This is a genomic window from Paraburkholderia sp. Tr-20389 (genome assembly GCF_017104565.1).
Taxonomy (GTDB): Bacteria; Pseudomonadota; Gammaproteobacteria; order Burkholderiales; family Burkholderiaceae; genus Paraburkholderia.
On sequence record NZ_JAAGPD010000001.1, the window covers coordinates 515,201 to 572,871 of the forward strand.

The 57,671-nt window shown below is 61.7% G+C and carries 48 protein-coding genes and 1 pseudogene (2 of these 49 running past the window's edge); 25 read left to right on the forward strand and 24 right to left on the reverse strand.

Annotation, left to right across the window (positions count from 1 at the left end; genetic code table 11):
• A protein-coding gene (locus tag G3N95_RS02300) for a TadG family pilus assembly protein (protein ID WP_205968325.1) crosses the window boundary here: on the reverse strand, positions 1-1,075 show its 5' portion. It extends 44 nt beyond the left edge of the window; 1,075 of the gene's 1,119 nt are visible here — the first part of the coding sequence; it begins with the start codon at positions 1,073-1,075; the stop codon falls past the left edge of the window.
• A 10-nt stretch (positions 1,076-1,085) separates the two neighbouring features.
• Positions 1,086-1,466 carry a TadE/TadG family type IV pilus assembly protein gene (locus G3N95_RS02305; protein WP_346778345.1) on the reverse strand — a complete coding sequence of 127 codons (381 nt, stop codon included), beginning with the start codon at positions 1,464-1,466 and terminating at the stop codon, positions 1,086-1,088.
• A gap of 989 nt (positions 1,467-2,455) precedes the next feature.
• Here G3N95_RS02305 and G3N95_RS02310 point away from each other — a divergent pair.
• Together G3N95_RS02310 and acnB are read left to right on the forward strand one after the other, a co-directional pair.
• Positions 2,456-3,889 (forward strand): sialidase family protein, encoded by a 1,434-nt coding sequence (locus G3N95_RS02310; protein ID WP_205968326.1) that lies wholly within the window; start codon positions 2,456-2,458, stop codon positions 3,887-3,889.
• Positions 3,890-4,119: 230 nt separating this feature from the next.
• The gene (acnB, locus tag G3N95_RS02315) at positions 4,120-6,705 is read left to right on the forward strand and encodes a bifunctional aconitate hydratase 2/2-methylisocitrate dehydratase (RefSeq protein ID WP_205968327.1); all 2,586 of its coding nucleotides are present in this window, start codon (positions 4,120-4,122) and stop codon (positions 6,703-6,705) included.
• A 280-nt stretch (positions 6,706-6,985) separates the two neighbouring features.
• On the opposite strand, the gene G3N95_RS02320 is transcribed toward acnB, so the two are convergent.
• Together G3N95_RS02320 and G3N95_RS02325 are read right to left on the reverse strand one after the other, a co-directional pair.
• The gene (locus G3N95_RS02320; RefSeq protein WP_205968328.1) at positions 6,986-7,864 is read right to left on the reverse strand and encodes a class I SAM-dependent methyltransferase; all 879 of its coding nucleotides are present in this window, start codon (positions 7,862-7,864) and stop codon (positions 6,986-6,988) included.
• Positions 7,865-7,915: 51 nt separating this feature from the next.
• The gene (locus tag G3N95_RS02325) at positions 7,916-8,830 is read right to left on the reverse strand and encodes a CHAD domain-containing protein (RefSeq protein ID WP_205968329.1); all 915 of its coding nucleotides are present in this window, start codon (positions 8,828-8,830) and stop codon (positions 7,916-7,918) included.
• 249 nt (positions 8,831-9,079) lie between these two features.
• Here G3N95_RS02325 and G3N95_RS02330 point away from each other — a divergent pair, with 249 nt between their 5' ends.
• Positions 9,080-9,448 (forward strand): NUDIX domain-containing protein, encoded by a 369-nt coding sequence (locus G3N95_RS02330; RefSeq protein WP_205968330.1) that lies wholly within the window; start codon positions 9,080-9,082, stop codon positions 9,446-9,448.
• Positions 9,449-9,458: 10 nt separating this feature from the next.
• Here G3N95_RS02330 and G3N95_RS02335 read toward each other — a convergent pair whose 3' ends face one another.
• Positions 9,459-11,027: a PLP-dependent aminotransferase family protein gene (locus G3N95_RS02335; RefSeq protein WP_205968331.1), complete on the reverse strand. Its 1,569-nt coding sequence runs from the start codon at positions 11,025-11,027 to the stop codon at positions 9,459-9,461.
• 114 nt (positions 11,028-11,141) lie between these two features.
• Between G3N95_RS02335 and G3N95_RS02340 the strand changes: the two genes are divergently transcribed.
• Complete coding sequence (locus G3N95_RS02340; protein WP_205968332.1) at positions 11,142-11,780, forward strand: FMN-binding negative transcriptional regulator; 639 nt, start codon at positions 11,142-11,144, stop codon at positions 11,778-11,780.
• Positions 11,781-12,102: 322 nt separating this feature from the next.
• Positions 12,103-14,253 carry a TonB-dependent siderophore receptor gene (locus G3N95_RS02345; protein WP_241018169.1) on the forward strand — a complete coding sequence of 717 codons (2,151 nt, stop codon included), beginning with the start codon at positions 12,103-12,105 and terminating at the stop codon, positions 14,251-14,253.
• 147 nt (positions 14,254-14,400) lie between these two features.
• Here the strand turns inward: G3N95_RS02345 and G3N95_RS02350 are convergent, their stop codons facing one another.
• From G3N95_RS02350 to G3N95_RS02370, 5 genes are all read right to left on the reverse strand, one after another.
• Positions 14,401-15,876, reverse strand: coding sequence for an amino acid permease (locus tag G3N95_RS02350; protein ID WP_277397978.1), 1,476 nt, complete (start codon positions 15,874-15,876; stop codon positions 14,401-14,403).
• A gap of 110 nt (positions 15,877-15,986) precedes the next feature.
• Positions 15,987-16,610: a hypothetical protein gene (locus G3N95_RS02355; protein ID WP_205968334.1), complete on the reverse strand. Its 624-nt coding sequence runs from the start codon at positions 16,608-16,610 to the stop codon at positions 15,987-15,989.
• Entirely contained in the window at positions 16,552-17,334 is a 783-nt protein-coding gene (locus G3N95_RS02360; protein ID WP_205968335.1) for a class II aldolase/adducin family protein, read from the reverse strand. The genes G3N95_RS02355 and G3N95_RS02360 overlap by 59 nt, the downstream gene beginning before the upstream one ends.
• Positions 17,335-17,404: 70 nt before the next feature.
• Positions 17,405-18,337, reverse strand: a complete 933-nt coding sequence (locus tag G3N95_RS02365; protein ID WP_205968336.1) for an electron transfer flavoprotein subunit alpha/FixB family protein — start codon at positions 18,335-18,337, stop codon at positions 17,405-17,407.
• A 13-nt stretch (positions 18,338-18,350) separates the two neighbouring features.
• Positions 18,351-19,100: an electron transfer flavoprotein subunit beta/FixA family protein gene (locus tag G3N95_RS02370; RefSeq protein WP_205968747.1), complete on the reverse strand. Its 750-nt coding sequence runs from the start codon at positions 19,098-19,100 to the stop codon at positions 18,351-18,353.
• A 401-nt stretch (positions 19,101-19,501) separates the two neighbouring features.
• On the opposite strand from G3N95_RS02370, the gene G3N95_RS02375 reads away from it, so the two are divergent.
• The 7 genes from G3N95_RS02375 to G3N95_RS02405 all read left to right on the forward strand — a co-directional run bounded on the left by G3N95_RS02375 (position 19,502) and on the right by G3N95_RS02405 (position 27,858).
• Positions 19,502-21,601 (forward strand): hydantoinase/oxoprolinase family protein, encoded by a 2,100-nt coding sequence (locus G3N95_RS02375; RefSeq protein ID WP_205968337.1) that lies wholly within the window; start codon positions 19,502-19,504, stop codon positions 21,599-21,601.
• A 14-nt stretch (positions 21,602-21,615) separates the two neighbouring features.
• Positions 21,616-23,298 (forward strand): hydantoinase B/oxoprolinase family protein, encoded by a 1,683-nt coding sequence (locus tag G3N95_RS02380; protein ID WP_205968338.1) that lies wholly within the window; start codon positions 21,616-21,618, stop codon positions 23,296-23,298.
• Positions 23,299-23,307: 9 nt separating this feature from the next.
• Positions 23,308-24,141 (forward strand): NAD(P)-dependent oxidoreductase, encoded by an 834-nt coding sequence (locus G3N95_RS02385; RefSeq protein WP_205968339.1) that lies wholly within the window; start codon positions 23,308-23,310, stop codon positions 24,139-24,141.
• A gap of 37 nt (positions 24,142-24,178) precedes the next feature.
• The gene (locus G3N95_RS02390; RefSeq protein ID WP_205968340.1) at positions 24,179-25,375 is read left to right on the forward strand and encodes an FAD-binding oxidoreductase; all 1,197 of its coding nucleotides are present in this window, start codon (positions 24,179-24,181) and stop codon (positions 25,373-25,375) included.
• Positions 25,376-25,407: 32 nt separating this feature from the next.
• A complete protein-coding gene (locus G3N95_RS02395) occupies positions 25,408-26,148 on the forward strand; it encodes an SDR family oxidoreductase (RefSeq protein WP_205968341.1) in 741 nt (246 codons plus the stop codon).
• Positions 26,149-26,181: 33 nt separating this feature from the next.
• Positions 26,182-26,934, forward strand: coding sequence for an SDR family oxidoreductase (locus tag G3N95_RS02400; protein ID WP_205968342.1), 753 nt, complete (start codon positions 26,182-26,184; stop codon positions 26,932-26,934).
• A 171-nt stretch (positions 26,935-27,105) separates the two neighbouring features.
• Positions 27,106-27,858 (forward strand): FadR/GntR family transcriptional regulator, encoded by a 753-nt coding sequence (locus G3N95_RS02405; protein ID WP_205968343.1) that lies wholly within the window; start codon positions 27,106-27,108, stop codon positions 27,856-27,858.
• Positions 27,859-27,920: 62 nt separating this feature from the next.
• On the opposite strand, the gene G3N95_RS02410 is transcribed toward G3N95_RS02405, so the two are convergent.
• The 3 genes and pseudogenes from G3N95_RS02410 to G3N95_RS40475 form a co-directional block, all read right to left on the reverse strand.
• Positions 27,921-29,285, reverse strand: a complete 1,365-nt coding sequence (locus G3N95_RS02410) for an MFS transporter (protein ID WP_205968344.1) — start codon at positions 29,283-29,285, stop codon at positions 27,921-27,923.
• 121 nt (positions 29,286-29,406) lie between these two features.
• Positions 29,407-30,579, reverse strand: a complete 1,173-nt coding sequence (locus G3N95_RS02415; RefSeq protein ID WP_205968345.1) for a branched-chain amino acid ABC transporter substrate-binding protein — start codon at positions 30,577-30,579, stop codon at positions 29,407-29,409.
• 185 nt (positions 30,580-30,764) lie between these two features.
• Positions 30,765-30,887, reverse strand: a pseudogene (locus tag G3N95_RS40475) (LacI family DNA-binding transcriptional regulator); the annotation flags it as partial.
• 299 nt (positions 30,888-31,186) lie between these two features.
• Here G3N95_RS40475 and G3N95_RS02425 point away from each other — a divergent pair.
• From G3N95_RS02425 to G3N95_RS02440, 4 genes are all read left to right on the forward strand, one after another.
• On the forward strand, positions 31,187-32,434 hold the full coding sequence (locus tag G3N95_RS02425; protein WP_205968347.1) for an MBL fold metallo-hydrolase: 1,248 nt from the start codon (positions 31,187-31,189) through the stop codon (positions 32,432-32,434).
• Between the two features lie 44 nt (positions 32,435-32,478).
• On the forward strand, positions 32,479-33,237 hold the full coding sequence (locus tag G3N95_RS02430; protein ID WP_241018170.1) for a hypothetical protein: 759 nt from the start codon (positions 32,479-32,481) through the stop codon (positions 33,235-33,237).
• A 230-nt stretch (positions 33,238-33,467) separates the two neighbouring features.
• Complete coding sequence (locus G3N95_RS02435; RefSeq protein WP_205968749.1) at positions 33,468-34,640, forward strand: MFS transporter; 1,173 nt, start codon at positions 33,468-33,470, stop codon at positions 34,638-34,640.
• A gap of 44 nt (positions 34,641-34,684) precedes the next feature.
• A complete protein-coding gene (locus G3N95_RS02440; RefSeq protein WP_205968348.1) occupies positions 34,685-35,266 on the forward strand; it encodes a hypothetical protein in 582 nt (193 codons plus the stop codon).
• An 874-nt stretch (positions 35,267-36,140) separates the two neighbouring features.
• Here the strand turns inward: G3N95_RS02440 and G3N95_RS02445 are convergent.
• Together G3N95_RS02445 and G3N95_RS02450 are read right to left on the reverse strand one after the other, a co-directional pair.
• Entirely contained in the window at positions 36,141-36,536 is a 396-nt protein-coding gene (locus tag G3N95_RS02445; RefSeq protein WP_205968349.1) for a hypothetical protein, read from the reverse strand.
• Between the two features lie 97 nt (positions 36,537-36,633).
• A complete protein-coding gene (locus G3N95_RS02450; protein WP_205968350.1) occupies positions 36,634-37,638 on the reverse strand; it encodes a LacI family DNA-binding transcriptional regulator in 1,005 nt (334 codons plus the stop codon).
• A gap of 229 nt (positions 37,639-37,867) precedes the next feature.
• On the opposite strand from G3N95_RS02450, the gene ugpC reads away from it, so the two are divergent.
• The 6 genes from ugpC (at position 37,868) to G3N95_RS02480 (ending at position 46,784) form a co-directional block, all read left to right on the forward strand.
• A complete protein-coding gene (ugpC, locus tag G3N95_RS02455) occupies positions 37,868-39,019 on the forward strand; it encodes a sn-glycerol-3-phosphate ABC transporter ATP-binding protein UgpC (RefSeq protein WP_205968351.1) in 1,152 nt (383 codons plus the stop codon).
• A 204-nt stretch (positions 39,020-39,223) separates the two neighbouring features.
• The gene (locus G3N95_RS02460; RefSeq protein ID WP_241018217.1) at positions 39,224-40,432 is read left to right on the forward strand and encodes an extracellular solute-binding protein; all 1,209 of its coding nucleotides are present in this window, start codon (positions 39,224-39,226) and stop codon (positions 40,430-40,432) included.
• 116 nt (positions 40,433-40,548) lie between these two features.
• On the forward strand, positions 40,549-41,451 hold the full coding sequence (locus tag G3N95_RS02465; RefSeq protein ID WP_205968353.1) for a sugar ABC transporter permease: 903 nt from the start codon (positions 40,549-40,551) through the stop codon (positions 41,449-41,451).
• Between the two features lie 29 nt (positions 41,452-41,480).
• On the forward strand, positions 41,481-42,332 hold the full coding sequence (locus G3N95_RS02470; RefSeq protein WP_205968354.1) for a carbohydrate ABC transporter permease: 852 nt from the start codon (positions 41,481-41,483) through the stop codon (positions 42,330-42,332).
• 55 nt (positions 42,333-42,387) lie between these two features.
• Positions 42,388-44,361 carry a beta-galactosidase gene (locus G3N95_RS02475; RefSeq protein WP_205968355.1) on the forward strand — a complete coding sequence of 658 codons (1,974 nt, stop codon included), beginning with the start codon at positions 42,388-42,390 and terminating at the stop codon, positions 44,359-44,361.
• Positions 44,358-46,784: a beta-galactosidase gene (locus G3N95_RS02480; protein ID WP_205968356.1), complete on the forward strand. Its 2,427-nt coding sequence runs from the start codon at positions 44,358-44,360 to the stop codon at positions 46,782-46,784. The genes G3N95_RS02475 and G3N95_RS02480 overlap by 4 nt, the downstream gene beginning before the upstream one ends.
• 109 nt (positions 46,785-46,893) lie before the next feature.
• Here G3N95_RS02480 and G3N95_RS02485 read toward each other — a convergent pair whose 3' ends face one another.
• The 3 genes from G3N95_RS02485 to G3N95_RS02495 all read right to left on the reverse strand — a co-directional run bounded on the left by G3N95_RS02485 (position 46,894) and on the right by G3N95_RS02495 (position 49,870).
• Positions 46,894-48,261 (reverse strand): MFS transporter, encoded by a 1,368-nt coding sequence (locus tag G3N95_RS02485; protein WP_205968357.1) that lies wholly within the window; start codon positions 48,259-48,261, stop codon positions 46,894-46,896.
• 145 nt (positions 48,262-48,406) lie between these two features.
• The gene (locus G3N95_RS02490; RefSeq protein WP_205968358.1) at positions 48,407-49,381 is read right to left on the reverse strand and encodes a LysR family transcriptional regulator; all 975 of its coding nucleotides are present in this window, start codon (positions 49,379-49,381) and stop codon (positions 48,407-48,409) included.
• A 207-nt stretch (positions 49,382-49,588) separates the two neighbouring features.
• Positions 49,589-49,870, reverse strand: coding sequence for a hypothetical protein (locus tag G3N95_RS02495; protein ID WP_205968359.1), 282 nt, complete (start codon positions 49,868-49,870; stop codon positions 49,589-49,591).
• 350 nt (positions 49,871-50,220) lie between these two features.
• Between G3N95_RS02495 and G3N95_RS02500 the strand changes: the two genes are divergently transcribed.
• Positions 50,221-51,561, forward strand: a complete 1,341-nt coding sequence (locus G3N95_RS02500; protein WP_205968360.1) for an LLM class flavin-dependent oxidoreductase — start codon at positions 50,221-50,223, stop codon at positions 51,559-51,561.
• Here the strand turns inward: G3N95_RS02500 and G3N95_RS02505 are convergent.
• On the reverse strand, positions 51,558-52,406 hold the full coding sequence (locus tag G3N95_RS02505) for a LysR family transcriptional regulator (protein ID WP_205968361.1): 849 nt from the start codon (positions 52,404-52,406) through the stop codon (positions 51,558-51,560). The genes G3N95_RS02500 and G3N95_RS02505 overlap by 4 nt on opposite strands.
• A gap of 117 nt (positions 52,407-52,523) precedes the next feature.
• Between G3N95_RS02505 and G3N95_RS02510 the strand changes: the two genes are divergently transcribed.
• Positions 52,524-53,228: a haloacid dehalogenase type II gene (locus G3N95_RS02510; protein WP_205968362.1), complete on the forward strand. Its 705-nt coding sequence runs from the start codon at positions 52,524-52,526 to the stop codon at positions 53,226-53,228.
• Between the two features lie 19 nt (positions 53,229-53,247).
• Complete coding sequence (locus G3N95_RS02515; RefSeq protein WP_205968363.1) at positions 53,248-54,033, forward strand: aldolase; 786 nt, start codon at positions 53,248-53,250, stop codon at positions 54,031-54,033.
• 27 nt (positions 54,034-54,060) lie between these two features.
• Here G3N95_RS02515 and G3N95_RS02520 read toward each other — a convergent pair whose 3' ends face one another.
• The 5 genes from G3N95_RS02520 to G3N95_RS02540 form a co-directional block, all read right to left on the reverse strand.
• A complete protein-coding gene (locus G3N95_RS02520; RefSeq protein WP_205968364.1) occupies positions 54,061-54,546 on the reverse strand; it encodes a YbaK/EbsC family protein in 486 nt (161 codons plus the stop codon).
• 76 nt (positions 54,547-54,622) lie between these two features.
• Positions 54,623-55,597: a cysteine synthase A gene (locus G3N95_RS02525; RefSeq protein ID WP_205968365.1), complete on the reverse strand. Its 975-nt coding sequence runs from the start codon at positions 55,595-55,597 to the stop codon at positions 54,623-54,625.
• A 156-nt stretch (positions 55,598-55,753) separates the two neighbouring features.
• Positions 55,754-56,524 (reverse strand): DeoR/GlpR family DNA-binding transcription regulator, encoded by a 771-nt coding sequence (locus tag G3N95_RS02530; RefSeq protein WP_205968366.1) that lies wholly within the window; start codon positions 56,522-56,524, stop codon positions 55,754-55,756.
• 69 nt (positions 56,525-56,593) lie between these two features.
• The gene (gene pdxA, locus G3N95_RS02535) at positions 56,594-57,592 is read right to left on the reverse strand and encodes a 4-hydroxythreonine-4-phosphate dehydrogenase PdxA (RefSeq protein ID WP_205968367.1); all 999 of its coding nucleotides are present in this window, start codon (positions 57,590-57,592) and stop codon (positions 56,594-56,596) included.
• A 39-nt stretch (positions 57,593-57,631) separates the two neighbouring features.
• Positions 57,632-57,671, reverse strand: partial view of a four-carbon acid sugar kinase family protein gene (locus G3N95_RS02540; RefSeq protein ID WP_205968368.1) — the final stretch only. 1,220 nt of this gene lie beyond the right edge of the window; only the last 40 of its 1,260 coding nucleotides appear in the window; its start codon lies off the right edge, out of view; its stop codon occupies positions 57,632-57,634.

A 57,671-nucleotide genomic window follows, 5' to 3' on the forward strand; every position in this document is an offset into this window, starting at 1 on the left:
CGACGCCGCCGGCGTTCTTCGCCTGACACTTGTCCGGCTGATTGCTCATCTGCAAAAGGACATACGGCTTGGAGCCTTTCGTCGCGCTTAGAATGTGCACGCAAGCGAACGCGACAACGGGCTGATAACTGCTGGTGCCAAGGCTGCTTACGACGGGCACCGTCTCGTACTCACAGGAATGGTCGCCGGCAGCGCTGCAATCGTTGACGGACGTGTAAAGCGTGTTCTCCTCGCCCGGCTGGATGTAGGTTCCAGGCTGCGACCCGATACCGAGCGTATCGGTATTCTGACCGGCAATCAGCCCTCGCACGAACGGAACATTGTTTTGCTGGCTGGTCAGCGTGGTCCACTGCCCGGCTTCGCAGCCATTTGCCTGATACGACGACGAGACTTCGAAGGCGTAGGGCGTGTTGGGCGTCTGAGGCCAGTCCTGTCCGGGGATCGTTGCCGTGCTCGTGGCCAGCTTCGGAGAGTTGGTCGACGAGTTCCAGTAGTTGTCGTAGAGGCACTTGGAGATGGCGAGCGGAAAGAGACCGCCGGCCCCGACGTAGCCAGGTCTCGACACGGCCGCAGTCGCCGTCGCACTCGCCGACAGCGACGTCACACCAAGAATGCTTGCCAGATAGACGGGAACGCTGCCGTTTGCATTGCCGGCGCTCTTGGTGATCGTCACCTGGATGGCGGGCAGATCGTTCGTACCGGGCGTAAAGGGCACCGTCTCCAGCTTGCCCGGACTACCGGTTATGTTCCAGTAGCCCGACCCCGTCACGGCAACCTTGATCGCGCTTCCCTGAACCAGGTTCGACGCCGTGCCCGTCGCAAAGCTGGAGGCCCGCTGCGTGGCAGTCGTCCAGTCGGGCTCCGTTGCCGTCGTGTTCCCGCACTGCGCACGCTGATACAGACATGGCGCGCCCGCCAGCGCGGCAGCGTCCGCCGCATTCTGCAATTCGTTGCGCGACACCAGCAGATTGCCGATGTCGACGGCCAGCGCGGCCATCCCCAGAAGCGAAACCATGCTTACCGCCGTGATCACCGCGACGGAGCCTCGCTGTTTGTATTTGCTCGTCCTTTGCATGATGCGCGCCTCACTCGTTGTTCATGACCGTGGTCGCGGTCATCGTAATGGGGCCCGTGAGCGCGGACAGCATCGCGCCCAGGCCCAATCCCGAGTACTGGTACGAGACCGTCACGGTGAGCGGCGTGCCGAACGTGCCGCCCACCCCGGATGGAACACTGACCGTCGGCGTATTGCTCGTGCCGAACGTGACGAGATAACTCTGGCAATAGGCGAGCACCACGTTGGTAATGTCCTGCTTGGTCGGCTTTGGCGTTCGCAGCAATACGCCGGCGCGCGCACCTTCGCGACTGGCGTTGGTGATCATCGCCTTGTCGTAAAGCCCGATACCCAGTTCAACGATGCCGAAGACGATGAGCAGCAGAAGCGGCAGCACGATCGCGAATTCCACGGCGGCCGCGCCGCGCTGAAACGTGTGATGTGTCCGGCGGCGTGCGCCCGTTGGAAGATCGCATGCAGGATATCGTTTCATCATTTCCCCCGTGCCTGATTTAAGTGCCGCGTTCATACCGGCTTTCATGACTCGCATTCGACTGCCACCGCATGTTCTTTCGCGGCAGCGGTCGATGCGTAGTGCGCGCCTTTTTCGCACGGAACATGCCATGACCGTTTGCGGCTCTCGCAGTGGGCAATAGACCGGCTTTCGCCAGATATCCGATGTGCAAATGGATCGCAGATGTTTCGGGTTCGATACACCCGATGGATGTGCGCGACGCACACGCCTGACGTTGCGATGTGCCATGGAAGCAGCAGCCGTTTCGATCGCGAATGTCGAACCTGTATCGGCGCTGAGACAGTGTTTCGAAGCACAAAAGGCAGCGCGTCCCGCCCGCTTAAGCAAGCCTTAAGGTGTCGCAGTCGGAACTTCTCTTGTACGAGTACCGACGCGCATTTTTATCGCTCTCGTCACGAGTTCATATAAAGGCTCGTTCTTTTGCTCGTGGATTATCGGAGTCGACAAAAGAGTTGCTATATCGCACGCAGCGTCGGTGGTGGAAAGGCTTTCATCCGGAATTTGAGAATATCTGTCATTCGCAACCGTTACCAGAAAGCCTCCAGGCGTTACAAAAAATTCCCGCAATACCGTTTCATACGACCTAAAGTCCTTTTCACGCATCTGACAAATGCCGGTCATTGCAAAGGGACCGTCATCGACGCGCAAGCAAACAGTCTGGTATCGAGTAGCGAAGTCGTGACCGACGCGCTGACGGTGATCAGCGCTGGCAGTCTGTCGCAGTCCGAAACGGTAGTGAGCGTGGCGAGCGGATGATGGCGGAGACATTGAGACCCGGACAAAGGCACCATGCCGCTCCACTTTCTTTTGCAACTGCCGGCGCGCCACGGTGAGCTGTGACAGACGCAATGGAGAAGGAGCCTTCCATGCGTTGCAACAAGCCCCGCGTACTGTTGAGCGGTATTTCCATCGCAGTTGTCCTCGCCACAGGCATGACTGCCAGTCGGGCCGACCTTGTCTCCCGTCCAAGCCTCTTTGCCAACTGCACCATAGGCGGCCCCGGCACGAACTACGTGAATGCCGAAGTCGAGCCGTGGATCGCGTCGAACCCGAACAATCCTTCGAACCTTATCGGCGTATGGCAGCAGGACCGATGGGACAACGGCGGCGCACACGGCCTGGTCGCCAGTTCGTCGTTCGATGGCGGATCCGTGTGGACTACGCCGACTGCATTGCCGTTCAGTGCATGCACGGGTTTGCTGGACTACGAACGTGCGTCTGATCCGTGGGTGTCGATCGGCCCCGATGGCACGGCGTACGCTGTGTCGATTTCCTTCAATCAATCCAACAACAGCAATGCGGTGGTCGCCTCGGTTTCGAAAGACAATGGACAGACGTGGGCGAAGCCGACCATCATCATCGCCAACAACGAACCCACGCTGCAATTCTTCAACGACAAGGAATCCGTGACGGCGAACCCCGTCAAGGCAGGCGTCGCCTATGCGGTGTGGGACCGGCTGGAATTGCCGAACGGTAATCCGTACGCCAACCTGCATACGGCAGCCTTTCGCGGGCCATCGCTGTTCTCCAGGACAACGGATGGCGGCACCACATGGAGCACGCCCTCCGTGATCGTGAGCTTGCCTTCACGGCAACAGACGATCGGCAATCAGATCGTGATCAACTCGCAGGACGGAACGCTCTACGATTTCTTCAACCTGATTGCTCCGCCATTCTCCAAAGCGGCCGGCAAGGTGGCGTTCATCAAATCAACCGATGACGGCGCAACGTGGACCAAGCCGAAGATCATCTCGGGTTTGCAGACCGTATCCGTCTTCGATCCGAACACGGGGGAAGCCGTTCGTTCAGGCGACATCATTCCCGAGCCCGCAATCGATCCGGCCAGTGGGCAGCTCTATGTCGTGTGGCAGGATTCGCGCTTCAACGGCGGCCACTACGATGAGATCGCGTTCTCCACGTCGAAAGACGGCGGCACCACATGGAGCGCACCGATCCGGGTCAACACATCCTCGGGACGGCCTGCGTTCAATCCGGGCATTCGTGTCAATTCGTCGGGGACCGTTGCCGTGACGTACTACGACTTCCGCAATCTGGCGGACGGCAACACCACGACACTGCCGACGGACATCTGGCAAACGACCTCGCCCGACAACGGCAAGACGTTCGGCAATGAAACCCATGTGGCAGGATCGTTCGACCTCAAGTTCGCGCCTAACGCCGAGGGTTTCTTTGTCGGCGACTACCAGGGATTGGCCGCCAGCGGATCGAGGTTCGTGCCGTTCTTCGTGCAAACGAATCAGGATCTCAAGAATCGCACGGACGTATTCGCCCAGCCGTAGCGGGGTGAAGCGAGCAGTCGGCGCGCAGCGCGGACACATGCGCTGCGCGCCGATGCGGTTGATAGTGTGCTGCACGCGGGCGTTTTCATCACCGCCAACTCTTATATAAGACATAAGACATTTGACGTTACCGCACACAGCAATTAAAATCGCGATCAAAGCAGTGCCCGGAGCAGCCGCGGAGCGCCTGACAAGCCTTCCCCTTAAAACGCAATACCAGCAGGTCCCCCATGCTTGAAAACTTTCGTGCTCATGTAGCCGCGCGCGCCGCGCTCGGCATTCCTCCCCTGCCGCTGACGGCCCAGCAGACCGCCGAGCTGGTGGAACTGCTGACCAATCCGCCCGCCGGCGAAGAGCAGACCCTGCTCGACCTGATCACCAACCGTGTGCCCGCCGGCGTGGACGAAGCCGCGCGCGTGAAGGCCGGTTTCCTGGCCGCCGTGGCCAAGGGCGAGACCGCCTGCGCACTGATCTCGCGCGCCCGCGCCACCGAACTGCTCGGCACGATGCTGGGCGGCTACAACATCCAGCCGCTGATCGAACTGCTGTCGGACGCCGAAGTCGGCACCGTCGCTGCCGACGCGCTAAAGAAGACCCTGCTGATGTTCGACGCGTTCCACGACGTCAAGGAACTCGCCGACAAGGGCAACGCCAACGCGCGCGCCGTGCTGCAAAGCTGGGCCGACGCCGAATGGTTCACGAGCCGTCCGGAAGTGCCGCAAAGCCTGACCATCACCGTCTTCAAGGTGACGGGCGAAACCAACACCGACGACCTGTCGCCCGCCCCGGACGCCACCACGCGCCCGGACATCCCGATGCACGCGCTGGCGATGTTGAAGAACGCCCGTCCCGGCATCACTCCGGAAGAAGACGGCAAGCGCGGCCCGATCAAGTTCATCGAATCGCTGAAGGAAAAGGGTCACTTGGTCGCGTATGTGGGCGACGTGGTCGGCACCGGCTCCTCGCGCAAGTCGGCCACCAACTCGGTGCTGTGGTTCACGGGCGAAGACATCCCCTTCATCCCGAACAAGCGCTTCGGCGGCGTGTGTCTGGGCGGCAAGATCGCTCCGATCTTCTACAACACGATGGAAGACGCAGGCGCCCTGCCGATCGAACTCGACGTGTCGAAGATGGAAATGGGCGACGTGGTCGAACTGCGCCCGTACGAAGGCCGTGCACTGAAGAACGGCGAAGTGATCGCCGAATTCCAGGTCAAGTCCGACGTGCTGTTCGATGAAGTACGCGCCGGCGGCCGCATTCCGCTGATCATCGGCCGTGGTCTCACCTCCAAGGCGCGTGAAGCGCTGGGCCTCGCCCCGTCGACGCTGTTCCGCCTGCCGCAGCAGCCGGCCGACAGCGGCAAGGGCTTCTCGCTGGCACAGAAGATGGTCGGCCGCGCCTGCGGTCTGCCGGAAGGCCAGGGCGTTCGCCCGGGCACGTACTGCGAACCGAAGATGACCTCGGTCGGCTCCCAGGACACGACGGGCCCGATGACCCGCGACGAACTGAAGGACCTGGCGTGCCTCGGCTTCTCGGCCGACCTCGTGATGCAGTCGTTCTGCCACACGGCAGCGTATCCGAAGCCGGTTGACGTGAAGACGCACCAGACGCTGCCGAACTTCATCAGCAACCGTGGCGGCATCGCACTCCGTCCGGGCGACGGCGTGATCCACTCGTGGCTGAACCGCATGCTGCTGCCCGATACCGTCGGCACGGGCGGCGACTCGCATACGCGCTTCCCGATCGGCATCAGCTTCCCGGCCGGTTCGGGCCTGGTCGCCTTCGCAGCCGCGACGGGCACGATGCCGCTGGACATGCCGGAATCGGTGCTGGTCCGCTTCAAGGGCAAGATGCAGCCGGGCGTCACGCTGCGTGACCTCGTCAACGCGATCCCGCTGTACGCGATCAAGCAAGGCACGCTGACGGTCGCCAAGCAAGGCAAGAAGAACATCTTCTCGGGCCGCATTCTCGAAATCGAAGGTCTGCCCGATCTGAAGGTCGAGCAGGCGTTCGAACTGTCGGATGCATCGGCAGAACGTTCGGCCGCTGGTTGCACGGTTCATCTGAACAAGGAACCGATCATCGAGTACCTCAACAGCAACATCACGCTGCTGAAGTGGATGATCGCCCAGGGCTACCAGGATCCGCGCAGCCTGCAGCGCCGCATCAAGGCGATGGAACAGTGGCTGGCCGACCCGCAACTGCTGTCGCCGGATGCCGACGCCGAATACGCCGCCGTCATCGAGATCGATCTGGCCGACGTCCACGAGCCTATCGTGGCCTGCCCGAACGATCCGGACGACGTGAAGACGCTGTCGGACGTGGCGGGTGCGAAGATCGACGAAGTGTTCATCGGCTCGTGCATGACCAACATCGGCCACTTCCGTGCGGCGTCGAAGCTGCTCGAAGGCAAGCGCGATATCCCCGTCAAGCTGTGGGTCGCTCCGCCGACCAAGATGGACCAGAAGCAGTTGACGGAAGAAGGCCACTACGGCGTCTTCGGCACGGCGGGTGCGCGGACGGAAATGCCGGGCTGCTCGCTGTGCATGGGTAACCAGGCACAGGTTCGCGAAGGCGCAACGGTCATGTCCACCTCGACCCGTAACTTCCCGAACCGCCTGGGCAAGAACACGAACGTGTATCTCGGCTCGGCGGAACTGGCGGCGATCTGCTCGCGTCTCGGCAAGATCCCTACCAAGGACGAATACATGGCCGATATGGGCGTGCTCAGCGCCAACGGCGACAAGATCTATCAATACATGAACTTCGATCAGATCGAAGACTTCAAGCAAGTGGCCGACACCGTCACGATGTAAGTGTGCTGGCGGGCTACGGCGAGGCGTTGAAGTTGTAGTTTTTCGTCGTAGCCCCACAAAATGGCGCCGCAGGCTGAATGCCTGCGGCGCCATTTTTTTTAGCTACCCATCCTGGCCTGCATCCCCCCGTCCCTGCATCAAGCTATCCGACTTTCGATCACACGCTCGCCATGCCGCCGGACACCCAGGCACGCAAAATGTCTTGATATGAAGTCGCGCGACGCATTCGATCCGAGCGGACGCTGTCGCACGTGCGCCTCATCGCGATCACGGGGTACGGTCAGGGCTTGACGAATTTGAGCGTCATGCGATCCGACTCCCCGATCGCGGCAAAGCGCGACCTGTCGGCGTCACCGCCCTGGTAGGTCGGCGGCAGCGACCACACGCCGTGCGGATAGTCCTTGGTGTCTTTGGGATTCGCATTGATCTCGCTGCGCGCCATCAGAACGAAGCCGGCTGCTTGTGCGTGCTCGATCACGAACGCTTCCGTCACGTAACCGGAATCGATCATTTGCTGCTTCGTGGTTCCCGGCCGCGCACGATGCTCCTCGACGCCAAGTGTGCCCCCACGCTTCAACGCGCCGTAGAACGCGTGCAGGTTCGCATCGAGTTGTCCGTCCTTGATCCAGTTATGGATGTTTCGAAACGTCAGCACACGGTCGAATTTCGAGTTCGCGTCGAAGCCGTTGAACTGGCCCGCGTGCAACGTACCGACGACGACCTTCCCGTAAACCGATGGATCCTTCGCGAGCTTGCGCCGATAAGCGGCATCGGTCGCGCTGTCTTCGGCGGCGAGATCGGAAGATGTACTCAGATATTGCGCCTCGTAGAGCTGCCCCGCATCGTGCAGGTAGGGCGCGAGTATGTCCGTGTACCACCCGCCTCCCGGCGCGATCTCCAGCACCGCTTGTGCCGGCCCAAGATCGAAGAATTGCAGCGTTGCTTCCGGATGGCGGTAGACGTCGCGCGCACGCGCCTGCGGGCTGCGCTGCGGCCCATTGACGGCGGCACCGAGTGAAGTGGCACCGGCACCTTGCGGCTGCGATTCACGCGATGCATCTTGAGAACTCATCGACGACGTGCAGCCTGTCAGCGTGAGCGCAAAGAAGGTGGCGGCGATCGTGACTGCGCGCGCCCGGTCGAGGCGAGTAGCGTACATGGAATCGATTCGGGTTCGAGATACGGGTACGTTACGCCAATACGCGCGCTTTCAGCTAGCGATGTCGCGCACCCGCCGCGATGCCGCGCGCATTCGACGGCCCTTCTGCTCCTGCAACCATCGCAACGATTCCTGCACGACCTCGGGCGGCACCTCGTTGAACGAGGCGGTGCGAATCAGCGTCTCGCTGGCGGCGATGTCGTTGAAGAGTCCCAGCTTGTTCTGCACGGCCGTCAACTCCTTGATCGTGCGACCGTATCCGCCCTTGATCACTGGCTGGAAAAACTCGAGCAGATACCTGAGTTTTTTGCCGGCCTTGCGAACATCGTGAAGCTCTTCCTCGTGCTCCGTTTCGCTGCCGCGTCCTGCGCGCCTGCTGCGCTTGTGAAGTGCGCGCTGCGCCAGACGGACGCGCTTTCTTGCGAATGCGCGAATGGGAAGATCGTTGCAATGCAATTGCAGCGTGGTTTGCGCGCGAAGCAATGCATCATTCAGAAACGCCTCGACGTCGTCGCATTTGATCATCGTCTGGCTGTGCACCACCGCCTGCGCACGCTTCTCGCGGGCTGCGGCCACCAGTGGGTCGATCGATGCGCCCGATTCCTGCGCGGCTTGCAGGAGTTCGCCTGCGATGTCCCAATCACGGGTTCCGCCCGCCACCGCCGCAAGACGTTTGAATTCTTCGGTGGCTTGCGCGGTCGCTTCTTCCCCAAGGTAAGGGGAATACGCCCAGTACAAAGCACGAAGTTTTCTGAAAGCAACGCGAAGCTGATGAAACCCTTCGACATCGCTTTGCGTGGATAGCTCTCTGGCCCTTTGAACTGCTTCGGCCACAACAGGTGTCGCCAATGACGAAAAAGTACTGGCGATGGAACTCGTTTTTGAAAGCGATGAACCGGCCGGCCGCCGGTTGACTTTGAAGAAAGTGGTTGGCCGCGGCAAGGGCCAGTCACCATCCATATCCATTGGAGCCTCGCTTGCGACAGGAGAATACGCGTTGCCGTGACCTTACCATAGCCATATACGCGCGCTGCATCCGTTGTGACGTTTAAATGAAATGTGGCTTGATAGTGTCGCGTCCGCGTCGCTCTCGCTTCGAGATGTCACCCGTTTCTGCTGTTCTGTATTAGCATACGCGGCTAGGTCAATACGGCCCGATACAGTGGCGCGTCGAGCGCGCCTGCAGAACGCCTGGGACATCAGTGGGAGTACGGTTTGAAGAAGCGCGCCACCGTGATTTGTCGCAGAGGGAAACGAATCCTGCTCGTTGCACGCAGTCAATCAAAGTGGGCTTTACCGGGCGGGATCCTCAAGCGTGGAGAAGATCGCACGGACGCTGCGCTTCGGGAACTCAAGGAAGAAACGCGACTGTCCGGCAAGTCGGCCAAGCACCTCTTCGACTTTCGCGGCAAACAGAAGCATCACCACGTGTTCGCCTGCGAGATTCCGAATCGCGCCAAAGCTCGCCCGAGTAACGAAATCTCCCGGTGCCGCTGGGTTCATCTCGACGACCTCCCTCGCCTCATGACCAGCGGGCCGACGGTCAATATCGTGAAGCTCATGAGTCAAAGGCGCTGGAAGTAACAGCCTGTCTTCAAGCCTGAATACTCGACGTTCGGCGACGAGAGCTGCCCTTGCCTGTGGAAGAATTGCGCACAGCGCGACCTCGTGCGAGTGACTTCGCCTCTGCAACGATAACGGCTGCAAGACGCTGTGCGGCCACGTTCATCTGCGCGCCGCTGAATCCCCCGAATCCAAGGATCACACCCGGACGTGCTGTTCCCGGTGCGAACGTCGGCGACACCGCACGCACCGAGACGCCCTCACGCGCGGCCAACTCGACGACTCTCCGGTCATCGATGCCTTTCGCCAGCCACAGGACGAGATGCATGCCCTGATCGCCTGGCTCCACCCATGCGATCTCCTTGGGAAGCAAAGAATCGAGTGTCTCGATCAGATGCACGCGATGATCGAAGTACACGTTGCGAACCTTGCGTATATGACGCTCCAGGTGGCCCTCGGCCATGAAGGCCGCCAGCACGTGCTGATCGGCATTGGGCGGATGACGGTCCATCAGCACGCGCGCGCCGCAGAATGCATCGACCAGATCGTCGGGGACGATCGCATAACCCAGACGCAATGATGGAAACAGGATCTTGCTGAACGTGCCGAGATAGATCACACGGTCGGGATCGAGTCCCTGCAGTGACGGAAACGGATAGCCCTGGTAGCGAAGCTCGCTGTCGTAGTCGTCCTCGACTACCCACGCATGGCTGGCGCGCGCCCACGCGAGCAATGCGTTGCGCCGCGCCATGCTCATCGGCATGCCCAGCGGATACTGATGCGACGGCGTGACGAATGCGGCACGCGCGTGAGGCGCCTTTCTGATGCCTGCTTCGACGTCGATGCCTTCTGCGTCCACGGGTACGCGAATCATCGTGTTGCGATGGCCCGTACTCTCGAGTATCGCTGTCACGCCACGATAGGCCGGATTCTCTACCCACGCCTGGTCGCGTGGACCCAGCAACACCTGACATGCGAGGAAGAGACCTTGCTGCGTTCCGCTGGTCACGATGACCTGGCCCGGTTCGCAACGTACGGAGCGCGACTTTCGCACGTAGCCGGCAATCGCTTCCCGCAGCGGCAACGCGCCGAGCGGGTCCGTGTAACCGGCCGGCGCGCCTGGGCCTTTTGCACGCAGCCGGTTGCCGAGCCGGCGCCAGATGTCGGCAGGCGCCGTTAAGCCGACGGGGACGGAAATCGCAAACGGCACGTGCGCAAGCGGCCTGAACTCCTGCGCGATCTGCGCAAACGCTGCTGCGGGCTCCGGCAAGGCGGGCCGCGCAATACGCCTGCGGACGGCGCGCGGCTCGCTGGCCTGTGGCGCTTCGGCGAGCGCTTGCGCGACGCGCGTGCCGGCGCCTTCTTTCGACTCCAGAAAGCCCTCGGCGATCAACTGCTGGTAGGCCTCGATGACCGTGCCGCGCGCGACTTGCAATGACTCCGCGAGCAGGCGCGTGGAAGGCAGCGCATCGCCGGGCAACACATCGCCGTTGCGCACCGCTTCGCGAAGCGCCTCCGCGACCTGACGGCTCAGGTTGCCCGCCGCGCGATCCAGAGTGCCGATCGACGGAATTTCCACGATCCCGGCCGTTCTTGCCATTATTCCGGTCCACCCATAATTGTTCAAACTGGATCTTTAGCATAAACCAGTTTCCGACCACAATGGCCACTCGGATCGCTAACCCCTACAACCCACCAGGCAAGTGGAATCGATATGTACGTACCCGGGCATTTCAACGAAGACAACCGCGAAGTTCTGCACGCGCACATCGCACAGAATCCGTTCGGCATGCTGGTGACGCATGGCAAGAGCGGGCTGGACGCGAATCACATTCCCTTCGAACTGGCAGTAGAAGGAGACGGCCCAGGCGTGCTGCGTGCGCATGTCGCGCGAGCCAACCCCGTCTGGCAGGATGTCGCGAACGGAGATGAAGTGCTGGCCGTCTTCCGTGCCGGCGACGCCTATATTTCGCCAAACTGGTATCCGAGCAAACATGAAGCCCACAAGCAGGTGCCGACGTGGAATTACATCGTCGTCCATGCCTATGGCCGCATCACCGTTCGCGATGACGAGCGATACGTGCGCGGCGTCGTGGGCCGGCTGACTCGCACACATGAAGCATCGCAAGCGCAGCCGTGGAAGATGGCCGACGCGCCGAAGGACTATATCGATACCCTGCTCCAGTCGATCGTCGGACTGGAGATCGAGATCACGCGGCTGGTCGGCAAAAGCAAGCTGAGCCAGAACAAGGAAGCGCGTGACGTTCGCGGCGCAGCCGAAGCACTCAAGGCGCGCGAGCAATCGCGGATCGGCGACGCGATGCTCGCCAGGCGGACGGATAAGCCTGAGTAAAGCGAAGATTCACCCGTGCTGGCCGCCGCCATCTCGTCCACACGCATCCCCGGCATAAGCCCAAGTCAATCCAGCGCGACCTGAACGGTCGCCGCTTCCAAACCTCGCCTTCAACCCACGGCTTCGCACGTCCCCAGTCGATACGGACCTATCCGCTTCGGCACCTCTCACATTTGTACCATGTATTTACCGAAATCCACTACAATCGCGAATGATTTGCATTTACAGCGAATTCAATCGGGCTCGACTCACAAATTTCAAAAAAGACCAAGGCCTTATGTCACAACGGGATACTCAGCAAAACATCAGTCGGCGTACTGCGATGTCATGGGCAGTCGAACGTCTTTTCGTGGGATTGGTCGCGACGGCCGCCATCCAGGCCAGTGCTTACGCGCAGACCTCGGCAGCGACGGACGACGGCACATCGCCGGATTCCACTACCCTGCCCGCCGTGGTCGTCAAAAGCTCGGCAGCGCCCGGCGAACTGCCCGCGCCCTACGCGGGCGGCCAGGTGGCGCGAGGCGGCAGCATCGGTGTGCTCGGCACGTCGAACGTGATGGACCAGCCGTTCAGCACGACCAATTACACCGAGCAGACGATCCAGGACACGCAGGCGCGCACGATCGCCGATGTCGTCGTCAATAACGCTTCCGTACGCAACGAGCAGAGCAGCGGCGGCTTCGGCGACGTCTTCCAGATTCGCGGCTTCGACGTGCAGGCAACCGATGTCGCGCTCAACGGGCTGTACGGCATGGTCTCGGCGGCTCGCGTACCGGTCAATCTGCTGGAGCGCGTCGAAGTGCTGCAAGGGCCGGGTTCGCTGATGTATGGAATGGGACCGGGAGGCAGCGTCGGCGGCGCGATCAACATCGTCACCAGGCGCGCCGACGATCAGCCGCTCACGCGCCTCACGGCGCTGTATCAGTCCAAAGGCCAGTTCGGTATGGCCGCCGACATTGGCCGCCGCTTCGGTGACGAAGGCCAGTGGGGTATCCGCTTCAACGGGCAGATCAAGGACGGACAGACGGGCATCGCGCACGGCAATCAGCTTCAGGGCGACAGCGCGATCGGTCTGGACTATCGCGGCAAGCAGTTACGCTGGTCGTTCGACGCCTACAACGTCTCCGAGAACACCGATGAGTTCCGCTCGCAGATCGGCTTCGGCACGGCCACGGCGGTGCCCGAGGCGCCGTCGGGTTACAGCAATCTCTATCCGGGTTCGAAGCTCAAGCTGCGCGATTCGGCCGTCATGACTCGCGTCGAGTACGACGTCAACCAGTACGTGACCGTGTATGGCGCGGCTGGCGAGCATTACGGCACGTCGGCGCAGAACTTCCCGTACGCGGCCAACATGACGTCGGCGGGGACGTTCGACGTCTACAACGGCTACTACGACCAGTACACCCGCACGAAAACCGTCGATGCCGGCTTGCGCTTCCACTTCGACACCTTTGGCATCAAGCACACGCTGGTCACGGGCATCACGAGCCTGAATCAGGAGATCGGCTATTTCTACGCACTGGGTTCGACCTCGGTACCGTCGAGCCTCTACAATCCGACGCCGCTGCCTGCGATGGACGTTGCGCGCGGCGACGCACAACGCAGCTCGCAGTTACGCCTGAACAGCCAGCAGGTCATCGATACGATGTCCTTCTTCAACGACCGTCTGCTGATCACGGGCGGCTTCCGTCATCAGACGATCGGCTCGGACAACTACGACCCGACCACGGGTTTGCAGCAAAGCTCGCTAGACCAGCAGGCGATCACCCCGCTCGCGGGCATCGTGTTCAAGCCGCTGTCGAATATCTCGGTGTACGGCAACTTCACGTCGGGTCTGTCGAACGGCGGCACGGCGCCCGCGGGCACGGCGAACGCGGGACAGGCATTCGCGCCGTACAAGTCGAACCAGTACGAGGCGGGTGTGAAGGCGGACTGGGGCCGCGTGCTGACCTCGGTCGCCGTCTTCCAGATCGCACAGCCGAACGCCGTCACCGATCCGACGACGAACGTCTACGGTTACAACGGTCAGACGCGCGTGCGCGGTCTCGAACTGTCGGCTTATGGCGAGGTGTTCCGCCGCCTGCGCCTGATGGCGAGCGCAACGTTCTACGATCCGAAGGTGTCGGGCACGGCGGGCGGCACGCAGGACGGCAACGCACCTGGCGGCGTGCCGAAGTTCGCGTTCAACCTCGGCGCCGATTACGATCTGCCGTGGGTCCAGGGTCTGAGCGTCAACGGCCGGATCATCCACACGGGCGCGCAGTACTACGACTCGAGCAACGCATTGCGCCTGCCGGCATGGACGCGTTATGACGTCGGCGTGCGCTACGGCACGCGGATCGCGAAGCGGGACGTCGTGTTCCGCGCGAACGTCGAGAATCTCTTCGGCAGCCGCTACTGGATCCAGCAAGGCACGTACGTGACCAATGCCGCGCCGCGCACGGTGCTGCTGTCCGCTCAGGTCGACTTTTGAGCGTTGTCCGTTCCAGTACCGGATCGGGCATCGGCGATCCGGTACTGACTGCTGCACCTGCCCGGCACGGCCTCGTCGTTCGAATGACTCGGGCGTATCATTTCTGACGTGACATTGAATGCCGCGACCAGGAGCATCTGATCTACGCTAACGCGAACCGGACTTTCCGCGCTTCTGATGAAATCTTCCGACGGCCGCGAGAAAAGCACTGAGTCCCAGCGTCGCCACCACTTCCTCGCGATGAGCCTGACCGCTGACCATTACGCCCAGCGCGCCGACAATCAGAAGGACGACGAACAGCCCCAGAAAAGGATGCAGCCACATGCGGACCTTCAGTGTCGCCTGCGTGTGAAGCCGCGTGCGCAGGCGGAGTTGACTCACGGCGATCACCAGGTACACGAGCAGCGCAATCGAGCCCGTCGTCGACAGCAGCGCCTCGAACACGAAGCTTGGCGCGAGATAGTTGGCCGCGACACCGGCGAACGCTGCGAGCGTCGATGCGAGTACGGCGAATACGGGCACGCCCGCCCGGTTCGTGTAGGTCATGACCGACGGCGCCTGCCCTCGCGCGCCGAGCGAGAAGATCATGCGTGACGCGGTATACAAGCCTGAGTTGAGGCAACTGCATACTGCAACGAGAATCAGCGAATCGATCATCGGCTTCGCATAGGGCACATGCAAGGCTTGCAGCACGGCCTGATAGGAACCGATCTTCGTCAAGGCGGGATCATTCCACGGCAGGATGCAAATGATGATGGCAATCGAACCGATGTAAAAGAGCGAGATGCGCCAGACGACGGAGGTGATTGCACGCGATATTTCCCGCGCCGGATCCTTCGACTCGGCTGCGGCGATCGTCACCACCTCGGTTCCGAGAAACGTGAACATCGTCGTCAGCATGGCGCCTGCAACAGGCGTCCAGCCATTCGGTGCAAAGCCGCCCTGACCGAACAGGTTCGGCGAAGCATGCACGTGAACATGCGGAATCAGGCCGGCAATTGCAGCAGCGCCACAGGCGATAAAGATCACGATCGCCGTCACCTTCACCACGGAAAACCAGAACTCGAGTTCGCCATAGTGTTTGACGCTGGCAAGGTTCGCGACTGTCAGCAGACACGTGACGGCCAGACAGAATTTCCACAACTCGACCTGTGGGAACCAGCTATTCAGGATGTTCGCTGCCGCCGTCGCTTCCAGCGGCAATACCAGTACCCAGAACCACCAGTACATCCAGCCGATCATGAAGCCGGCCCATGGGCCGATCGCCTTTCCTGCATAAGTCGAGAACGAACCCGAGTCCGGCATCGCGCAAGCCATTTCGCCCAGCATGCGCATCACCAGCACGACGAGCAGACTGGCCAGCACATACGCGACGATCGCTGCCGGCCCCGCTTCCGCTATCGCGCGTCCTGAGCCGACGAAAAGACCCGCCCCGATGCTTCCGCCGATCGACAGCATCACGACGTGCCGCTGTTTGAGGCTGTGTGCGAGCGCCTCCTTTTTTGCGGGCTCGCTTCCAGCGTCACGGTGCGATCCGTCGCGCAGACCGAACGATCCGATATCCATCGACCGGATGCCGGCTACCGTGTCACCGCGCCGGTTTAGGTGTGAGGTTTCAGCCATATCTCCTCCTGAATTTCCATGTACATGGCAGCGAGCGTCGATGCTCGCCGTGCGGGCGGCGTGAGCGAGAGCGGTATCGATCTGCGTCGTGTTTCTCTTCGCTACGCCGTTCAATTGACTGCTTCGAAGGTGCAATGGGCATGTCCGGCGCGCAGCAGCGTGTGCAAAGATCTGCACCGCCTGAGCGCCGCATCGAAGCTGTATGACTCGCGGAACAGCGCCATCTGTATCGCACGAGGCCGGGCACCAAGGCGCGCAGCGAGGGATTCGAGCGTCCACGGATACGACGGCGAAGCGAACATCGATTGCGTCAGTGCAAGCCCGAAGCCGCGGCCGTTGCACGCATAGCTCAGAGCAAGCGAATGCCAGTCCGGCTCCGACTGTTTATTCCGCAGCATCAGATCGATTTCGAGCCTGCCGGTTACTGCGCCCGTCTCGTCCGGCATCATATGAACGTCGAACATTTCCTCGTGGCGAATGAGCACTTCGCCGCTCGGGCGATAGCGCTCTCCGCTCTGGGTTCTGGATAGCTGATGAATGCCGCGCCCGGCACACCACCGCAGCGCGAAGGGAAAGCGAAGCCCCCGAATTTCGACGCCTCGTGTCGCGACAAACAGATAAGCCAACACGTCGGTTCGACACTGCGAGCGAGGCGCCGGGAGGCCGGCATGAAAATCAGACCCTGTAGTTTCCGCCGTCGCGGTCGAGGAGCCGCAACAGTGCGGTCCATTCACGGTCGAGGTGCACTGTGTCGAGATAGGCGTAGTCATCGTGCTGTTTTGCCGCGTGCTCGCAAACTTCAGGCGATGGGATGACGACCTTCTGTCCTGCCGACAACGTCGCAACCTGGATCTCGCAGGCCTTGTTCAGGTAATACATGCGAGTAAATGCCTCGGCCACTGAGCGGCCCGTCGTGAGCAGGCCGTGATTGCGCAGAATCAGATAATCCTTTTTCCCAATCGACTTCACGATGCGCTCGCGCTCGTCCAGTTCCAGCGAAATGCCTTCGTATTCGTGATACGCGACACGGTTATAGAACTGCATGCTGATCTGGTTCAGCGGCAGCAGGCCGCACTCCATCGCGGCGACGGCCATACCGTAGGTCGTGTGGAGGTGCACGACACATTCGACATCGTGACGCGCCTGATGCAGCGCGCTATGAATCGTGAACCCGGCTGCATTGACCTCGAAGCGGTCGTCGCCGATCGGATTGCCGTCGACGTCGATCTTCACGAGAGACGACGCCGTGATTTCATCGAAGAACCAGCCATGCGGGTTGATCAGAAACTGATCGGTCGTTCCGGGAACGCGGGCCGAGATATGCGTGTAGATCAGATCGGTGAGTTCGAACTTCGCCGCCAGTCGGTACGCTGCGGCAAGCTGCACGCGTGTGTCCCATTCGGCTTGTGAAATGTTCCGTGGCTTGCGGTTAATGTGTGGATCGGTAGTGGAAATCATGCTGAATGCTCTCCGGGTTCACGAGTTGCGCGGTTCTCGAACGGCGCGTCGGTTGAATAAAAGAATGGATTTACACTTCGGCGGCCAGCGACGGCACCGCTTCAAACAGATCGCCGACGAGGCCGTAGTTCGCGACGCTGAAAATCGGCGCTTCTTCATCCTTGTTGATTGCGACGATCACCTTCGAGTCCTTCATGCCGGCCAGATGCTGAATTGCGCCCGAGATGCCGACCGCGATGTACAGTTGCGGCGCGACGATCTTGCCCGTTTGACCGACCTGATAATCGTTCGGCACGTAGCCCGCGTCGACAGCCGCGCGTGATGCGCCCATGGCTGCGCCGAGTTTGTCGGCCAAAGGCTCCAGTACCTTTGTGTAGTTCTCGCCGCTGCCCAGTCCGCGACCACCTGAAACGATAATCTCGGCGCTAGTCAGTTCCGGACGGTCGAGCTTCGTCACTTCGCGGCTCACGAACTGCGAGATGCCCGAGTCGGCCGCAGCTTCGATCTTCTCGACCGATGCACTGCCGCCTTCGGCTGCAACCGGATCGAAACCTGTTGCACGAACCGTGATGACCTTGATGGGGTCTTGAGATTGAACCGTAGCGACTGCATTGCCCGCGTAGATCGGGCGCTCGAAAGTATCGGGACTGACTACCGCCGTGATCTCGCTGATCTGCGCGACGTCGAGCTTCGCGGCGATACGCGGCGCTATGTTCTTGCCGTACGCCGTAGCAGGCGCGAGGATGTGCGAATAATCCATCGCGATGTTCAGCACTGTCGCCTCGACGTTTTCCGCGAGGCCTTCGGCCAATTGGGGCGCATCGGCCAGCAGCACCTTCGATACGCCTATGACCTTCGCAGCGGCGCCAGCCGCATCGTGCGCGTTGTGACCGGCAATCAGCACATGAACGTCACCGCTAATCTTCTGCGCGGCAGCAACCGTGTTCAGCGTCGCTGCCTTGAGCGCCGCGTTGTCGTGTTCCGCAATTACCAGAATCGTCATTTCGTCCCTCGCCTCACAAGACTTTGGCTTCGGTCTTGAGCTTTTCGACCAGCGTCTTCACGTCCGCCACCTTCACGCCGGCCGGGCGCTTCGGCGGCTCGCTGACCTTCAGCGTCTTCAGATGCGGCGTGACATCGACGCCCAGGTCTCCGGGCTTCACGGTTTCGAGCGGCTTCTTCTTCGCCTTCATGATGTTGGGCAGCGTCACGTAGCGCGGCTCGTTCAGGCGGAGATCGGTCGTCACGACTGCGGGCAGCTTGAGCGACAGCGTTTCGGCGCCGCCATCCACTTCGCGCGACACCGTCGCCTTGCCGTCGGCAACGACAACCTTCGATGCGAAAGTCGCCTGCGGCAGGCCAGCCAAAGCAGCCAGCATCTGGCCCGTCTGGTTCGAATCGTCGTCGATGGCCTGCTTGCCGAGAATCACAAGCGAAGGCTGCTCCTTGTCGACCAGCGCCTTGAGCAGCTTCGCGACCGCCAGCGGCTGCAGGTCCTCGTTGGACTCGATCAACACAGCGCGGTCCGCGCCGATCGCCAGCGCCGTGCGCAGCGTTTCCTGACATTGCGTGACACCGCAAGAAACCGCCACGACCTCACTAACCACACCCGCCTCCTTCAGACGCACCGCTTCTTCAACAGCGATTTCGTCGAACGGATTCATCGACATCTTCACGTTGGCGATGTCGACGCCGGATTGATCCGACTTCACGCGGACCTTCACGTTGTAGTCAACCACTCTCTTGACTGGCACCAAAACCTTCATCATCCGTCCTTTGTCACTCTGCCAAAAATTCGCAAAATTGATCGGTTCGCATGCATCCGGACCGCTGCCCGCTGCGTCTCCGACCATCCATCCGCGCTCGACCCCGTCAGCGTGAAAACACCTATAAAACTATAAAAAACAAAGCTTTACAAACACTAAAACGGGTTCGAGAATAGCCGGAATGGGCAAATTCATTTTGTTCGTGTTGACAGCACTGTAAGACGTCACTCATCATATGTCAACGAGCAAAAATTAACGGTTGCGGCGCTCTGCCTACGGGAGACAAAAGACCAGAAAGGACGGCTGTAATGTCCTGCTGGAAGCGCCGTCCGAAGTTCGTCAACGGGATTTCTCGCTGGGCGGAAGCGCCCGGCGCATGTCATGCTTTAAACAGGAGAGTCATGGTGGCCAGTCACGACAAGGCACGAGTAGGCGTCGATATCGGTGGGACCTTCACCGACGTTGCGCTCGAACTCGGTGGAGCGCTCTTTTCCACCAAGGTGCTGACGGATTACACGGCGCCCGAACGCGCCATCATCAAGGGCATCGGCATCGTTGCGGACAAGGCCGGTATCGCGCTGAAGGATATCGGCGTCATCATCCACGGCACCACGCTCGCGACCAACGCGCTCATCGAACGGCGCGGCGCAAAGACGGCCTTCGTGACGACGCAAGGCTTTCGCGACACGATCGAAATGCGCACGGAAAACCGCTTCGAGCAATACGACCTGAACATCAAGCTCCCTCCTCCGCTGATCGAACGCTGTGACCGCTTCACGCTCGGCGAGCGGATCGACGCGCAGGGCGGCATTCTGCTCGCGCCGACGGAAGCGCAAATCGCATCGATCGTCGACCGTATCGAACAGGGCGGCTACGAGAGCGTCGCGGTCGGCTTCATTCACGCGTACGCGAACGGCGAGCATGAACGCATGATGCGCGACGCGATCGAAAAGCGCCTGCCCGATGTGTCCGTGTCGATATCGAGTGAAGTGTCGCCGCAGATTCGCGAGTTCGAGCGCTTCAATACGGTGTGCGCGAATGCATACGTGCGTCCGATCATGAAGTCCTATCTGGACCGCCTGCTCGGCAAGGTGCGCGAAGCGGGCGCCGTTTGTCCGCTCTTCATCATTCACTCGGGCGGCGGCATCGTGTCGATCGAGAGCGCGTCCGCGTTCCCCGTTCGCCTCGTCGAATCGGGCCCGGCGGGCGGCGCCATCTTCGCCGCGCATATTGCCGCGCGCTACGATCTGAACAGCGTGCTGTCTTTCGACATGGGCGGCACCACCGCGAAGATCTGTCTGATCGACGACCTCACGCCGAAGACGGCCAATACGTTCGAAGTCGCCCGCACCTATCGCTTCAAGAAAGGCAGCGGCATGCCCATTTCGATTCCCGTTGTCGAGATGGTTGAAATCGGCGCCGGCGGCGGCTCGATCGCCTCGCTCGACGTGATGCGCCAGATTCGCGTGGGTCCGCATAGCGCGGCATCGGAGCCCGGTCCCGCGTGCTATCAGCGCGGCGGCACGCAGCCGACCGTGACCGATGCCGATCTGCTGCTCGGCCGCCTCGATCCCGCCAATTTCGCGGGCGGCACGATCCAGCTTTCCACCGACAACGCCGCGACCGCGATGGTCAGTGAAGTGGGCGGCACGATTAGCCTCAATGCTGAAGAGACCGCTTATGGCGTAGCCGAAGTCGTCGACGAGAACATGAGCAACGCAGCGCGCGTGCATGCCGTCGAAAGCGGCAAGGACATCGGCGACTACACGATGATCACCTTCGGCGGCGCCGGTCCGCTACACGCGGCGCGTCTGTGCGAAAAGAGCGGAATCCGGAAGTTCATCGTGCCGCCGGGCGCGGGCGTGGGTTCCGCGATCGGCTTTCTGCGCGCGCCGTTCGGCTACGAGAGCGTGCGCAGCGCGAGCATGCGCTTCAACGACTTCGACGCGGATGCACTGAATGAAATCGTCGGCCAGTTGAGCGAAGAAGCCGTCCACTTCGCACGACAAGGTTCGGGCGATGCCGAGCCGCTCGTCGAAATCAAGGCGTTCATGCGCTATGTCGGCCAGGGCTGGGAAATCCCCGTGATGATTCCGCACCGCCGCTTTACCACCGACGATCGGCGCACCTTCGCGGATGCTTTCACGAAGGCCTATACGCAGTTCTTCGGCCGCCCCATCGATGGGCTCGACATCGAAATCGTCAGTTGGGCGGTGAAGGCAAGCTCGCCGATGCCGCCTGTCGAGCGCCTGAAACTCGAGACGTCGCGAGATGCAGTCACCGCTGCAAAGACACGCAATATCTTCGACGCGGCGCTGCATCGTTTCGTCGAAGCGGCCATTGTCGAACGCGCTTCGCTGAAAGTGGGCGAATGCGTGACGGGACCGGCGATCATCGTCGAACCAGAGACGTCGACGCTCGTCACCTCGTCTTTCGATGCGATGGTGCAGCCCGATGGGTGTCTCCTCGTCGTCGCCAAAGAACTGAACGCCACTCGCTGATCAGGAGCCAAACCATGTCCCTTAGCAATCTCGACACGATCCACATGCAGGTCATGTGGAACCGCCTGATTTCCGTGGTGGAAGAACAGGCGATGGCCCTGATCCGCACGGCGTTCAGCACCAGCGTTCGCGAAGCGGGCGATCTGTCGGCAGGCATCTTCGACAAGCGCGGCCGCATGCTGGCGCAAGCCGTGACGGGTACGCCCGGCCACGTGAACACGATGGCGGAAGCCGTCGAGCACTTCATGAACGACATCGGCATCGACCGGATGTATGAAGGCGATGTCTATCTGACCAACGATCCGTGGAAAGGCACGGGCCATTTGCACGACTTCACGGTCGTGTCCCCTTCGTTCCATCACGGCGAGTTGATCGGCTATTTCGCCAGCACGGCGCACGTGGTCGATATCGGCGGTCGCGGTTTCGGACCGGACTCGCGCGAGATCTACGAAGAAGGTCTGTTCGTGCCGATCATGAAGCTGATCGAGCGCGGCGAAGTCAATCGCGATCTGATCAACATTCTGCGCAACAACGTGCGCGAGCCCGATAAGGTCGTCGGCGATCTCTATGCGCTGGCCGCGTGCAATGAAACGGGCCACAAGCGCCTGCTGGAGATGCTCAAGGAGTTCGACCTCAAGGACGTCGAAGGCATCGGCGAGTTCATTCTGGCGCGCAGCCGCGAAGCGACGCTCGAACGCATCGCCGCACTGCCGAACGGCACGCAGACCAACGACATGACGCTCGACGGCTACGACACGCCCGTCAAGCTCAATGTGACGCTCAGCGTCGCCGATGATCACCTGCTCGCCGACTTCGCCGGTTCATCACCTGCCAGCCCGTTCGGCATCAACGTGCCGCTGCTCTACGCGAAGGCGTATGCATGCTATGGCCTGAAATGCATCATCGCGCCGGAAGTGCCGAACAATGCGGCGTCGCTGGAACCGTTCCGCGTGCAGGCGCCCGCGGGCTGCATTCTCAACGCGCAACGTCCGAGCCCCGTCGCGGTCCGCCACGTGCTCGGCCATTTCGTGCCTGACCTCGTGCTGGGCGCGTTGCACAAGATTCTCCCGGACCGCGTGCCTGCGGAAGGCTCCGGTGCGTTGTGGAATCTGCACGTCAGCGCACGTCCGGTGCAGGAAGGATCCGGACTCAAGGGCAGCGAAATCCTGATGTTCAATAGCGGCGGCACGGGTGCCCGCGCGGAACTCGATGGGCTGTCGGCAACCGCGTTTCCGAGCGGCGTGCATGCGATGTCCGTCGAAGCCACCGAACAGGTCGGCCCGATCGTCGTATGGCGCAAGGAAATGCGTTCGGGCTCGGGCGGCGCGGGCAAGCTGCGCGGCGGCCTCGGCCAGATCGTCGAAATCGGACCGCGCGCCGGCTATCACTTCCGCTTCAACGCGATGTTCGATCGCATCGATCACCCCGCACGCGGACAGTCGGGCGGACAGTCCGGCGCGCCGGGCCAGGTCACGCTGTCTGACGGCACGAAGATGAAAGGCAAAGGGACGCAAGCCGTGGGCGAGCATGAGCGCGTCACGCTCTCGCTGCCGGGCGGCGGCGGCGTCGGTTCGCCGGCGCAGCGCGACCGCGAAGCCCTGTTGCGCGACATCCGCAACGAGTACATCTCCGAAGCACAACTGCGCGACGACTACGGCCTCACGCTCGATGCTCTCGAAGCTTCGGGCCGCCAGTAAGGAACCAACATGACCGACATCACCAAGCCTCCGTTCAAGAACATCCTGATCACGGGCGCCGCCGGCGCGCTCGGCTCCGTGCTGCGCGAGTCGCTGCGACCGTACGCCGAACAACTGACCCTCAGCGACCGCGCGCCGCTCGGCGAAGTCCGCGCGAACGAACGTCACTTAGTCTGCGATCTGGCCGACCGCGATGCCGTGTTCGACATGATGAAAGGCGTCGACATGGTCATTCATCTGGGCGGCGCGCCGCGCGAGAACACTTTCCAGGTCATTCTCGATTCGAACATCGCGGGCAGCTATCACATCTACGAAGCGGCACGCCAGGAAGGCGTGAAGCGCGTGATCTACGCGAGTTCGGTTCACGCGATCGGCTTCTACGAATGCGTTCAGACCATCGATGCCGACGTGCCGCAGCGCCCGGACAGCCTCTACGGCGTCAGCAAGGCCTTCGTCGAAAACCTGTCGCGCTACTACTTCGACAAGTTCGGCCTCGAGTCGGTGTGCGTACGCATTGGCTCGTGTTTCCCGAAGCCCGTCGACCGCCGCATGCTGGCGACCTGGCTTTCCTACGACGACTTCTCGCACCTGTGCATCCAGGCGCTGATGACGCCGAGCGTCGGCCATATGATCGTCTACGGCAACTCGAACAACAGCGCGAACTTCTGGGACAACACGCAGGCCGGCTATCTCGGCTACCGCCCGAAAGACTCCGCCGACGCATATCGCGCCGAGGTCTATGCGAACACGCCCATCGGCGATCCGAAGCAGCCTGCCGTGCGCTTTCAGGGCGGCCAGTTCGCCGCCGACGGTCACTTCGAAGATGAGCCGAAGAACCGCTGAGCGCCGCTAATCCGATCGACTTTCTGGAAGCATTGAGATGGCACAGCAAGCAACAAAGAATCACTACGACGTGGTGATCGTGGGCGGCGCAGTCGTCGGCAGCGCCACCGCTTACTTTCTCGCGAAGAATCCGGATTTCAACGGCTCGGTGCTCGTCGTCGAGCGGGACTGGACCTATGCGAAATCGGCAACGGCGCTGTCGAGCGCTTCGATCCGGCATCAGTTCTCGAATCCGCTGAACATCAGGATTTCGCAGTTCGGCACCGAGTTCATCCGCAATTTCCATGAACTTGTCTCTGTCGATGGCGACGCGCCCGAACTCGGCTTCAAGGAAAATGGCTACCTGTATCTCGGCGATGCGAAAGGCGCGCCGATGTTCGAGCGCAACTCCGCAACGCAACGCGAGAACGGCGCCGATGTCGCGCTGCTGGATCAAACGCAGTTGAAAGACCGCTTTCCGTGGCTGAATACCGAAGGCCTCGTGAACGGTGTCTACGGACAAAGCGGCGAAGGCTGGTTCGATAGCTATGGCCTGCTTCAGGGCATGCGCAAGAAGGCACGTTCGCTCGGCATCGAATACATCGAAAACGAAGTGGTCGGCGTGATTCGCGAAGGCGCGCGCATCACGGGCGTCAAACTCAAGAGCGGCGAGAGCATCAGCTGCGGGCTCATGGTGAACGCAGCGGGCACGCGCGGGCCGGCGATGGCGCGCCTCGCGGGCCTCGACATTCCCGTGGAGCCGAGAAAGCGCTGCCTGTTCGTCTTCGACTGCCGCACCCCGCTGCAAGGCACCGTGCCGCTCACGATCGACACGACGGGCATCTTCTTCCGGCCGGAAGGACAGTACTACCTGACAGGGTGTTATCCGGACCCCGATCCGCTGGCGGACGTCGACGATTTCGACGTGATCCATTCCGAGTTCGAAGACATCATCTGGCCGGCGCTCGCCGAACGCATTCCCGCATTCGAAGCCATCAAGGTCGTCAACGCGTGGGCAGGCCATTACGACTTCTGCGTGCTGGACCATAACGCGATTGTCGGTCCGCATCCCGAGGTCACGAACTTTCTCTTTGCCAACGGATTCAGCGGACATGGTTTGCAGCAGTCACCCGCGATTGGACGGGGCTTGTGCGAATTGATCGTCTATGGCCAATACCGCTCGCTCGATCTCGCGCCGCTCGGTTACGAGCGCGTGATCGAGAACAAGCCCTTCCTCGAAGAAGGCGTGATCTGACTACGTGACTACTCTATGCAGAGGCTGACAACATGACTTCTCATTCGTATCGGACCGCGCTGGTCACGGGCGCGTCTAGCGGCATCGGCCGCGCTATCGCGCACCGGTTGGTCAATGACGGGCTGCAAGTCTATGCGCTAGGCCGCGACGCCAAAGCGCTCGACGCGCTGGCAAGCGAGTGCAACGTCACGCCGATCGTGCTCGATCTGCAGGACACGACGCCTTTACGCGATCTGTTCGAGCGCGTCGAAATCGACGTCGTCGTGAATAACGCGGGACTGCTGCCCGCCATTGCAAAATTCGCCGAAAGCGATCTGGCCGATCTCGACCGCATGATCGATATCAATCTGCGCGCGCCGCTGCGTCTCGCGCACCTCGCGCTCGAAGGCATGGTCGCACGCAAGCGCGGTCATCTGTTCTTCGTCGGTTCAAGTGCCGGGCGCTTCCCGCATCCGAATACGGCCGTCTATGGCGCGACCAAAGCCGCGATCAGCATGTTCTGCGATTCGCTGCGTTGCGATCTGCTCGGCACGAGAGTCCGCGTCACGGAAATCGCGCCGGGCCGCGTGCAGACGAGCCTCTATCGCACCGCACTCGGTGCCGAAGGCGCGAACGAAAAACTGTACGACGCCTATCGCTCGATCCAGCCTGACAACATCGCCGAACTGATCGCGACGGCCATGTCATTGCCGGACGCCGTTGACGTGTCGCGCATGGAAGTCTTTCCGACCGATCAGGCAGCGGGTGGCTCGCAGATCGTATCCGTCAAGTAATTGAAGTACCTTCAAACAGGACATATTCGAATCATGAAGAATCAACGAGTCGTTATCGTCGGCGGCGCTTCAGGTCTTGGGCTCTCGGTCGCAAAGTTGATGCTGGAAGACGGCGCGGAGAGCATCGCGCTGATCGACAAGAACGGGCCGCTGCTCGATGAAACGGTCGGCGCGTTGAAGGCGCAAGGCCACGACGTATTCGGCGCAGTGGGCGACATCACGCGCAAGGACTCCGCACAGGCAGTGTTCCGCAAGGCGCTGGAAGCACTGGGGCGAGTCGATTGCCTGATTAACAGCGCGGCCATCTACCCGCGCCGCCCGATCCTCGAAATCTCCGACGACGAATGGGACCTCGAAAACGCCGTCAATATCAAGGGCACCTATCACATGATGGTCGCGGCGATCGAACATATGCGCAGCCGTCCGAAGGTCGAGGCGCACGTCGCGGGACGCATCGTGAACATCACTTCGGTCGATGCATTCAAGGCGCATCCGCAGAACGCGCACTATGCGGCAACGAAGGCAGCCGTCGTGAGTCTGACCAGATCGTTCGCGCAGGAAGTCGCGAAGGACGGCATCCTCGTCAACTCGGTTGCGCCCGCGGGATTCGCAACCGAGAAGGCGAAGAAGGCCGGCTTCCTCAACGAGCTTGCCGCAGCCAATCCGCTTGGCCGTGCAGCGGAACCGGAAGAGATCGCACAGTGGGTCGTCATGATGGCAAGCGTCCGCAACACGTATGCAACGGGAGAAAACGTCATCGTGAGCGGTGGATACATCTACGCTTGAGGCACATCAACCGCTCGCCCGCACTGGCGTGGGGCGAGCGGCGACCCGACTGCGGCTGTGGTAAAGTCATAATATGTCATACGGCGCAAGTCACACAGAACATGCTGCGCCGGCGCGGTATGTCTGCAGCCGTAAATTGCAGAGTTTTTCATCCGGTGTGGAGCACACGGAATGACTCTGGACGCTGAAACTCTTCTGAAAACGGCCGCGAGCTCGGGAAAGCGCCGCAGCCTGACCGAACTCGTCATTCAAGCACTGAGCGACAAGATCGATCGCGGCGAATACGCGCCGGGTGCCAAGCTGCCTACCGAACCCGAGTTGTGCACCGAATTCGGCGTCAGCCGCACGGTGATCCGCGAAGCCGTTGCATCGCTCAAACTCGGCCGCCGTCTCATTGCGCGTCACGGCGTAGGTGTGTTCGTCGCCGAGGCCGCTGAGCATTCCGCGGGGGCCGGCTTCATCGATTCGACCACGCTGAACAGCTCGATGCACGTGCTCGAGTTGCGCATCGGTGTCGAAACCGAATGTGCGGCGTATGCTGCGCAGCGCCGTTCAGACGCGCACCTGCGAGCACTCAAGGAAGTCTACGCACGCATGGAGATCGTCGCTGTGGATGACGATGCGGAATGCGCACGCGCCGACTTCGAGTTCCATCTCGCCGTCGCCACCTGTTCGGAGAATCCGCACTTCGCGTCGATTCTGCGCACGCTGGGGCAAGAGATCATCATCGATCTGCGCCTGAAGCATGCGAAGGCAAACCCCAAGGAACGCAAGACGTACATACGGCGCATTCAACGCGAACACGGCGACATTCTCGAGGCGATCGAGAAGCAGGACGAAAGCGCCGCGCGCCGAGCAATGCGACGCCATCTGAACGAAAGCCTCGAACGCTATCACAATCTGTCGAGCACGCGCGCCGAGTAACGATCACACGGTCTGGCGATCAGGTCCACGCGCTCATCACGAGGACCTGATCGGCAACCCAGTCAGTCGATGCTTCGCTGATCTCCGCGCATCGGCCTGCCCGTACGGTCCACGCAACAAACCAGCGCCAGTATGCCGATCACGGCGGCAGCGATCAGGTAGTACGCGGGAATCATGCGGCTGCCCGTTACCTGAATCAGAAACGAATTGATCATCGGCGCGGTGCCCGCGAACAATGCGACGGAAACGTTGTAGCTGACTGCCATGCCTGTGAAGCGCACACCCGTTTCGAACAGCGACGGTATCTGCGAATAAATGCACGACAGCAGTGCCGCAAGACACAGGTTCAGCATCAGCAACGCGATCAACCGCTGCCCCACGCTTTCGACAGTCAGCAGATGAAAGCACGGCACAGCCAGCACCGCGAGCGCAAGACTGCCCGCGAGCATCATGGCCTTGCGTCCGATCCGGTCTGCCACGACGGCCAGCAGCGGAATCGTCACGATCAGGCAGGCCTGCGAGACGAGCGCGATCGTGAAACCCGTCGACGCATCCAGTCGCAAGGTACTCACCAGATAAGTCGGGATATAGGTGACGACGATGAAAAGCGTCACATTGGTCACGATGATGATGCCGCTCGACTGCAAAAGCGCACCCTTGTGAGACGCAAACAGTTCGCGAAAGCCACCTGCCCTGTGCGCTGCCTCGAAAGTAGGTGTCTCTTCGAGTCGATAACGGATATACAGTCCGATTGCACCAAGAGGCAGCGCAAGCAGGAACGGAAGACGCCATGCCCACGCATCGATCTGAATCTGGCTAAACGAGTGAGTGAGCCCGGCCGCCGCCACTGCGCCGAAGCAGAAGCCGCTCATGCAGCCCACTTCGATCCAGCTGGTGACCAGCGTCCGGTTGCGGTCCTTGCAGTACTCTGCGACGAAGATCGCGGCGCCGCTCGCTTCGCCGCCTGCCGACACGCCCTGCAAGAGTCGAAGCAGCACGAGCAGGACGGGTGACGCGATACCGATTGCGTCGTGATCGGGTATCAGGCCAATGCAGAACGTCGCGAGTGCCATCAACACGATGGTCGCGGTCAGCACGTTTTTGCGTCCGTAGCGGTCGCCAATCGGACCGAAAATGAATCCGCCAAAAGGACGTGCGAAAAACGCAATCGCGAACGCAGCGAGCGATGCAACCAGTTGCGTACCCGGCGCGCTCGCAGGAAAGAACACGCGCCCCATGACGGCGGCAAGATAGCCATACACCGAAAACTCGAACCATTCGACGAAGCTGCCGACCACCGATGCAAGCACGACCCGGTTCAGTTCGCGTTGCCCGACACGGCGGCGGCCAGGCCCGCTGTCACGCTGACGTGAAAGATTGCCGCTGTCATTGTCTACCAGGTATTCTGCTTCGCTCTTGACATCCATATGAATGATTCCAGTCGTGACAGAAAGGGAAATGACGTGAAGCAGCGAGGCAGACGGTGGCGATCGCTTCACTCGATGCCGCCGCTGCCTCGCTATGCGAGCCCTGCGCTTGCAACCGACTTCAGTTCTTGAGCGGTTCGACCTTGTCGCCAACCGCAACGGCCTGCGGCACCCACTTGCCGCCGACAACCTTGTAGAAAGTGGCCGTCGGGTCTTTCATGTCGCCATTCGGCATGAACGCGATATTTCCGGAGATACCTTCGAAGGCAACCGATTTCACGAACGATCCATACACTTTCGGATCGGTGGAATTGGCCTTTTGCATGGCGTTGATCAACACCCAGGTCGCGTCATACGCGGAAGGTGCGTACGCGACCACGCCCTCCTTGTACTTGGCTTTCATCTTTTCGTCGAACTCACGCCCCGTCTTCATCTTCGACAACGGAATGCCGTAGTCCCACGACATCGCGCCCTCCGCGCTCTCGCCGGCAACCTTGAGGAAGGTATCGTTCTCGAAGCTTCCACCGCCCAGCATCGCGGCCTTGATGCCGAGCTGCCGCATCTGCTTCATCACCAGACCGGCCTGCTGATCGAGGCCGCCCCAGAACACGACGTCCGGATTGAACGACTTGATGCGCGTGAGTTGGGACTTGAAGTCGACGGCCTTGTCGGATGTGAATTCACGATCGACGATCTTGCCTCCCGCCGCCTCGACGCCCTTGACGAATTCGTCCGCCATCCCCTGCCCGAACGAGGTCCGGTCATCGATCACCGCAATGCTTTTGCCCTTGAGCGCGTTGACGGCCGAATGGCCCGCAAGCTGTCCCATCTGCGCGTCCGAATTGACCACGCGGAACACATTCCCGAAGCCTTGCGACGTCAGCGTCGGGTTCGTGGCCGTCGGCGAGACCATCGGTATCCCGGCCGTGTTGTAGATGCGGGAAGCAGGAATGCTCGTGCCGGAATTGAAGTGCCCGACGATACCCGCAACCTTCGAATCGACCATCTTCTGCGCAACCTGCGAGCCCATGCGCGGATCGCCCTGATCGTCCTCCGCATCGAGGACGAAATGCACGGGCTGGCCCGCAATGACGAGCTTCTTCGCGTTGGCATCGTCGAGCGCGAGTTCGACCCCGCGCTTCAGATCGACGCCGTAGTGCGCCGATCCGCCCGTCAACGGCGCCGCAAAGCCGATAGTTACGTCGCCCGCAAAAGCGGCAGGACTGGATATGAGCGCGCCGGCAGCCACTGACATGGCCAACGCGAAGCGTGTGAGCGAAAGCGGGGTTTTCATCGAATACCTCAGCGGATTGCGAATGGATGGTCGGCGGTGGCCCGGTGCGTCGACTCGAGCGACGGACAGGATTTTCTGCCCTCACCTGCTATCAAAGTATTAGGTAAGACGTCATATGTCAACGGGTCAAAAAAGGCGCCGTATCCAGGGTTTTCGAGGGTGTGGGAGAGGTAACGCGCAGCGGGATTCACGGTTTCCGGCGAATTGAGCGCGTGGGATGCCGTCATCGGCGCGACGCCCGCTGCACGAGCGACATCGTCCAGCGTCACGCGACCGCTGCCTCTGCGCACGCGGCGTTTGTCTGCCATAGAAGGGTTGTCCACTGGCAAAACTTGTGTCCTCGAACAGATGCGGAATCGGGCTGCGCTCGATAGCTGCGATCGAACGCGTATCAAGTTCGAGAGTAAGCACCAAGTGGAATGGACAGCGGAGGTTTGGAGCGCGTCGTCAGATTGCGAATGGTTTCCGAAAAATTAGAATCTCCAATTCAATCCGCGATTCCAATAGAGAAAAATAGTGGCCCGATGTGTAAATTCAAACGCCGCGAGTTTGAATCTATAAGCACGAAAAGTTTGAGCGTATAGTCCACAAAAAAATCGGATACGACATGCGAGCGTGCATACATCGGGGAAGCAAACAGATTGGCGGAAGTTGTGTTGAACTCGAGACCGGCGGCAAGCGACTTGTGCTTGATCTCGGTTTGCCGCTGGACGCGGCGAATAACGATGCGGTGTTATTGCCGGGCATCCGGGGCATCGACGGCAACGACCCATCGCTATGCGGGATCCTGATTTCCCATCCGCACCTCGATCACTATGGTCTGCTCGCTCATGTTTCGCGGCGCGTCCCAATTGGACTCGGGCGTTCGGCCCGGCGAATCCTGCAAGCGGCATCCAGCTTCGTACCAGGCGACTGGCCGGTGCCCGCATCGGGCTGGGACTACGAATCGGAAACCACGTTCAACGTCGGCCCGTTCCAGATCACCCCTTATCTGGTCGATCACTCTGCCTACGACGCTTACTCGCTGCTGATCGAAGCAGACGGCAAGCGGATCTTTTACAGCGGAGATTTCCGCGCGCATGGCCGTAAATCGCGGCTCTTCGACGCAATCGTCAAGCGCCCTCCCACGCGTATCGATGCGTTGCTGGTCGAAGGCTCGTCGCTGAGCAGGTTGAGCGCGGATGCGACGTTCCCGAATGAAAGCGACATCGAAGCGAAACTGGTCGATACGTTCCGCGAAACTGCGGGGTTGGCGCTGGTTCACGCATCCGTGCAGAACATCGACAGACTGGTCTCGATCTTTCGCGCAGCGAAAAAGTCGGGGCGTACGCTGGTTATCGATCTCTACGCGGCGGCCCTGCTGGAAGCAACCGGAAATGCCAGCCTGCCTCAATCGGATTGGGACAATATCGCGCTGTTCGTTCCGCACGCGCAGCGGCTGCACATCAAGAAAAATTCACTATTCGAACTTCTCTCACGGCATTCCGCTAAACGGATCTATCAAACCGATCTCGCCCGAGCGCCGCACAGGTTCACGCTGCTGTTCAGGCCGTTGCATTGTTCCGACCTCGATCAAGCGAAGTGCCTCACGGGCGCTTCTTACGTGTATTCGCAGTGGGAAGGCTACTGGAATCACGGGACCTACGACAAACTAAAGGCATGGATCGATCGGCAAGGGATCGTTCCGACGATGCTGCACACCTCCGGCCATGCTTCGCCACGCGATCTGAAGACATTCGTCAAAGCGCTCGATGCCAGAAAGGTCGTGCCGATTCACAGCTTCAGACCGGATCTCTACGCGGAGCGGTTCGACAACGTGGAACCACACGCCGACGGAGAATGGTGGGATCTCTGATTCCGCGATCCCATCGACGATTTCGACTTACCTTTAGAAGCGACATGATGACCATCGAAGACAATACGTGGAAGGTGCATCTCGAGAAGATGACGGGGTTTGCCCAGCTCAGGCGTCAACGGCACGACGAACTGCGCGAACTGGCAAAAGATGATGTCTATATCCGCGTGGGCGGCAACGGATTTCGGCCTGTTTCTCTGCACGGCGACAACCCCTGTGGGAGCCTGTATATCGACTGCAAAGCGGTCGGCACAACGGCTAATCTCGATCGAGCGTTGCAAAGAGCCAGGTCAGCGGGGCATGGTAAAGGCAAAGCCGGAAACGGCAAGCCGGAACATCGCGTGCAGGCCGGTCTGATTCGCGAGGCGCTGATGGCTCCCGCAAGTCTTCCCAAGATGCTGGACTGTGAGGCATTGCTTGACCAGTTGATCTTCGTATCGGACGAATTTCGTCTGGACGATATCCGGGCTGACGTGATTGCACTGGGCCGTAAAGGCGACGACTACTTTCCGGTCCTCATCGAACTCAAGGCGGTGCGCTCGCTGACGCGCGTGTTGGAACAACTCGAAAGAATCACGGACCGGCTGAATCAGGCACCTGAAGCGACCGTGGCCTTCTTTTCGGCTGCATCCGGGGTGGATGCCAGCCGCATCGGGACGTCCGCGCTTCGTATGCTTATCTGGCCCGCAAGCAAGAGCGGCAAAGAGAGTCACGCCGTGTCGATTGCGCGCGACAGAGGATTTGTCACGATCGCCTTTCCCATTGAAAACGATGGTCGATTGAAGTTTCAGCGGGAAGTCTGAGTTCGCATACCGCAACGCCATGAACGCGTGCAGTACGAGACTGCACGCGTCATCTTTGAAAGCCGGCGGAATGCGCGGCACGATGATTGCTGACTAGCTTGATTTCCGGCCATATCCGCGACGGGACGGGTCGACGGCGCGCCCCATCGTTGAGCAAAAGTGTCCCGCCAGTTCATACTATTTCGTCTAACGATGACCAACCGATCGCCGTGTCAACTTTCACTTCCACGATGCGCCCAGCCGGCGCGATGCTGTTCCTCATCGGTACGCTGCTGACGGGCGCGGGATACGGCGCCACCTTTCTCCTTTCGATGCGCTTCCGGTCCATCGGCGGAAACGAGTTCGACACGGGTATCGCGCTGGCGGGCGGCGTGCTCGGAACTTTCGTGGGCGTGACAATGGTCCGTTCGCTCGCGCCGCGTATCGGAACGGCGCGCATGGCTGCGCTATCCGCACTCTGCGTCGGTATCGGCCTTATGGGCTTTTCGGCAACGATACGCGACAGCTCGCTGGAAGTGATGGCCGGATTTCTTATTGGTCTCGGCTGGGGCGCGTTCTATGTTGCCGCACCGTTGGCATTATCTGAGCGCACGCACGCAACCGATCGCGGCATCTGGTTTCTGCGCTTCGGTACATTCCAGATGGCGGGAATCGGCGGTAGCCCGGCACTCGCCGCGTATGCGATTCACTTTCTGCACTGGTCCGTCAATAGCGCGCTTGGCGTCATAGCGGTCCTATGTGCAATCGCGTCCGTCCTGCTGGAGGTATTCGGACGGCTCTTGCCGCATTCGTCCGGCGCAATGAAGAATGAGCGATGGGTGGGCGTTCTGGGCGCAATCGTCCGGACGCGCGCCGTCTATCCGATTCTGATGATCGCGCTTGGCGCCTGCGTCTTCTCCGGCATCATGACGTTCCAGATGTCTCTCGTTCAGGGCACGCATGCACAGGCGAGCACCTTCTTCAGCCTCTACACGTTGACCGTGGTTTCGATGCGATGGCTGCTTTCCCGGCTCGTCGCCAACATCTCCACTGAAACCGCGACCAAGGTGCTGCTTGTCGTGATGGTGCTCGGCATTGCTTCGATGTTCGCCGTGCCCTTGCACGTGTTCTTTCAGTTGTCTGCGGCGGTGCTGTTCGGAACGGGGTATGGGCTCGTCTATCCCGTCATGCAGACGCAGCTCGTCAACGATTCGGACGTAACGCATCACAATGCCGTTCTGACGTGGTTCGTGACCGCGTACTTCATCGGCGCATTTGGTTTTCCGACGGTCGGAGGCTGGCTGCTGGTTCACAGCGGCAAAGGCGCGCTGTTGACTGTCATTGCGGCGTGCGCGTTGGCGGCGTTGCTGCTCGCGTTTCTGCGAGACAAGCGCCGCATGCCGGCGCTGACGATCAAGGCGTAATCCGACGATGGCGGGATGCGCCGCAATGAGAAGGGAGCACGACAATGAAGATCCGCTACATGCTTGCAGCAGCCGTCGTCGCGACGACGACGGGTCCGGCCCTTGCCCAGACGCAGCCATCCGTGGAGATCCAGAGAGGAAACGACACGACCACGGTGACGGGGACGAACACGGTCATTGCCACGGTAATCGCCATTGATCCCACCACGCGGACTGTCACGTTGAAGAACAGGAATGGCAAGACGGAGGAACTCAAGGCGGGCGAGCAGGTGCGCAACTTCGATCAGCTCAAGATCGGCGATGTCGTCACTACTGAGTATCGCGAAGCGAGGTCGCTGAGCCTCAGGAAAACGAGCGGGCCGCGGTCTTCGAGTGAGCGGCAGATCTTGCTGCCGGCTGCTTCAGGCGCCAAGCCGGGCGGCACGATCCGGCGTGAAGTGACGATTGTGGGCGATGTCGTCGCTATCGATGCGAATGGGAAACACATTACGATCAGGGGACCGCAAGGCAGGGAGAATGTGCTCGTAGATCCCGAGCAGTTGCGGGATATACATGTTGGCGATCAGGTTGAGATTGTGCGTAGCGAGGCTGTAGCTATATCCGTTACGCCAGGGGTGGCGAATTAGGGTTTTGCTCGCTGGCATCCGCGTTATGGCTTTGGTTTATTGGCGTTGCCCCTTGGATTTTTTGCTGGCGTCGCCCTTCCTGGTTCGGGTTTTTGCGTTGGCATCCGCGCTATGTCTTTGGTTTGCTGGCGTTGCCCCTTGGATTTTTTGCCGGCGTCGCCCTTCCTGGTTCGGGTTTTTGCGTTGGCATCCGCGCTATGTCTTTGGTTTGCTGGCGTTGCCCCTGTGCGGGGCGGCACTTACTTTCTTTGCCGCCGCAAAGAAAGTAAGCAAAGAAAGCGGGCTCACACCGCCAGCCCGTGTTTTTGCCTGCGGGCCCCCAACGGGTCCCGCACTCCAAACGGCAACACATTGTTTTGCGCCCGTTGCCAGCGCCTTGAACAGGCGCATCACCCACTCCAATCACCCGCAGACAGCCAGCGGCAGCGAACCGTCCGCGCCGCCCAGGTGGCAAACGGTGTGTAGGTTGTCGCACCATGCGCGTTGCCGATCCTACGACACCGATCCCGCTTTTCAGTCCGGAGTGGAGCACTTCCATCGCGACGGCCTACACATAGTTTGCCACCTGGGCGGCGGTGGACTTCCTGGTAAGGCAGTTAGTGACGCAGGAGTATGAGGTGGGTGAGGCGAATCCAGGAACGCGGGCAACGGGCATGGATTAGCACGATGCCGCGCGCAGGACGGGGACGTTGAGAGCCCCTGGGCGAACGTCAAGTGCTGGCGGTGTTAGCGGCTTTCTTTTGCCTACTTTTCTTTGCCGCTGCAAAGAAAAGTAGGTGCCGCCCCGCACAGGGGCAACGCTAGCGAACCAGAGACATCACGCGGACGCCAACAACAACAACAACAACAACAACAAAACCGCAAACACCGTGAATCATTTCACGCCAACATCTACGATGAGAACCGACTTCACCGCCCGAATCCTCCGATCGACAAAATACCCACCCCCTTCCGTATAACGCAAATACAGACGCCCGCACTGCGAGCACTCCCAAACCCCACAGCGGTTATAAGGAAAGTACTGCGGCGCGATAGGCGCATCCGCCGACCAATACTGCACGTTATCCGGCCGATACTCCTCAAACGTAGGCTCAGCATGAGCCTCATGCATCAGCGTCGCGATCTCGACGAGTTGCGTCTCATCGAGGGAAAGCGGCTGCGATTGCCAGCCGTCGAGCGGCGTCTTCGTGCAAGAGCACGGCGCAGCGGTGCGTTCTTCGGCGCGTTTTGCAAGCGCGACGAGTGCCGCTGCGTCCACGTAGGGTGTCATGATGTGCTGTCTGCTTCAGGTAGATTCGGGCGAATGTCACTTATACCGCAACTGCCGTCACGATGCCGCGCCGCGCAGAAAACCCGGCTTCGACGCCTCACGTCGACTGCCGCCTCACCAGCCGCGGTAACGGCGCAATCACAGCAGGCGGCGGGCCTTCGCCATGCGGCTCGTGAATCAGCCGTATCAGCAATTCGATCGACGCCTGCGCAATCGCCTCCGTATTGATCGCCACTGTGGTCAGCGAAGGCCGCACCTGGTGCGCAAGCTGAATGTCCGTGATGCCGATCACGGACACATCGTCGGGCACTTTACGGCCCAGCGTCGCCAGCGCCTGCAATGCGCCAATGCCAAGCAGGTCGTTGGTGGCGAACAGCGCGCTAAGATGCGGCTCGCGTTCCATCAACTCCATACATGCAGCAAAGCCCGCGTCGATCGTATCCGGAATCTCCAGCACGGCGGCATCGTCCGGTTCGAGCCCCGCTTCGCGCATCACCTCGCGAAAGCCCGTCGCGCGCGCATCCTGCAAACCGCCACAACCATCGCCCACCAGCATGCCGATATCGCGATGCCCCAGTTCGAGCAGATGCCGCGCTGCAAGCTCGCCCGCATGCGCAAAGTCGACGGCCACGCAAGGCAACGCCGGCAGACGCTCGGGATGCTCCCACAGGCTCAGCACGATCGGCGCGCCCACCGCCGCGGATGCGCACAGTTCGTTGATCGCGATATCCGTGTTGAGCACCAGCACACCTTCCGCCAGCGTGCCCGCAATCTGCGTCAGATACGCCCGGCCGATCTCCGCGTCGTCGTCCGTGTTGCACACCATCAGGAAGTAGCCGGCGCGCCGCGCCGCGCGTTCAGCCGCTAACACGAACTCAGGATAGAACGGATTCGCGATGCTCGACAGCATCAGCGCAAGCGTCGGCGAGCGCCCCTCCGCCAACGCGCGCGCATTCAGATTCGGGCGGTAGCCGAGTTCGCGGATCGCGCGCATCACGCGCTCGGCCGTCTCCGGGCGCACCTTGTCCGGGTTGCGCAAGACGTTCGACACGGTGGCCGCCGTGACCTGCGCGCGTCGCGCAACGTCGCTTAATGTCGCCATGCCTGTTGCAGTGTCCGAAAGAAAATGAAAGATCCCACATTGAGAGACTGCGAATCAGATGTTGCACACCTCACGCAGGCTTTGATAACTTTGTCCGAAAGCACATTGGAGACGAACATGATCGAGCTTTCGAGCACACCCGAATTTAAACGCTTAAATCCCCGGCGCGCAAGCCTCTGCGCGATTTTTTTCAACGCGAATTTAAGCGTTTAAATCCAGGGAAAACACCATGTCTGCGATCTCCCTGAGAAACATCCAGAAGACGTTCGGCGCGAATGCGCCTGTCATCAAGAACCTCAACCTCGAAATCGGCGCGCACGAGTTCTGCGTGTTCCTTGGTCCGTCCGGTTGCGGCAAGTCCACGTTGCTGCGCATCGTCGCGGGACTCGAAGATGAGACCGATGGCGACGTGACCATAGGCGGCCAGTCAATGAACGGAGTCCCCGCTGCAGAGCGCGGCGTCGCGATGGTGTTCCAGAGCTATGCACTCTTCCCGCACATGTCCGTGTACGAAAACATGGCGTTCGGCCTGAAGCTCGCGAAGACACCGAAGTCCGAGATCGACCGCAAGGTGCGCGAAGCAGCGCGCGTGCTGCAACTCGATGCGCTGCTCGAACGCAAGCCGCGCGAGCTGTCGGGCGGTCAGCGACAGCGCGTTGCGATCGGCCGTGCGATCGTGCGCGAGCCTGGCGTGTTTCTGTTCGACGAGCCGCTGTCGAATCTCGATGCCGCGCTGCGTGGCCAGACGCGCATCGAGATCGCGCGGCTGCATCAGCGCTTCGCCAACGCGAGCGTCGTCTACGTGACGCACGATCAGATCGAAGCGATGACGCTCGCCGACAAGATCGTGCTGCTGCATGCGGGCACGGATACGCAGCGCTTCGGCAGCATCGCGCAGATCGGTGCGCCGCTCGAGCTTTATCATCGGCCGCGTTCGAGGTTCGTGGCAGGCTTCATCGGCTCGCCGCGCATGAATTTCATCGACGGCGAAGTCGATGCCGTTGCACACGACAGCGTGCACGTCAGACTCAAGAAGAGTGGCTCGACGTTGCGCGCGCAGGTCGACGGCACGCGTCTGAAACGCGGGCAGCCCATCACACTCGGCATTCGTCCCGAACACATGCGCCTCGACGGCGACGCGCAAACGCTCGCGGTCAAATCGCTGCTTACCGAACAACTCGGCGAACACAGCTATGTGCACGTCGAATGCGCGGACGGCACGCTGATCGCGAAGGCGCCCGGCGATGTTGCGATCCGCAACGGCGAGTCGCTTGCGTTGCGTCTGCCCGCCGACGCCTGCCATCTGTTCGATGAAGAAGGCATCGCACTGGAGCGCTCGGTCGCAATCGACACGCAACCGCTCGCGCTGCAAACCGCCTAGCACCGACGCGAACCGCGCCCGCCGGGTTCGCCACTGTCAGCAGCCGGCCACAGAGCCGGCGCAGTGGGCACGAAGACCGCCGTCCGCATCGAGCGGGCGGCCAACAACGCAGTTCAAGGAGACACCACGATGATCAACAAGCACCTGAGCCGCATCGCCGGGCTCGCCTCTTTCAACACGCGCTCCGTGACGGCTGCCGTCGCGATGTCGGCGGCGTTGCTGTCGGGCCTCGTCACGAATGCCGACGCCGGTCAGCTGAACGTGAACGTGTCGGCGCGCGGCAATCAGCGCTCGACGTGGCAGGACGCGTTCGACAAGTTCAAGAAAGCCAATCCCGATGTCGATCTGAAGATCACCTACATCACCGAGGAAGCGTACAAGGTGCAGATGGGCGGCTGGCTCGCCACCGATCCGCCCGATGTCGTGTCGTGGCACGACGGCGAGCGCATGGCGTACTACGCGAAGCGCGGGCTGCTCGAAGACCTCTCCGGCGACTGGGCCAAGAACGGCTGGAGCCAGCAGTATGCATCGGTGAAAGAAGCCTCGACCTATAACGGCAAGCAGTACGCGGCGCCCCTCGGCTACGACGCGTACGGCTTCTTCTATCGCAAGGATCTGTTCGAAAAGGCGGGCATCAAGAGCGAACCGAAGACGTGGGAAGAATTCCTCGATGCCTGCAAGAAGCTGAAAGCAAGCGGCGTAGCGCCCATCGCCGTCGCTGCACGCGACAGCTGGACGCTCGCGGCATGGTTCGATTATCTCGACCTGCGCATCAACGGCAACGCGTTTCATCAGAAGCTGATGGCAGGCGAAATACCGTACACGGATCCGCGCGTGAAGAAGGTCTACACGACGTGGAAGACGTTGATGGACGACCATTACTACATCGACAACGCGCTCTCCTACGACCTCGACTCCATCGGCCCGTTCCTCGCCAACGGCAAGGCCGCGATGATGCTGATGGGCACGTTCTTCTCGGCGGGCATTCCGGCGAGCGTAAAAGACCAGATCGGCTTCATGCGCTTCCCGGTGATCGACCCGAAGGTGCCGATGGCGGAAGACGGTCCCGTCAACGTGCTGCTGGTTCCTGCGAAGGCGAAGAACAAGACCGACGCGCGCCGTCTGCTCGCCTTCATGGAAACGCCTGAAATCAACGCGGACCTTGCACGCGGCTGGGGTCAACTGCCGTCGAACAGCAAGGCGACCGAGCCTGAAGACCCGATCTCGAAGGTCGGCTTCCAGACGCTCGCCAGCACGACGGGCGGCATCGCGCAGTTCTACGATCGCGACATGACGAAGGAAATGGCCGACGAAGGCATGAAGGCAATGCAGCAGTTCTATAACGATCCGTCGCAGATCGATTCGCTGCTCGCCCGTCTCGAAGCGACCCGCAAGCGCATCTATCACAAGTGATGTCCTGAAGCGGCCGTGCTGCACGCGGCCGCTGCCGGGCGCATCGCATGCGCTGCGCCCGCGAATCACCCGCCGCTCCCCGCATCACGCGGGCGGCATCGAACGAGGTCTTCGTCATGTCCACGTCTATCGCTCGCCTGCCTTCGGCGCGCAGCCGACGCACGTCCGCATCCGGGCGCGCACGCAATCGCGCGGCATTCTTTTTTCTGCTGCCGGGCTGCGCGTTGTTCGCCCTGTGCGTGATCTATCCGATCTTCAGCAGCATCGCGCTCAGCTTCTACAACTGGGATGGGATGACGGCGAAGAGCTTCATCGGACTCGCCAACTACGTCGAGCTGTTTCAGGCCGATACGTTCTATGTCGCGCTGAAGAACAACCTCATCTGGCTCGTGTTCTTCCTGCTCGCGCCGCCGTTGGGCCTGCTGTTCGCGCTGTATCTGAACCAGCAGGTGAAAGGCATGCGCGTCGTGAAGTCGTTGTTCTTTGCGCCGTTCGTGCTGTCGGGTGTGGTCGTGGGTCTCGTGTTCAGCTGGTTCTACGATCCGACCTTCGGTCTGCTCAAAGTGATCGTCGGCCACGGCATTCCCGTGCTCGGCGATGCGCATACCGTGACGTTCGGCATCGTGTTCGCCGCGCTCTGGCCGCAAACGCCCTACTGCATGGTGCTGTATCTCACGGGCCTCACGTCGATCAATCCCGAGGTGGTCGAGGCCGCGCGCATGGAAGGCGCGAAGGGCTGGCGTCTGTTGTGGCACGTGATCCTGCCGCAACTGCGCCCCGCCACCTTCATGGCCGTGGTGCTGACGGTGATCGGCGCGCTGCGCAGCTTCGATCTGATCGCCGTGATGAGCGGCGGCGGCCCCTTCGACAGCTCCACCGTGCTCGCCTATTACATGTACGACCAGGCCATCAAGTACTACCGCGAAGGCTATTCGGCCGCGATTGCCGTCGTGCTGTTCGCGATCATGCTCGTCTACATCGTGTTCCATCTGCGCCGGATGCTGCGCGAAGAACGCTGATTCACGCATCCTGCCCAAGGAGAACTGTCATGTATCCGCTTCCCGTCGAACGCTGGAAACCCTGGAATCGCGCGATCTACAAGGCATCGCTGCCGCTCGCGCTATTCGTGTGGCTGCTGCCGATGCTCGCCGTGCTGATCACATCGATCCGCTCATCCGATGAACTGTCGCAAGGCGATTACTGGACGTGGCCAAAGCACTTCGCGTTGCTCGACAACTACGGCACCGCGCTCACGCAGACGCCGATGCTGCACTACTTCGCCAATAGCGTGCTGATCACGGTGCCCTCCGTGCTCGGCGCGATCCTGCTCGCGTCGATGGCCGGCTTCGCACTCGCGACGTATCGCTTTCGCGGCAACATCGTCGTGCTGTTCACGTTCGTCGCGGGCAACTTCGTACCCGTGCAGATCCTGATGATTCCCGTGCGCGACATGGCACTGAAGGTCGGTCTGTTCAACACGGTGTGGGCGCTGATCATCTTTCACGTCGCGTTTCAGACCGGCTTTTGCACGCTGTTCCTGCGCAACTTCATCAAGCAGTTGCCGTTCGAGCTGATCGAAGCGGCGCGCGTCGAAGGCGCAAGCGAATGGACCATCTATGCGCGCATCGTTCTGCCGCTGATCCGCCCTGCACTCGCCGCGCTCGGCATCCTCGTCTTCACGTTCGTCTGGAACGACTATTTCTGGGCACTGTGCCTCACGCAAGGCGACGACGCCGCGCCCATCACAGTCGGTGTCGCGGCCCTCAAAGGGCAATGGACGACCGCATGGAATCTCGTCGCAGCCGGTTCGGTGCTCGCCGCGTTGCCTTCCGTGCTGATGTTCTTCGCGATGCAAAAGCATTTCGTGGCCGGCCTCACGTTCGGCGCAAGCAAAGGCTGACAAGGGCTCGCCTATCGAGCCGACAGCCCACTACTGATCTCTGGAGATATCGACAATGCAACTGGGTGTTTGCTACTACCCCGAACAATGGCCGGAAACGATGTGGGCCGACGACGCGCGCCGGATGGTCGAACTCGGCATCACGCATGTGCGGATCGCTGAGTTCGCATGGAGCCGCATGGAACCGCGCGCAGGCGTGTACGAATGGACGTGGCTGGACCGCGCCGTGAAGACGCTCGCCGACGCGGGCCTCAAGATCGTGCTCGGCACGCCCACTGCATCGCCGCCGAAGTGGCTCGTCGATGCGATGCCCGAGATCCTGCCCGTGCGTGCCGACGGCACGACGTGGAACTACGGTTCGCGCCGTCACTATGATGTTTGCAGCGAACCGTATCGACGCGAATGTGTGCGGATCGTCGACGCGATGGCGCAGCGCTATGGCGCGCATCCCGCCGTCGTCGCGTGGCAAACCGATAACGAACTCGGCTGCCATGAAACGGTGCCGAGCTATTCGAAGGCGGCGCGAGCGCGCTTTCAGGCGTGGCTCGCGCGTCGCTACGAAACCGTCGACAACCTGAACGACCGCTGGGGCACGGTGTTCTGGAGCATGGAATATCCGTCGTTCGATACGATCGAGTTGCCGAACCTCACGCCCACCGACGCGAACCCGATTCATCTGCTCGACTTCCGGCGCTTCATGTCCGATGAGGTGTCGAGCTTTCACCGCGAACAGATCGATGTGTTGCGACGTTACGCGCCGAACGCAGACATGCTGCACAACTTCATGGGCTTCTTCACGACCTTCGATCACTATCGCTTCGCCGCGAACAACAGCATCGACGTCGCGACGTGGGACAGCTATCCGATTGCGCGGACGGAAGTGATCGCGTTGAGCGAAGAGGACAAGGCACGCTATGCCCGCACGGGGCATCCCGATGTGTCGGCCTTCGATCACGACCGCTATCGCGCGATCGGCCAGGGCCGCTTCTGGGTGATGGAACAGGAAGCGGGCCCCGTCAACTGGGCGCCGTGGAACCCGGTGCCCGCGCCAGGCATGGTGCGTCTGTGGGCCTATGAAGCGTTCGCGCACGGCGCCGAACTGGTGTCGTACTTCCGCTGGCGGCAAGCGCCTTTTGCGCAGGAGCAGATGCATTCGGGTCTGAATCTGCCCGACAACACGCTTTCGCCAGGCGGCCGCGAAGTGGCGCGCGCCGCACAGGAAATCGCGCAATCGGCGGCGCTCTCCATGCTCGCGCAAAGCGGCCCTGCGCCGCGTGCCGAGGTCGCGCTCGTGTTCGACTACGAGACGCAATGGATGTTCGAAATCCAGCGGCATGCGAAGGGCTTCGACTATCAGACGCTCGCCTTCGACTATTACCGCACACTTCGCGAGATGGCGATCGATGTCGATATCGTGTCGGCGCATACGGATCTTTCCGGCTACAAGCTCGTCGTCGTGCCGGGGCTCGCGGTTTTGCCCACGGGCTTTGCGAAGACGATCGAACAGTCTTCGGCTCAGTGGGTGATCGGACCGCGCACGGGATCGAAGACAGCCGACTTCGCGATTCCTGCACAGCTGCCACCCGGCGCATTGCAGAACACCTTGCCATTCAAGGTGCTCGAAGTCGATTCGTTGCGACCTACGTTGCAACCGTCGGCGACACTCGACGGCGTAACGGGTATCGCATTGCACTGGCGCGAGCATCTGGAAACGCGCGACGGTCTCGACGTGCTCGCTCGCTTCGATGACAACTGGCCAGCCGTCGTCGCGCGCGGACAAGTGCGCTATGCATGCGCGTGGTTCGATGCCGCGCTGCATCGCGCACTGCTGGAAGGCGCGGCGCGCGACGCAGGACTCGCCGTCGCATGCTTGCAGGAAGGGCTGCGCGTGCGCCGTCGCGGTGACGTCACGTTTGCGTTCAACTTCGGCGCGCAGGCGGTCGACGCGCCCGCGCCCGACAACGCGCAATTCATTCTCGGACAACGCACGCTCGGCACGGCCGATGTGTGCGCGTGGATCGACGCATGACGGCCCGCGCGCCGCACGCGTCGACGCTGCTGACCGTCGACGCCAGCCGCCCTGCCGATGCGCCGCGCGCAAGCATGCTGCGGACGGGCACGAGCACGTCGCCCGATGGAAGCGTGATCGGCATCAACAGCCGTTATCTGACGCGCGACGGCGAGCCGTGGCTGCCCGTGATGGGCGAGCTGCATTATTCGCGCGTGCCCGAAGCGCAATGGGAAGACGAACTGGCCAAGGTCAAGGCGGCCGGTGTCGATATCGTGTCGTCGTATGTGATCTGGCGATATCACGAGCCGCGTCCTGGACAATTCGCGTGGGATGCACGCAACGATCTGCGACGCTTCGTCGAAACCAGCGCGAAGCGTGGGCTGCTCGCGTTCGTTCGCATCGGTCCGTGGGTCCATGCGGAAGTGCGTTATGGCGGCATCCCCGCGTGGGTCGTCGATCAGGTGCCTGCGCGCAGCGACGATCCGCTGTATCTGCAATACGTGCAGCGCTTTTTTGCGCAGATCGCAGCGCAGCTCGAAGGCTTGTTCTGGAAAGACGGTGGCCCTGTCATCGGCATTCAGCTGGAGAACGAGTACAACCTGACAGGCCCACAGCAAGGCCGCGAGCATATCGCGACCCTCAAGCGGCTCGCGCTCGAAGCGGGCCTCGATGTGCCCTTGTACACCGTGACGGGTTGGGACAACGCCGTGTTTCCGCACAACGACGTGACACCCGTATTCGGCGGGTATCCGGACTTGCCGTGGGGCACTTCGACGGCGATGTCGCCGCCCAATGAAGTCTACGGCTTTCGCTTCACGAGCCGCGTGGGCGGCGATCTCGGTGCGCAGACTCACAACGACGAACCGGGCGATGCCGACGCCGTCACCGATGCAACGCCCTTTCTCGGCGCCGAGTTCGGCGGCGGCGTGCCGACGATGTATCGCCGCCGTCCGGTGCTCGACGCCGACGACATCGCCGCGATGCTGCCCGTGCAACTCGGCTCCGGTGTGAACCTATACGGCTATTACATGCTGCATGGCGGACGCAATCCGCCCGGCGATCTGGACGGACAGGAATCGACGGCGACGGGCGGCTATAACGATTTGCCCATCGTCAACTACGATTTTCAGGCACCATTCGGCGCCAATGGCGAAGCGCATCCCGTGCTCGGCAAACTGCGAGCGGCGCATCTGTTTCTTCAGCAATGGGGCAGCACGTTGGCCACGTGCGACGTGTATCGCCCCGACGTGGTGCCGCCGAGCGCCGACGATCTGGTGACCCCGCGCTATTCGGTGCGCGCCGATAGCAATCGCGGCTTCCTGTTCTTCAACAACCACGTGCGCCAGCATCGGCTGCCCGCGCGCAATAGCGTTCGATTCTCGGTGAAGCTCGCGACGGGCGCGGTCACGCTGCCTTCGTTGCCGATCGATATCGCGCCAGGTGCGTCGTTCATCTGGCCCATCGGGTTGCAACTCGGCAGCGCGCGGTTGCGTTATGCAACGGCGCAGCCCGTCACTTGCCTTAAGTTTGCCGAAGGCGAAGAAGCGCATGTGTTCGCGGCGACGGACGGCATCGCGTCCGAGTTCGCTTTCGAAATGGACTCGGTGAAGCAGATCGCATCCGCCGATGCTCGCTCTGCTTTAAAGGTGCACGAAGCGGACGATGCGCTCATAGTGCAACCGACACCCGGCGACGCATTCGTCGCGACATGCAGAGACGGCACGCGCGTTACGATCATTACGCTCTCGAGCGAGGACAGCGAAAGGCTTAGCGTGTTGCCGTTCGATGGACAGCGTCGTTTGATTCTGACCGATGCGCTGACTTTCGAACGCGATGGCGAACTCGTGTTGCGTTCGACGGGTGCTGCATCGTTCGATTTAGCCGTGTATCCGCCGTTCGAACGTGCCCCTCAGTCGACGCATCGATTAGCCGAATCACAGCGACAAGGCATCTTCCAGCGCTTCACCGTTAACGTGCAGCCTATCGCATTCGATGCACAGATCACGCCTTTGCGTGCGGCTCGAAATGTACCGCCCATCGTGCTGGGCGGTACGGCGCGCGCCGCTGTCGAGCCCACGCCCGAGACATTCGGCGCGGCTGCCGCATGGCGCATCGATCTGCCGGAAGAAGCGTTGAACGCGCCCGGCCTGAGCAACGCGTATCTGTCGATTCGATATACAGGCGATATCGGGCGGCTGTTCTCGGGCGCTGATCTGATCGACGATCACTTCTACAACGGCTTGCCGTGGCAAATCGGCGTGCGCAATGTGACGATCGACGCCCAGCAGCCGTTGATGCTGACCGTGCTGCCGCTGCGCGCGGACGCGCCCATTTATATCGACGCACGTCACGACCCACGCATGAACACGAACGGTCAGGTCGCTGCACTTCAAAGCGTGAACTGGGTGCCCGAGTACGAGGTAGTCGTTTCGAGAAGGTGACGGTCACGGGCCGTCTTGACGGCGCACGCGCGAGCCGTGCCATGCATCGCCGCATGCATGCACGGCCGCGCGTACGCCGCTTTTTTCGACATTGCCAGACGACAGTGCATCATCGCGCATGCGCGTGCCGGTGATCGCCCATCCCTCGCGCTTCATCGTATTCGCGCGAAATATCGCGATTCGTATAGTCGCCCAGACGCGACGTGGCAACGAGACTGATCACCGCACACACGAACACATAGCCCGCAATGGCATAGCCCGAGTGATAGTAGGCGAACAGCGCGGTCGCGATCAGCGGCGCGGGACCGCCCGCGATCACGGACGCGAGTTGATAGCCCAACGACGCCCCGCTATAGCGCAGCCGCCCCGTGAAGGTCTCGGCAATCAACGCTGCCTGCGGTCCGTACATCATCGAATGCGGCACCAGCGAGAGCACGATGGCGGCGAAGATCCACATCGGGTTCTTCGTATCGACCATCGCGAAGTAGAGAAAGCCGAATATGCCGACAATCGCCGCACCGATCATGTACATCCGCTTGCGGCCGATCAGATCGGACATGTGACCGAACAGCGGGATCGTGACGAACTCCAGTACGGAAGCCGCGAGCACGGCCATCAGCAACAGGTCGCGCGATGCGCCCAGCGTCCTCACGCCATAGGTGAACACAAAGGCGGTGAAGATATAGAACGGTGCCTGTTCGGCCATCCGCGCGAACGCGGACAGCAGAATGTCTTTCGGCTGACGGCGAATGACTTCGAGCGCCGGCGCCTTTTCGATCTTCCGCTCCGCTAGCAGGCGCGCGAAAATCGGCGTCTCCAGAATGTTCAGCCGGATATAGAGGCCGATCGCGACCAGCACGATACTGAGGAAGAACGGCACGCGCCAGCCCCACGTGAGAAACGCGCTGCCCGATAGCTGGCTCATCGCCAATACCGCGAGATTCGCGATGAATAGCCCGGCGGGTACGCCGAATTGCGGCCACGAAGCGACGAAGCCGCGATGCGCATTAGTGCGCGCCCATTCCATCGACATCAGCACCGAACCGCCCCACTCGCCGCCCACGCCGACACCCTGGATGAAACGCAATACGGTGAGCAGGACCGCCCCCCAGATTCCGATCGTCGCATAGGTCGGAACAAAGGCCACGGCGAACGTGGCCAGCCCCATCAACAGCAGCGTGACGATCAGCGTCGCCTTGCGTCCGATGCGGTCGCCGTAGTGTCCGAAAATGGCCGCACCGACAGGCCTCGCGATGAAACCGACGGCGTAGATCAGGAATGCCTGCAATGTGCCGACGAGCGGGTCCGATTCCGGGAAGTACAACCTGGCGAACACGAGACCCGTGACGGTGCTGTAGAGGAAGAAGTCGTACCATTCGATCGTCGTACCGATGGTGCTGGCAATGACCGCGCGGCGCAATTGCCGGTGTGCGTCTTCTTCGGAAAGGGGTGTGGCCCCCGGCTGTTCCGTAACCATTTCGCACCCCTCCCAATTGCAAGCGCGATATGATTTTCCGACATGGAATATGCCGAGTGGTTCCAATCGTCACATCAGAAAGGCGGGTTCACCTTATGTCATAACGTGCCGCATAAAACGAACCCGCTCAACGACAACACGCGCGCTACGCCGCAATCGGCCCATGATCCGGTTGCGTCTCGCGCCTGGGCACGACGACGCGCCGTTCTTCGCCGCCCGCCAATGCAGGCGTCGATTCGAACAGTTCAGCGACCCAGTCGGCGAACACGCGCACCTTCGCGGACAGATGCCGGTTGTTCGGATACACGATCGAAATCGGCTTGGGTTTCGGCTTGAACGTGGGCAACACTTCCTTCAGCGAGCCGTCGCGCAGTTGCGGCGCGACCATGAACAACATCGGCTGGATCAGGCCGAAGCCTTCCATCCCGCACTTCACGTACGCTTCGGAATCGTTGACCGTGACGACGCCGTTCATCCGCACTTCGATCGGCTTGCCGTCGACGAGAATGATCCACGGCATCGGACGGGTGCCGTGCGCGACGCGGAAATTCACCGCGTGATGCATCGCGAGATCGTCGATGCTCTGCGGTTCGCCGTAGCGCGCGAGGTAGTCCGGCGATGCGCACGTCACGCGCTTGAGCGTACCGATGCGGCGCGCAACCATCGACGAATCTTCGAGTGCGCCTGCCCGGATCATGCAGTCGATGCCTTCCTCGACGGGATCGACGGGACGGTCCGACAGGCCGAGATCGAGCGAGATGTCCGGATAGTGCTGGTGAAAGGTCTGCAATGCAGGAATCACCAGATGACGGCCAAGCGAGTTCGGCATGTGCACGCGCAGCGCGCCGCTCGGCTTGCGGTTGCCTGCCTGGAAACTCGCGTCCGTTTCCGCGATGTCCGTGATGATGCGAATGCAGTGCTCGTAGTAGGCGGCGCCTTCCGGTGTGAGCGACAGACGTCGCGTGGTCCGGTTCATCAGACGCACGCCGAGCGTCGCTTCGAGATTCTGGATGGTGGTCGTCACCGTCGCGCGCGGCATGCCGAGTTGTTCGGCGGCACGCGTGAAGCTGTTGGCATCGACCACACGAGTGAACACTTCCATTGCCTGAACGCGGTCCACGCTATCCCCTATCGGCTTCGAAACCACACAGGATAGAACGCGCGGGATAGCAAAAACAAGCAAACCGCTTCATTAGCCGGAATTGGCGAATAGTCAGGCACGCCAAATGCAGAATGGCGTGCAAATAGCGCTTATCGTCGGGCGAATTCGGTGCAAACCTGACAATAGCCTCAGGTTCTCTGCATGTGCCACGAAATGCGAGACGTGTCAGCCGCCGCGATACATGGGATCGATGCTGTCGGGCTGCTCGCGCCGGCCGGAGTCCGATTTCCCCGAATCCGTGCCGCCGACGCCGCCGTGAGTCTTCGAACCTTCGGAACGCTTGCCGCCATGAGGCGAGACGGTCTGGGCGGTTTGCCCCGCGTGAGACGCCTTGATGACGCCCGCTGTTCGAACATCGGAAGCGGTGTCGTAACCGCCGGCGAGGACAGGCATGGCAAACGATGAGAAGCACGCGGCGAGCAGCGCGCCGGTCAGTTTCGCGTTCATGAGGGACTCCAATGCGGATGCGGCGGCTAGCGCCATACGGGGCCGTCATGGCGCCCGCGACGACTTCTGCAGGAGCTATGCCAGGCGCACCTCGCGATCCGCTGGAGGCCCGCAGTCAAAGGCGTTGGCCCAGTTGGGATAGCATCGGCCACCACGCATGCCAGCCGAATTGACGCTCGTACACCAACGTCCGATGAACCGCTGTTCGCGTCGGCCCAACACAGCGCCGACACCAGCACAGGCGTGCGCATGTCAAACGGCGAGCCGGTTTCGCGCGCCTGTCGTATCGTATTTCGCGCACGATTTCCAACTCCGATCACCCGCTTACCGCTTCGACGAGGGCTTTCACGATGACCCGTTCCCGTCAACTGCATCTCGGCGCCTTCATGCGACCCGTCAGCCTGCACACGGGCGCGTGGCGCTTTCCCGGCGCGTATCCCGATGCCAACTTCAACATCGCGCACCTGAAGCGCTTTGCGCAGACGCTCGAACGCGCGTGCTTCGACGCCTTCTTCATGGCCGATCATCTCGCCGTGCTCAACATGCCGCCCGACGCGCTCAAGCGCAGTCACACGGTCACGTCGTTCGAGCCGTTGACGCTGCTTTCCGCGCTATCCGCGGTGACGGAGCGCATCGGGCTGATCGCCACATCGTCGACGACGTTCGACGAGCCGTATCACGTCGCGCGCCGCTTTGCATCGCTCGATCATCTGAGCGGCGGCCGCGCAGGCTGGAATCTCGTGACGACATCCAATCCCGACGCCGCGCTCAACTTCGGCCTCGACGAGCATGTCGAGCACGGCGAGCGCTATCAGCGCGCCCGCGAGTTCTATGACGTGGTAACGGGACTGTGGGATAGCTGGGCCGACGACGCATTCGTGCGCGACGTCGAAAGCGGCATCTACGTCGACCCCGAGCGGATGCACGTGCTCGGCCACAAGGGCGAGCAGTTGTCGGTGCGCGGGCCGCTGAACATCGCGCGGCCGGTTCAGGGGTGGCCCGTCGTCGTGCAGGCGGGATCGTCCGAAGCGGGCCGCCAGATCGCGGCCGAAACGGCCGACGCAGTATTCGCCGCGCCGCCCTCGCTCGCGGAAGGCAAGCGCTTTTATGCGGACGTGAAGCGCCGCGTCGAGCGCGCGGGTCGCGACCCGGAGCATCTGAAGATCCTGCCCGGCGCGTTCGTGGTGGTCGGCGATAGCGTCGACGAAGCGCGCGAAAAGCGCGCGCTGCTCGATACCTTCGTGCACTACGACAGCGGCATCGCCTCGCTGTCGATCGCGCTCGGCCATGACGTGTCGCATCTCGACCCGGACTCGCTGCTGCCCGAGATTCCGGAGAGCAATGCGAGCAGAAGCGCGCGGCAACGCGTGGTCGAATGGGCTCGCGCGGAACAGTTGACGATCCGTCAGCTCGCGCAGCGGATCGGCGGCTATTCGGGGCTGGAGATGGTCGGCACCGCCGCGACGATCGCCGACGAGATGGAGCAATGGCTCGCCGAACGCGGCTCGGACGGCTTCAATGTGATGTTTCCGTATCTGCCCGGCGGCCTCGACGATTTCGCCGACAAGGTCGTGCCCGAACTGCAGCGGCGCGGCATTTTCCGGCGCGCCTACGAAGGCATGACCTTGCGCGACCACCTCGGCTTGCCGCGCCCGGAGAATCGCTTCTTCGTGCGCCGCACAGCCGGCTAGACGGTCACCGCTTCGCGCAGAAAATCGACCAGCGCGGACTGCACCGCATTCAGCGCGCCGCCCGCACCGACCAGCGCAAGTTCGGTGGGCGGCAGACGCGGCAGATCGAAACACAGGCTGTGCTCGGGCAGCACCGCTGTTGTCGGCAGGACCGTGATGCCGAGTCCGGAGGCGACGGCGGCCTGAATGCCCGTCAGGCTGTGGCTGCCGAACGCGACGCGCCAGCTACGCTTCGACTGGTCGAGGGTGCGGATCGCGCGCTTGCGGTACACGCAGCCCTGCGGGAACAGCGCGAGCGGAACGGGCTCGCCGTCTTCGGACGGCACTTCCACCTGACGGCCGCGCACCCATACGAGCGATTCGGGCCACGCTGCAAGACTCGGCCCACTGCCCGGCTCGCGCTTGACGAGTGCGATGTCGATCTCGCCGCCCGACAGCTTGCGCTGCAGATCGCCGCTCATACCCGCGACCGTTTCGAGCCGCGCATCCGGCCGTGCCTTGACGAAGCCCGACAGGATCGACGCCATCCGCTTTGCGCAAAAGTCTTCGGGCACACCGATGCGGATCGGCGTGCGCGATACGTCGCTGGCGAGGGCGTCCTGCGCCTCCTGCGAGAGTGCAATCAGACGGCGTGCATAGTGCGTGAGCAGCTCGCCATGTTCGGTCGCCGTCACCTGATTGCCCGTGCGGTCGCGCGTCAGCAGCGTGCGCCCGACCAGTTCCTCCAGACGACGCACTTGCTGGCTGACGGTGGACTGCGTGCGATGCACGCGATCACCCGCCCGCGTGAAGCTGCCTTCGTCGACGACGCACACGAGCGTCTTCAGGAGTTCGAGATCGAGCACGGCACGTTACCTCATATTTGCATTTCCACTGACTATGCGATTTTAATTTAATTTCCAAATATCGGCCGTGCGACTTAGCCTGTGTTGCATATCGACGCTTCCGGAAAGGACCGAACCATGTCGCTCGAAAACACACGCCGCCCGTCGTGGCTGACCTTCGATTGCTACGGCACGCTGATTCAATGGGACGAAGGGCTGCAGAAAGCCGTCGCCGCGATCCTCGCCAGCAAGCACGCCGCCGCGATCGATCCACGCAGGTTCATCGCCGTCTACGACCGCCACGAGCATGCGCTCGAACAGACGCCGCCGCACCGTTCGTTCCGCGAAGTCGCGGGCGAGGCGCTGCGCATCGCGCTCGAAGAATTCGATCTGCACGCGGACGCCAGCGACATCAGCATGCTCACGGAGCGCATCTCGGCGATGCCGCCCTTCCCGGAAGTGGTCGGCACGCTGCGTGCATTGAAGGAAGCCGGCTACCGGCTGTGCATCGTGTCGAATACCGACGACGACGTGATCGCGGGCAACGTCGCGCAGCTCGGCGGCCATATCGACCGCGTGATCACCGCGCAGCAGGCAGGCGCATACAAGCCCGACCGGCGGCTTTTCGACTATGCTCACGAACAGCTCGGCGTAGCGCGCGACGATGTCGTGCATATCTGCGCGAGCCCGCATCTGGACCACGCGGCAGCGCGCGATATCGGCTTTCGTTGCGTGTGGATCGATCGCGGCACGGGGCGCCGGCTCTTGCCGGACTACACACCCGACGCGATTCTTGCGACGCTCGACCAGGTGCCGCCGCTTTTCACGTCGCTCGGCTGGTGAAACATAAAGAGGATCTGCAATGGCTCATACGCTCGACGTCAAGACGTCCGCCCTGTCGCGCCGCGACGCGCTCGACTCCGACGCGGTGCAAACTGCCCGCGTCGAACTGGCCGCGTGCTTTCAGCTTGCCGCGCAACTTGGCCTGGAAGAAGGCGTGTGCAATCATTTTTCGGCGGTCGTGCCGGGGCATGACGATCTGTTCTTCGTCAATCCGTATGGCTATGCGTTCCCGGAAATCACGGCATCGCGCCTGTTGATCTGCGATTTCGACGGCAACGTGATCGACGGCGAAGGCAAGCCGGAAGCAACGGCGTTCTACATTCACGCGCGCCTGCACAAGGCGATGCCGCGCGTGAAGGCGGCTTTCCACACGCACATGCCGAACGCGACGGCGCTGTGTCTGATCGAAGGGCCGCCGCTGTTGTGGCTCGGACAAACGGCGTTGAAGTTCTATGGCCGCACCGCCGTCGACGAGGAATACAACGGCCTCGCGCTCGATACCTCCGAAGGCGACCGTATCGCGAAGGCAATGGGCGACGCCGATATCCTGTTCCTGAAGAACCACGGCGTGATGGTGGCGGGCGCGAGCATCGCGGAAGCGTGGGACGATCTTTACTACCTGGAACGCGCGGCAGAAGTGCAACTCAAGGCGATGCAGAGCAACCGCCCGCTCAAAACCGTGCCGAACGCCGTCGCGCAGCTCGCTTATGAGCAGATGCGCCTGGGCGACAAGGAAAGCGCGCGGGCACATCTCGACAGCGGCATCCGGCGTCTTCGCGACGCGGGCAACCGCTTCGAGACGTGACCCGGCAATAACCGGTGCAACGCGCGATCAGACCGACATGCCCTGCATGCGCCGTCCGAAATGCGCGCGCTCGGCGCCGTCCATCAGCGCGAGAAACTGCTCGCCGTCCATATGCACGAGCGCTTCGTGATCGCCGGACTCGAAATACACATCCGGTTGACGCACAAGGCTCTCGTCCAGATACGTTTTCATGCCATAGGCGGTGCAAACAGGCGGCAGCGCGCCGTATTCGCAATCCTTGAACAGTTCGCGCAAGTCCCCTTCCTTCGCGAGTGACAGATGCCGCCCGGTTTTCGACGACAGCTCGGCCAGGCGCACCGCGTGGGTGGACGACAGCACGGCAGCAACATAGCCCTGCTCGTCCTCGAACAGCACGGTCTTCGCCAGACGATCGCCGGGAACATGTGCGGCAGCCGCCGTTTCCATACTCGAATGGCTGTACGGGTGACGCACGATTTCGTAACGGGAGCCCTTATCGGTAAGGCACTCCTGGAGAGTCGTAGACATTGACATGACACACCTCCGTGTCGGAAGTCGCGGGCGATTCATTCAGGATAGTTCGCCCGCGCATGATCCGCATCGCGTTTGTTCACGCTGTGACGAGACCCTTCTCCTTCAGCCACTCCGCATTGAAGAGCCGCGCGCGATACAGTTCGCCGCGATCGCACAGCGGCGTGACGATCGTATGGCCCGGCCCCATCTGCCGCGCTAGCGCGACGGCGGCGGCAACATTGATCCCCGTCGATCCGCCGACGTACAGTCCTTCTTCGCGCAGCAAGCGGTACACCATCGTCACGCAAGACTGATCGTCGATGCGGAACGCGTCGTCGATTGCCGTGCCTTCGAGATTGGCCGTGACGCGGCTCGAACCGATGCCCTCGGTGATCGAACTGCCTTCCACCTTGATTTCGCCCGTCTTCACATAGCTGTACAAACCGCTGCCATGCGGGTCCGCGAGCGCGATGCGCACGTCCGGATTCTGTTCCTTCAGATAGCGGCTGACGCCCGCGAGCGTGCCGCCCGTGCCGGTCGAGCAGACGAACGCATCGACCGTGCCCGCCGTGTCGCGCCAGATTTCGGGCCCCGTGGTCTCGTAGTGCGCCTGCCGGTTGACGACGTTGTCGAACTGATTGGCCCAGATCGCGTTGGCGAGTTCGTCTGCGAGACGGCTCGCGACCTTCTGATAGTTGTTCGGATCTTTGTACGGCGCAGCGGGTACGGGCCGCACTTCCGCACCGAGCACGCGCAGCAGTTCCATTTTCGCGGGCGATTGCGTGTCGGGAATCACGATCACGCAGCGATAGCCGCGCGCCGCGCACAGGTGCGCGAGGCCGATGCCCGTGTTGCCCGCCGTGCCCTCCACGACCGTGCCGCCGGGTTTGAGCGCGCCGCGCCGCTCGGCATCGAGAATGATGTACAGCGCGGCGCGATCCTTCACCGAACCGCCCGGATTCATGAACTCCGCTTTGCCGAGAATCTCGCAGCCGGTTTCGGCACTGAGCGCTGCGAGCCGGATGAGCGGCGTGTCGCCGATGCATCCCGTGAAACCCTGGTGTACGCGCATGAGCGTCCCCCGTTTCAGTGACAGGCAGCGAAAGCGGCTGCCTCATTCGAAGCATAGTTCGCCGGCCTTGCCGATGTCAGGGAGCATGTCGCGCGCCGGCCTCGCCGGCGTCGCCCTGGAGGGCAGCGCCGCACACCTGTGCGGCGCAGTATGAGATCAGGGCGCGAGTTCGACGGTTACTTCATCGAGTGCGCGAAACGGCGCGAGCAGTGCGTCGTCCGCACTCGCCGAGGTGATGAGCCGCCAGTCGCGTTGCAGCGGCGTCCAATGCTGCTGACGCGCGCGGCCGAGCTTGTCCGAATCGGCGAGCACGACGATTTCGGCGGCCCGCGAGACGATGCATTCCTTCAGATACGCCTGTTGCGCCGATGCTTCGCACAGGCCGAAGCCCGCGACCACGCCATCCGCGCCGAGAAACGCGCGGTCGACGGTCAGACGGCTGAGGATCAGTTCCGCCAGCGGCCCGAGCGTGCTCATGCTGGAGCCGCGCAGCTCGCCGCCGATCAGCGTGAGCCGCACGCCCGGCGCATTCGCGAGCGCGGTGACGGCAAGCAGATTGTTGGTGACGACGTGCAGCGCTTCGCGTGTGGACAGATGCCATGCAAGCGCGGCACAGGTCGTGCCGCCGTCGAGCAGCACGGTATCGCCGTCGAGCACGTGCGCGGCGGCCGCCTGCGCGATCGACTCCTTCTGCTCGCGCTGCGCCGACTTGCGTTCTTCGAGCGACGCTTCAGGCTCGTGCACGCCGACGAATGCCGTCGCGCCGCCATACGTGCGCACGAGGCGCTTTTGCCTCGCGAGCGCCGTCAGGTCACGGCGGATCGTCGCTTCCGATACGCCGAGCGCGGCGCACAACTCTTCGACGTTGGCATCGCGGGCACGGACGAGATCGAGAATCGCCTGATGACGGTCTATCGTTTTCTTCACGTGTGCACGAGTCCGGGAATGGGGCTCGATCTTACACCACGCACGCTGGCCGCGAGCACCCCGCGACGATCAGCGGCGCGTTGCGAGTTCGGCGCCCTGGCGCAGCGCTTCGAGCATGCTGCCTTCGTCGACGACACCCTTGCCCGCGATGTCGAAAGCCGTGCCGTGATCGACGGACGTACGGATCACTTCCAGCCCCACCGTCACGTTCACGCCCGCTTCGAGACCGAGCACCTTCACGGGGCCATGTCCCTGGTCGTGATACATCGCCACCACCAGATCGAAGTCGCCGCGGCCCGCGCGGAAGAACAAGGTATCGGCGGGCAGCGGACCTGTTACGTCCAGGCCGCGCTCCTGCAGCAGCTTCACCGCGGGGATGATCTTCTCTTCCTCTTCGCCGTAGCCGAACAGACCGTTCTCGCCCGCATGCGGATTGATCCCGCACACGCCGATACGCGGACGCTCGATGCCCGCCTTCACGAGCGTCGCATTGCCGCGTTCGATCGTGCGCTGCACGAGGCCGGGCTCGATCTTGCGGATCGCGTCGATGATGCCGATGTGCGTCGTCACGTGGATCACGCGCAGTTGCGGCGCGACGAGCATCATCGACACTTCCTCGACACCCGTCAGATGCGCGAGCATTTCCGTGTGGCCCGGATACTTGTGGCCGCCCGCATGCAGCGCTTCCTTGTTGAGCGGCGCCGTGCAGATCGCGTCGATCTTGCCGGACTGCGCGAGTTCGACGGCGCGCTTGATGTACTGGTACGCGGCATCGCCCGCGACGGCCGACAGCTGACCGAACGGGAGGTTGTCGGGAATCAGGCCGAGGTCGATGCAGTCGATCGCGCCCTGCTCGTAGCGCGCCTCGGAGGCGTCTTCGATGCGGCGAATCTTCATCTCGCCGCCCACGATTTCATTCGCGCGTTCGAGGCGCTTCGCGTCGCCGATCACGAGCGGACGGCATTGCGCATAGACCGATGCATGCGCGAGGCTCTTGACGACGACTTCGGCGCCGACGCCGGATGCATCGCCCATCGTGATGCCGATTACGGGAAGGTAGGTGCTCATGATGTGATCTCGTGAATACGTGCAGTTCATTCTCGGACGTCAGTGCGGCACGACGTCCCGTTCAGTTTCGTTGCGCAGC

Bases quoted from the DNA above. Each gene is read 5' to 3' on its own strand.
- G3N95_RS02310 (WP_205968326.1), top strand. From the start codon at position 2,456: ATGCGTTGCAACAAGCCCCGCGTACTGTTGAGCGGTATTTCCATCGCA.
- acnB (WP_205968327.1), top strand. From the start codon at position 4,120: ATGCTTGAAAACTTTCGTGCTCATGTAGCCGCGCGCGCCGCGCTCGGC.
- G3N95_RS02320 (WP_205968328.1), bottom strand. From the start codon at position 7,864: ATGTACGCTACTCGCCTCGACCGGGCGCGCGCAGTCACGATCGCCGCC.
- G3N95_RS02325 (WP_205968329.1), bottom strand. From the start codon at position 8,830: ATGGATATGGATGGTGACTGGCCCTTGCCGCGGCCAACCACTTTCTTC.
- G3N95_RS02335 (WP_205968331.1), bottom strand. From the start codon at position 11,027: ATGGCAAGAACGGCCGGGATCGTGGAAATTCCGTCGATCGGCACTCTG.
- G3N95_RS02340 (WP_205968332.1), top strand. From the start codon at position 11,142: ATGTACGTACCCGGGCATTTCAACGAAGACAACCGCGAAGTTCTGCAC.
- G3N95_RS02345 (WP_241018169.1), top strand. From the start codon at position 12,103: ATGTCATGGGCAGTCGAACGTCTTTTCGTGGGATTGGTCGCGACGGCC.
- G3N95_RS02350 (WP_277397978.1), bottom strand. From the start codon at position 15,876: ATGGCTGAAACCTCACACCTAAACCGGCGCGGTGACACGGTAGCCGGC.
- G3N95_RS02360 (WP_205968335.1), bottom strand. From the start codon at position 17,334: ATGATTTCCACTACCGATCCACACATTAACCGCAAGCCACGGAACATT.
- G3N95_RS02365 (WP_205968336.1), bottom strand. From the start codon at position 18,337: ATGACGATTCTGGTAATTGCGGAACACGACAACGCGGCGCTCAAGGCA.
- G3N95_RS02370 (WP_205968747.1), bottom strand. From the start codon at position 19,100: ATGAAGGTTTTGGTGCCAGTCAAGAGAGTGGTTGACTACAACGTGAAG.
- G3N95_RS02375 (WP_205968337.1), top strand. From the start codon at position 19,502: ATGGTGGCCAGTCACGACAAGGCACGAGTAGGCGTCGATATCGGTGGG.
- G3N95_RS02380 (WP_205968338.1), top strand. From the start codon at position 21,616: ATGTCCCTTAGCAATCTCGACACGATCCACATGCAGGTCATGTGGAAC.
- G3N95_RS02385 (WP_205968339.1), top strand. From the start codon at position 23,308: ATGACCGACATCACCAAGCCTCCGTTCAAGAACATCCTGATCACGGGC.
- G3N95_RS02390 (WP_205968340.1), top strand. From the start codon at position 24,179: ATGGCACAGCAAGCAACAAAGAATCACTACGACGTGGTGATCGTGGGC.
- G3N95_RS02395 (WP_205968341.1), top strand. From the start codon at position 25,408: ATGACTTCTCATTCGTATCGGACCGCGCTGGTCACGGGCGCGTCTAGC.
- G3N95_RS02400 (WP_205968342.1), top strand. From the start codon at position 26,182: ATGAAGAATCAACGAGTCGTTATCGTCGGCGGCGCTTCAGGTCTTGGG.
- G3N95_RS02405 (WP_205968343.1), top strand. From the start codon at position 27,106: ATGACTCTGGACGCTGAAACTCTTCTGAAAACGGCCGCGAGCTCGGGA.
- G3N95_RS02410 (WP_205968344.1), bottom strand. From the start codon at position 29,285: ATGGATGTCAAGAGCGAAGCAGAATACCTGGTAGACAATGACAGCGGC.
- G3N95_RS02415 (WP_205968345.1), bottom strand. From the start codon at position 30,579: ATGAAAACCCCGCTTTCGCTCACACGCTTCGCGTTGGCCATGTCAGTG.
- G3N95_RS02425 (WP_205968347.1), top strand. From the start codon at position 31,187: ATGCGAGCGTGCATACATCGGGGAAGCAAACAGATTGGCGGAAGTTGT.
- G3N95_RS02430 (WP_241018170.1), top strand. From the start codon at position 32,479: ATGATGACCATCGAAGACAATACGTGGAAGGTGCATCTCGAGAAGATG.
- G3N95_RS02435 (WP_205968749.1), top strand. From the start codon at position 33,468: ATGCGCCCAGCCGGCGCGATGCTGTTCCTCATCGGTACGCTGCTGACG.
- G3N95_RS02440 (WP_205968348.1), top strand. From the start codon at position 34,685: ATGAAGATCCGCTACATGCTTGCAGCAGCCGTCGTCGCGACGACGACG.
- G3N95_RS02445 (WP_205968349.1), bottom strand. From the start codon at position 36,536: ATGACACCCTACGTGGACGCAGCGGCACTCGTCGCGCTTGCAAAACGC.
- G3N95_RS02450 (WP_205968350.1), bottom strand. From the start codon at position 37,638: ATGGCGACATTAAGCGACGTTGCGCGACGCGCGCAGGTCACGGCGGCC.
- ugpC (WP_205968351.1), top strand. From the start codon at position 37,868: ATGTCTGCGATCTCCCTGAGAAACATCCAGAAGACGTTCGGCGCGAAT.
- G3N95_RS02460 (WP_241018217.1), top strand. From the start codon at position 39,224: ATGTCGGCGGCGTTGCTGTCGGGCCTCGTCACGAATGCCGACGCCGGT.
- G3N95_RS02465 (WP_205968353.1), top strand. From the start codon at position 40,549: ATGTCCACGTCTATCGCTCGCCTGCCTTCGGCGCGCAGCCGACGCACG.
- G3N95_RS02470 (WP_205968354.1), top strand. From the start codon at position 41,481: ATGTATCCGCTTCCCGTCGAACGCTGGAAACCCTGGAATCGCGCGATC.
- G3N95_RS02475 (WP_205968355.1), top strand. From the start codon at position 42,388: ATGCAACTGGGTGTTTGCTACTACCCCGAACAATGGCCGGAAACGATG.
- G3N95_RS02480 (WP_205968356.1), top strand. From the start codon at position 44,358: ATGACGGCCCGCGCGCCGCACGCGTCGACGCTGCTGACCGTCGACGCC.
- G3N95_RS02485 (WP_205968357.1), bottom strand. From the start codon at position 48,261: ATGGTTACGGAACAGCCGGGGGCCACACCCCTTTCCGAAGAAGACGCA.
- G3N95_RS02495 (WP_205968359.1), bottom strand. From the start codon at position 49,870: ATGAACGCGAAACTGACCGGCGCGCTGCTCGCCGCGTGCTTCTCATCG.
- G3N95_RS02500 (WP_205968360.1), top strand. From the start codon at position 50,221: ATGACCCGTTCCCGTCAACTGCATCTCGGCGCCTTCATGCGACCCGTC.
- G3N95_RS02510 (WP_205968362.1), top strand. From the start codon at position 52,524: ATGTCGCTCGAAAACACACGCCGCCCGTCGTGGCTGACCTTCGATTGC.
- G3N95_RS02515 (WP_205968363.1), top strand. From the start codon at position 53,248: ATGGCTCATACGCTCGACGTCAAGACGTCCGCCCTGTCGCGCCGCGAC.
- G3N95_RS02520 (WP_205968364.1), bottom strand. From the start codon at position 54,546: ATGTCAATGTCTACGACTCTCCAGGAGTGCCTTACCGATAAGGGCTCC.
- G3N95_RS02525 (WP_205968365.1), bottom strand. From the start codon at position 55,597: ATGCGCGTACACCAGGGTTTCACGGGATGCATCGGCGACACGCCGCTC.
- pdxA (WP_205968367.1), bottom strand. From the start codon at position 57,592: ATGAGCACCTACCTTCCCGTAATCGGCATCACGATGGGCGATGCATCC.